General features: G+C 55.5%; 56 protein-coding genes and 2 pseudogenes (2 of these 58 cut by a window edge). 32 read left to right on the forward strand and 26 right to left on the reverse strand.

The window, feature by feature from the left end; translation table 11 throughout:
* From kdpB to G5193_RS18440, 4 genes are all read left to right on the forward strand, one after another.
* Positions 1-474 carry the 3' portion of a potassium-transporting ATPase subunit KdpB gene (gene kdpB, locus G5193_RS18425; RefSeq protein ID WP_421206776.1) on the forward strand. Its footprint begins 1584 nt before the window's first position, so 474 of the gene's 2058 nt are visible here — the last part of the coding sequence; its start codon lies beyond the left edge, outside the window; the stop codon is at positions 472-474.
* Positions 475-536: 62 nt separating this feature from the next.
* Positions 537-1064 carry a potassium-transporting ATPase subunit C gene (locus G5193_RS18430; protein WP_150995758.1) on the forward strand — a complete coding sequence of 176 codons (528 nt, stop codon included), beginning with the start codon at positions 537-539 and terminating at the stop codon, positions 1062-1064.
* A gap of 126 nt (positions 1065-1190) precedes the next feature.
* Positions 1191-3779: an ATP-binding protein gene (locus tag G5193_RS18435; RefSeq protein WP_421206779.1), complete on the forward strand. Its 2589-nt coding sequence runs from the start codon at positions 1191-1193 to the stop codon at positions 3777-3779.
* Positions 3780-3837: 58 nt separating this feature from the next.
* Entirely contained in the window at positions 3838-4521 is a 684-nt protein-coding gene (locus G5193_RS18440) for a response regulator (protein WP_005357169.1), read from the forward strand.
* 4 nt (positions 4522-4525) lie between these two features.
* On the opposite strand, the gene G5193_RS18445 is transcribed toward G5193_RS18440, so the two are convergent.
* Positions 4526-5653 carry a multidrug effflux MFS transporter gene (locus G5193_RS18445; RefSeq protein ID WP_421206781.1) on the reverse strand — a complete coding sequence of 376 codons (1128 nt, stop codon included), beginning with the start codon at positions 5651-5653 and terminating at the stop codon, positions 4526-4528.
* 92 nt (positions 5654-5745) lie between these two features.
* On the opposite strand from G5193_RS18445, the gene G5193_RS18450 reads away from it, so the two are divergent.
* The gene (locus G5193_RS18450; protein ID WP_421206783.1) at positions 5746-6534 is read left to right on the forward strand and encodes an AraC family transcriptional regulator; all 789 of its coding nucleotides are present in this window, start codon (positions 5746-5748) and stop codon (positions 6532-6534) included.
* On the opposite strand, the gene G5193_RS18455 is transcribed toward G5193_RS18450, so the two are convergent.
* Positions 6500-6733, reverse strand: a complete 234-nt coding sequence (locus G5193_RS18455) for a hypothetical protein (protein ID WP_100652158.1) — start codon at positions 6731-6733, stop codon at positions 6500-6502. The two genes, G5193_RS18450 and G5193_RS18455, sit on opposite strands and share 35 nt — an antisense overlap.
* A gap of 292 nt (positions 6734-7025) precedes the next feature.
* Here G5193_RS18455 and G5193_RS18460 point away from each other — a divergent pair, with 292 nt between their 5' ends.
* Positions 7026-8276 carry a valine--pyruvate transaminase gene (locus G5193_RS18460; RefSeq protein WP_421206785.1) on the forward strand — a complete coding sequence of 417 codons (1251 nt, stop codon included), beginning with the start codon at positions 7026-7028 and terminating at the stop codon, positions 8274-8276.
* A 72-nt stretch (positions 8277-8348) separates the two neighbouring features.
* Here the strand turns inward: G5193_RS18460 and G5193_RS18465 are convergent, their stop codons facing one another.
* Complete coding sequence (locus tag G5193_RS18465; RefSeq protein ID WP_005339297.1) at positions 8349-8789, reverse strand: Hsp20 family protein; 441 nt, start codon at positions 8787-8789, stop codon at positions 8349-8351.
* Between the two features lie 92 nt (positions 8790-8881).
* On the reverse strand, positions 8882-9295 hold the full coding sequence (locus G5193_RS18470; protein WP_005339298.1) for an Hsp20 family protein: 414 nt from the start codon (positions 9293-9295) through the stop codon (positions 8882-8884).
* Between the two features lie 280 nt (positions 9296-9575).
* Here G5193_RS18470 and G5193_RS18475 point away from each other — a divergent pair, with 280 nt between their 5' ends.
* From G5193_RS18475 to G5193_RS18485, 3 genes are all read left to right on the forward strand, one after another.
* Positions 9576-10346 (forward strand): MBL fold metallo-hydrolase, encoded by a 771-nt coding sequence (locus G5193_RS18475; protein ID WP_421206787.1) that lies wholly within the window; start codon positions 9576-9578, stop codon positions 10344-10346.
* Positions 10347-10437: 91 nt separating this feature from the next.
* The gene (locus G5193_RS18480) at positions 10438-11397 is read left to right on the forward strand and encodes a helix-turn-helix domain-containing protein (RefSeq protein ID WP_421206789.1); all 960 of its coding nucleotides are present in this window, start codon (positions 10438-10440) and stop codon (positions 11395-11397) included.
* A gap of 560 nt (positions 11398-11957) precedes the next feature.
* Positions 11958-12872, forward strand: a complete 915-nt coding sequence (locus G5193_RS18485; protein WP_421206791.1) for a DUF6216 family protein — start codon at positions 11958-11960, stop codon at positions 12870-12872.
* Here the strand turns inward: G5193_RS18485 and G5193_RS18490 are convergent.
* The 7 genes and pseudogenes from G5193_RS18490 to G5193_RS18520 all read right to left on the reverse strand — a co-directional run bounded on the left by G5193_RS18490 (position 12810) and on the right by G5193_RS18520 (position 19862).
* Entirely contained in the window at positions 12810-14072 is a 1263-nt protein-coding gene (locus tag G5193_RS18490) for a hypothetical protein (RefSeq protein WP_421206850.1), read from the reverse strand. The genes G5193_RS18485 and G5193_RS18490 overlap by 63 nt on opposite strands.
* Positions 14073-14288: 216 nt before the next feature.
* Positions 14289-14678: pseudogene (locus G5193_RS18495) on the reverse strand (hypothetical protein); the annotation flags it as partial.
* A complete protein-coding gene (locus G5193_RS18500) occupies positions 14665-15597 on the reverse strand; it encodes a TniQ family protein (RefSeq protein ID WP_421206793.1) in 933 nt (310 codons plus the stop codon). The pseudogene G5193_RS18495 and the gene G5193_RS18500, both read right to left, overlap by 14 nt.
* Positions 15588-16568 (reverse strand): TniB family NTP-binding protein, encoded by a 981-nt coding sequence (locus G5193_RS18505; RefSeq protein WP_421206795.1) that lies wholly within the window; start codon positions 16566-16568, stop codon positions 15588-15590. Before G5193_RS18505 ends, G5193_RS18500 begins: the two co-directional genes overlap by 10 nt.
* Complete coding sequence (locus G5193_RS18510) at positions 16561-18510, reverse strand: Mu transposase C-terminal domain-containing protein (RefSeq protein WP_421206797.1); 1950 nt, start codon at positions 18508-18510, stop codon at positions 16561-16563. Before G5193_RS18510 ends, G5193_RS18505 begins: the two co-directional genes overlap by 8 nt.
* A complete protein-coding gene (locus tag G5193_RS18515; RefSeq protein WP_421206799.1) occupies positions 18443-19213 on the reverse strand; it encodes a TnsA endonuclease N-terminal domain-containing protein in 771 nt (256 codons plus the stop codon). The genes G5193_RS18510 and G5193_RS18515 overlap by 68 nt, the downstream gene beginning before the upstream one ends.
* A 166-nt stretch (positions 19214-19379) precedes the next feature.
* Positions 19380-19862, reverse strand: a complete 483-nt coding sequence (locus tag G5193_RS18520) for a helix-turn-helix domain-containing protein (protein WP_223953951.1) — start codon at positions 19860-19862, stop codon at positions 19380-19382.
* Between the two features lie 200 nt (positions 19863-20062).
* On the opposite strand from G5193_RS18520, the gene G5193_RS18525 reads away from it, so the two are divergent.
* Genes G5193_RS18525 through G5193_RS18540 form a run of 4 tightly spaced genes read left to right on the forward strand, consistent with a single transcriptional unit; the run spans position 20063 to position 22871 of the window.
* Positions 20063-20380, forward strand: coding sequence for a hypothetical protein (locus G5193_RS18525; RefSeq protein ID WP_077096353.1), 318 nt, complete (start codon positions 20063-20065; stop codon positions 20378-20380).
* 19 nt (positions 20381-20399) lie between these two features.
* Positions 20400-21611: a PfkB family carbohydrate kinase gene (locus G5193_RS18530; RefSeq protein WP_223953952.1), complete on the forward strand. Its 1212-nt coding sequence runs from the start codon at positions 20400-20402 to the stop codon at positions 21609-21611.
* On the forward strand, positions 21608-22213 hold the full coding sequence (locus G5193_RS18535) for a 7-cyano-7-deazaguanine synthase (RefSeq protein WP_077096340.1): 606 nt from the start codon (positions 21608-21610) through the stop codon (positions 22211-22213). Before G5193_RS18530 ends, G5193_RS18535 begins: the two co-directional genes overlap by 4 nt.
* Positions 22191-22871 (forward strand): nitroreductase family protein, encoded by a 681-nt coding sequence (locus G5193_RS18540; protein WP_077096339.1) that lies wholly within the window; start codon positions 22191-22193, stop codon positions 22869-22871. Before G5193_RS18535 ends, G5193_RS18540 begins: the two co-directional genes overlap by 23 nt.
* On the opposite strand, the gene G5193_RS18545 is transcribed toward G5193_RS18540, so the two are convergent.
* The 6 genes from G5193_RS18545 to dnaA form a co-directional block, all read right to left on the reverse strand.
* On the reverse strand, positions 22806-23639 hold the full coding sequence (locus tag G5193_RS18545) for a hypothetical protein (protein WP_421206805.1): 834 nt from the start codon (positions 23637-23639) through the stop codon (positions 22806-22808). The genes G5193_RS18540 and G5193_RS18545 overlap by 66 nt on opposite strands.
* On the reverse strand, positions 23639-24316 hold the full coding sequence (locus G5193_RS18550; RefSeq protein WP_077096337.1) for a DNA adenine methylase: 678 nt from the start codon (positions 24314-24316) through the stop codon (positions 23639-23641). The genes G5193_RS18545 and G5193_RS18550 overlap by 1 nt, the downstream gene beginning before the upstream one ends.
* Positions 24317-24500: 184 nt before the next feature.
* On the reverse strand, positions 24501-26912 hold the full coding sequence (gene gyrB / locus G5193_RS18555) for a DNA topoisomerase (ATP-hydrolyzing) subunit B (RefSeq protein ID WP_158114267.1): 2412 nt from the start codon (positions 26910-26912) through the stop codon (positions 24501-24503).
* Complete coding sequence (gene recF / locus G5193_RS18560; RefSeq protein WP_005339305.1) at positions 26909-28012, reverse strand: DNA replication/repair protein RecF; 1104 nt, start codon at positions 28010-28012, stop codon at positions 26909-26911. Before recF ends, gyrB begins: the two co-directional genes overlap by 4 nt.
* Before the next feature lie 2 nt (positions 28013-28014).
* A complete protein-coding gene (dnaN, locus tag G5193_RS18565; RefSeq protein ID WP_005339306.1) occupies positions 28015-29118 on the reverse strand; it encodes a DNA polymerase III subunit beta in 1104 nt (367 codons plus the stop codon).
* Between the two features lie 83 nt (positions 29119-29201).
* Positions 29202-30572, reverse strand: coding sequence for a chromosomal replication initiator protein DnaA (dnaA, locus tag G5193_RS18570; protein WP_005339307.1), 1371 nt, complete (start codon positions 30570-30572; stop codon positions 29202-29204).
* Between the two features lie 311 nt (positions 30573-30883).
* On the opposite strand from dnaA, the gene G5193_RS18575 reads away from it, so the two are divergent.
* The 9 genes from G5193_RS18575 (at position 30884) to G5193_RS18615 (ending at position 37504) form a co-directional block, all read left to right on the forward strand.
* Complete coding sequence (locus G5193_RS18575; protein WP_005339308.1) at positions 30884-31642, forward strand: amino acid ABC transporter substrate-binding protein; 759 nt, start codon at positions 30884-30886, stop codon at positions 31640-31642.
* Complete coding sequence (locus tag G5193_RS18580) at positions 31643-32311, forward strand: amino acid ABC transporter permease (RefSeq protein ID WP_019445518.1); 669 nt, start codon at positions 31643-31645, stop codon at positions 32309-32311.
* A 12-nt stretch (positions 32312-32323) separates the two neighbouring features.
* Positions 32324-33058 (forward strand): amino acid ABC transporter ATP-binding protein, encoded by a 735-nt coding sequence (locus G5193_RS18585; protein ID WP_421206807.1) that lies wholly within the window; start codon positions 32324-32326, stop codon positions 33056-33058.
* 270 nt (positions 33059-33328) lie between these two features.
* On the forward strand, positions 33329-33463 hold the full coding sequence (rpmH, locus tag G5193_RS18590) for a 50S ribosomal protein L34 (protein WP_005307156.1): 135 nt from the start codon (positions 33329-33331) through the stop codon (positions 33461-33463).
* Positions 33463-33822, forward strand: a complete 360-nt coding sequence (gene rnpA / locus G5193_RS18595; RefSeq protein WP_005342318.1) for a ribonuclease P protein component — start codon at positions 33463-33465, stop codon at positions 33820-33822. Before rpmH ends, rnpA begins: the two co-directional genes overlap by 1 nt.
* Positions 33789-34037, forward strand: a complete 249-nt coding sequence (gene yidD, locus G5193_RS18600) for a membrane protein insertion efficiency factor YidD (protein WP_075116235.1) — start codon at positions 33789-33791, stop codon at positions 34035-34037. Before rnpA ends, yidD begins: the two co-directional genes overlap by 34 nt.
* A gap of 5 nt (positions 34038-34042) precedes the next feature.
* Complete coding sequence (yidC, locus tag G5193_RS18605) at positions 34043-35689, forward strand: membrane protein insertase YidC (RefSeq protein WP_088868083.1); 1647 nt, start codon at positions 34043-34045, stop codon at positions 35687-35689.
* Between the two features lie 99 nt (positions 35690-35788).
* Positions 35789-37150 (forward strand): tRNA uridine-5-carboxymethylaminomethyl(34) synthesis GTPase MnmE, encoded by a 1362-nt coding sequence (gene mnmE, locus G5193_RS18610; protein ID WP_139459600.1) that lies wholly within the window; start codon positions 35789-35791, stop codon positions 37148-37150.
* Between the two features lie 162 nt (positions 37151-37312).
* Positions 37313-37504 (forward strand): hypothetical protein, encoded by a 192-nt coding sequence (locus tag G5193_RS18615; protein WP_421206808.1) that lies wholly within the window; start codon positions 37313-37315, stop codon positions 37502-37504.
* Here G5193_RS18615 and G5193_RS18620 read toward each other — a convergent pair.
* The 9 genes and pseudogenes from G5193_RS18620 to G5193_RS18660 form a co-directional block, all read right to left on the reverse strand.
* Positions 37457-38437 carry a hypothetical protein gene (locus G5193_RS18620; protein WP_421206810.1) on the reverse strand — a complete coding sequence of 327 codons (981 nt, stop codon included), beginning with the start codon at positions 38435-38437 and terminating at the stop codon, positions 37457-37459. The two genes, G5193_RS18615 and G5193_RS18620, sit on opposite strands and share 48 nt — an antisense overlap.
* A gap of 16 nt (positions 38438-38453) precedes the next feature.
* On the reverse strand, positions 38454-39728 hold the full coding sequence (locus G5193_RS18625; RefSeq protein ID WP_421206812.1) for a hypothetical protein: 1275 nt from the start codon (positions 39726-39728) through the stop codon (positions 38454-38456).
* 39 nt (positions 39729-39767) lie between these two features.
* Positions 39768-41642 (reverse strand): HAD-IB family phosphatase, encoded by a 1875-nt coding sequence (locus tag G5193_RS18630; protein ID WP_227341692.1) that lies wholly within the window; start codon positions 41640-41642, stop codon positions 39768-39770.
* Between the two features lie 189 nt (positions 41643-41831).
* Positions 41832-42065: pseudogene (locus G5193_RS18635) on the reverse strand (IS3 family transposase); the annotation flags it as partial.
* A 24-nt stretch (positions 42066-42089) separates the two neighbouring features.
* Positions 42090-44072, reverse strand: coding sequence for a Fe(3+)-hydroxamate ABC transporter permease FhuB (gene fhuB / locus G5193_RS18640; RefSeq protein ID WP_421206813.1), 1983 nt, complete (start codon positions 44070-44072; stop codon positions 42090-42092).
* Positions 44069-44953 (reverse strand): ABC transporter substrate-binding protein, encoded by an 885-nt coding sequence (locus tag G5193_RS18645; RefSeq protein WP_421206848.1) that lies wholly within the window; start codon positions 44951-44953, stop codon positions 44069-44071. Before G5193_RS18645 ends, fhuB begins: the two co-directional genes overlap by 4 nt.
* Before the next feature lie 30 nt (positions 44954-44983).
* Positions 44984-45748, reverse strand: coding sequence for an ATP-binding cassette domain-containing protein (locus tag G5193_RS18650; protein ID WP_421206815.1), 765 nt, complete (start codon positions 45746-45748; stop codon positions 44984-44986).
* Between the two features lie 46 nt (positions 45749-45794).
* Positions 45795-47441, reverse strand: coding sequence for a multidrug ABC transporter permease/ATP-binding protein (locus G5193_RS18655; RefSeq protein WP_421206817.1), 1647 nt, complete (start codon positions 47439-47441; stop codon positions 45795-45797).
* Positions 47442-47520: 79 nt separating this feature from the next.
* Positions 47521-49617 (reverse strand): TonB-dependent siderophore receptor, encoded by a 2097-nt coding sequence (locus tag G5193_RS18660; RefSeq protein ID WP_421206819.1) that lies wholly within the window; start codon positions 49615-49617, stop codon positions 47521-47523.
* Between the two features lie 396 nt (positions 49618-50013).
* Between G5193_RS18660 and mioC the strand changes: the two genes are divergently transcribed.
* From mioC to atpH, 10 genes are all read left to right on the forward strand, one after another.
* Entirely contained in the window at positions 50014-50463 is a 450-nt protein-coding gene (gene mioC / locus G5193_RS18665; RefSeq protein ID WP_033138545.1) for an FMN-binding protein MioC, read from the forward strand.
* 509 nt (positions 50464-50972) lie between these two features.
* Positions 50973-52862 carry a tRNA uridine-5-carboxymethylaminomethyl(34) synthesis enzyme MnmG gene (gene mnmG / locus G5193_RS18670; RefSeq protein ID WP_005357220.1) on the forward strand — a complete coding sequence of 630 codons (1890 nt, stop codon included), beginning with the start codon at positions 50973-50975 and terminating at the stop codon, positions 52860-52862.
* Positions 52863-52870: 8 nt separating this feature from the next.
* Positions 52871-53497, forward strand: coding sequence for a 16S rRNA (guanine(527)-N(7))-methyltransferase RsmG (gene rsmG, locus G5193_RS18675; protein WP_236354505.1), 627 nt, complete (start codon positions 52871-52873; stop codon positions 53495-53497).
* Between the two features lie 26 nt (positions 53498-53523).
* Positions 53524-54327: a ParA family protein gene (locus G5193_RS18680; protein ID WP_421206821.1), complete on the forward strand. Its 804-nt coding sequence runs from the start codon at positions 53524-53526 to the stop codon at positions 54325-54327.
* Complete coding sequence (locus G5193_RS18685; protein ID WP_005342343.1) at positions 54324-55232, forward strand: ParB/RepB/Spo0J family partition protein; 909 nt, start codon at positions 54324-54326, stop codon at positions 55230-55232. Before G5193_RS18680 ends, G5193_RS18685 begins: the two co-directional genes overlap by 4 nt.
* Positions 55233-55422: 190 nt before the next feature.
* Positions 55423-55833: an ATP synthase subunit I gene (locus G5193_RS18690; protein WP_216952492.1), complete on the forward strand. Its 411-nt coding sequence runs from the start codon at positions 55423-55425 to the stop codon at positions 55831-55833.
* 8 nt (positions 55834-55841) lie between these two features.
* Positions 55842-56624, forward strand: a complete 783-nt coding sequence (gene atpB / locus G5193_RS18695; protein WP_216952488.1) for a F0F1 ATP synthase subunit A — start codon at positions 55842-55844, stop codon at positions 56622-56624.
* A 58-nt stretch (positions 56625-56682) separates the two neighbouring features.
* On the forward strand, positions 56683-56925 hold the full coding sequence (gene atpE / locus G5193_RS18700; protein WP_005307205.1) for a F0F1 ATP synthase subunit C: 243 nt from the start codon (positions 56683-56685) through the stop codon (positions 56923-56925).
* Positions 56926-56980: 55 nt separating this feature from the next.
* Positions 56981-57451, forward strand: a complete 471-nt coding sequence (gene atpF, locus G5193_RS18705) for a F0F1 ATP synthase subunit B (protein WP_204480536.1) — start codon at positions 56981-56983, stop codon at positions 57449-57451.
* Positions 57452-57464: 13 nt separating this feature from the next.
* Positions 57465-57671: the beginning of a F0F1 ATP synthase subunit delta gene (atpH, locus tag G5193_RS18710; protein ID WP_204480539.1), read on the forward strand. Its footprint extends 327 nt past the window's final position; 207 of the gene's 534 nt are visible here — the first part of the coding sequence; the start codon lies at positions 57465-57467; its stop codon lies off the right edge, out of view.

Raw genomic sequence — 57671 nt, forward strand, 5'->3', positions numbered from 1 at the left:
GCACTGGCACAGGCTGATGTGGGTCTGGCCATGAACGAGGGTACCCAGGCAGCCAAGGAGGCGGGCAATCTGGTGGATCTCGACTCCAACCCCACCAAGCTGCTGGACGTGGTGCTGGTCGGCAAACAGCTGCTGGTGACCCGTGGCGCCCTGACCACCTTCTCCATCGCCAACGACGTGGCCAAGTACTTCGCCATCCTGCCAGCCCTGTTCATCGCCGCCTACCCGCAACTGGGGGCGTTGAACCTGATGCAGCTGGGCAGCCCGCAGAGCGCCATCCTGTCGGCCACCATCTTCAACGCCCTGATCATTGTGGCGCTGGTGCCGCTGGCACTGCGTGGTGTCGACCTGAAAGGCTCGGCCGCCAGCCTGCTGCGCCGCAACCTGCTGATCTACGGTGTCGGTGGCCTGCTGGTGCCTTTTATCGGCATCAAGCTGATCGATCTGGTCATTACCGGCCTGGGTCTGGTGTAACGACATAACCGGGATGCGGGGCAGACCCGCATCCCCAGCCATCTTTTTGGAGCAAGCGAATCATGATAGCAATCAGAACCCTGTTGACCCTCACCCTGCTGCTGGGGGTCGCCTACCCGCTGGCGGTCACCGGACTGGCACAGCTGCTGTTCCCCTGGCAGGCCAACGGCAGCCAGCTCACCGACAGCAAGCAGCAACTGATCGGTAGCGCCCTGCTGGGGCAGAAATTCGAGCGGGCTGACTATTTCCATCCCCGTCCCTCCGCCAGCGATTTCAACACCATTGGCGGCAGCGCCAGCAATCTGGGGATGAGCTCACCGCTGCGGGCTGAGTTTGCCGAACAGGCCGCCAAGGCACAGCCGGGAACCAGCTCCCCCGCCATGCTGACCCGCTCCGCCTCCGGCCTCGATCCCCACCTGCCACTGGATGCGGTGCTGGCTCAGGTCGACCGCGTCGCCAAAGAACGTGGACTGGATCCCGCCCAACTGACGGAGCAGGTCAAGTCGGCCACACAAGCTGGTATCCTTGGCCCGCAGGTGGTCAACATTCTCCAGCTGAATCTGCAACTGGATCATAAAAAGGGCGCCTGATGGCGCCCATTCCGGTTTGGTGATGACCTCGATTTTCGAAACGGGCGGTTGGCTCGATAGGGATAACAATGGCTGATGTAGCAAGCGCCGACGCCCTGCTGGCGAATCTGATGCAGGAGCATGGGGATGCGTGATGAGGTAAGGGCCGACGCCCTGCTGGCGAGCCTGGAACAGGAGCACAAGGGCAAGCTGAAGGTGTTTCTCGGGGCCGCTCCCGGCGTGGGCAAGACCTACGCCATGCTGCAGGCGGTGCGGGAACAGGCCAAAGAGGGGGTCGACATCCTGATCGGCGTGGTGGAGACCCATGGCCGGCAGGAGACCCTGGCCCTGCTCGACAAGCTCGCCATCATGCCGCGCAAGATCCACATGCACCGCCAGCAGCGACTGGAAGAGATGGATCTCGACGGCCTGCTCGCCCGCAAACCGGCCATCGCCGTGGTGGACGAGCTGGCCCACAGCAACGCCCCCGGCAGCCGCCACGAGAAGCGCTGGCAGGATGTGGAGGAGCTGCTGAACGCCGGGATTGACGTCTACACCACCCTCAACGTGCAGCATCTGGAGAGCCTCAACGATCTGGTGTGGCAGCTGACCGGGGTCAGGGTGAAAGAGACCCTGCCCGATCAGGTGCTGCTGGAAGCCGACAGTCTGGTGCTGATCGACCTGCCCCCCAAGGAGCTGCTCGGCCGCCTCAAGGAGGGCAAGGTCTATGTGCCCCATCAGGCCAAGGCTGCCCTGCAATCCTTCTTCTCCCTCAACAACCTCACCGCATTGCGGGAGCTGGCGATGCAGACCGCCGCCAGCCATGTGGAGGGCGATCTGCAACTGCAGTGGCAGGCTGCAGGCAAGAGCACCTTGCCGCTACGGGGCAAGCTGATGGTTTGCCTCGGTGACCTGCACGGCTCGGCGCTGGTGCGCTACGGCCACCGCTTTGCCCAGCGCCGCCAACTCCCCTGGCTGGTAGTGCATGTCGACAGCAATGGCCGCCGCTCGGCCGATGTGGAGCAGGCGCTGGCGCTCGCCTCCCACCTCGGTGCCAAGGTGCTGACCCTCTCCAGTCCGGCGGTCGCCAACACCCTGCTGGAGACCGCCGAACAGCAGCAGGTCTCCCAGCTGCTGCTCGGCAAACCCCACAAGGCGCCGTGGCGTCGCTCGCTGGTGCAACACCTGCTCAAGCAGGCTCAGGGGCTCGAAATCACGCTGGTCGATACCGAGAAGCAGAAGCCCGAAGTAGGGATGCGCGTCCCGACGCCGAAGGATATTCACCACAGCCTGCTGGCGGTGACCATCATGGGGATCACCTCGGCCGCCGCCTGGGGGCTCTCCTACTGGCTGCCCCCCGCAGCGTTACCGCTCATCTTCGTGCTGGGGGTGCTGGCGACGGCCCTCACCACCAGTCTGGTACCCGCCACGCTGGCGGCTGTGCTGGGCTTTATCGCCCACAATCTGCTCTTCACCGCCCCCTACTTCTCCCTGAGCGTCGCCAACCACAGCGATCTGCTCACCCTGTTTGTGCTGCTTATCGTCGGCATGACGGCGGGACGGCTCGCCTCCCGTCAGCGCCAGCAGTTGATCGGTCTACGAGAGACCCAGCAGCTGGGCAATGCCCTGCTCTCCCTCAGTCAGGGGCTGGCCACTGCCAGCAGCCCGGAGGAGGTTTTGAGACAAGGTGCCCAGGCCATTTCACTGGCGCTCGGCCAGCCGACCGTGGTGATCGACAAGGAGTTCAACGACAGGCTCGGCAACGAGAAGCACAGGCCAGGCCAGACCGACAAGGCGGCCATCGACTGGTGTCTGGCCCAGAAGCAAAGCGCCGGAGCCCACACCGCAACTCTCAATGCCGCCGAAGCCCAGTATCACCACCTCAGCGATGATCTGGTGATCGGCATAACGCTGGCCAATCCGCTCTCCTCCTCTGCCGAACACCAGCTACAAGCGCTGCTCACCGACATTCGCGCCGCGCTGGCGCGGATCGACCTCAACGAGCGGCTGGCCGACAGTCAGTTGCAAGCGGAGACCGACCGGATGCGCGCCGCCCTGCTCTCCTCGGTCTCCCACGATTTGAAGACACCGCTGGCCACCATCATGGGGGCTGGCAGCACCCTGCTGGAATATGGTGACCGGATCCCCGCCGAAGACCGTGACGAACTGCTCCACTCGGTGCAGGAGGAGGCGCGCCGCCTGCACAGCTATGTGCAGAATCTGCTGGATATGACCCGCATCGGCTCCCCCGACTTCCAGCTGAAACGGGACTGGGTCGATCTGGCGGATCTGGTGGAGAGCGCCCGTAAGCGGCTCGACTCCTCCTGGCGCCAGCACAAGCTGCTGGTCCATTTCGATCAGCATGTGCCCCAGCTCTATGTGCACGGCGCCCTGATCGAGCAGGTGCTGGTCAACATCCTCGACAACGCCTCTCGCTACTCGCCGGCAGGCACCCCCATCGAGTTCAAGGTAATGGTGGCCGAACCCGACCTCATCATCGACATCATCGATATCGGGGTCGGTATCGCCGAATCGGATCGGGAGAAGATCTTCAACCTCTTCTACACCCAGCCGGTGGGCGATTGCGGTAGCCGTGGCACCGGACTTGGCCTCGCCATTTCCCGCGCTATGATAGAGGCCCACGGCGGCAAGATTTGGGCCTTCTCCGGCCCCAATGGCAACGGAACCTGCATCCGCATCTCCCTGCCGCTCGCCCTCAATTCACCGGAGGTATGATGGCTGACCGCCAGCTTGGGTCACTCAGCCCCTCCCACCATTCGCCTCTGGAGGTTCGATGGCGCACATTCTGGTCATAGATGATGAAGCGGCGATCCGTCGCTTTCTGCGGATCAGCCTGATTGCCGAGGGGCATCAGGTGAGTGAGGCGGTGGGGGTCAATGAAGGGCTGGAGCAGTATCGCCACCTCAACCCCGATCTGGTGATCCTCGATCTCGGTCTGCCGGATGGCGATGGCATTCAGGTGTTGCAGGCCATTCGCGAACACCACCCCAATCCGGTGCTGGTGTTGTCGGCCCGCGATTCGGAGCAGGAGAAGGTGCGGCTGCTGGATGCCGGTGCCAACGACTACATGAGCAAGCCGTTTGGCATCGGCGAGATGATGGCCCGCATCCGTGTGCTGTTGCGCCAGCGGGCTGGCGTCAGCAGTGGCGAGCGGCGCCACTTCCCCCAATGCGGCCTGACGCTGGATGTCAGCAGCCACAAGGTGACCATGAAAGACGAGGAGATTCCCCTATCCCGCAAGGAGTTCGCCCTGCTGCAGGCGCTGGTGTGCCACCCCGGCAAGCTGGTGATGCAGACCCAGCTGCTCAACGACATCTGGGGGCCGAGCCACAAGGAGGACACCCACTACCTGCGCATCGTCATCGCCAGTCTGCGCAAAAAGCTGGGGGATAACCCCCAGCAACCGACGCTTATCGAGACCGAATCCGGTATCGGCTACCGCTTTATCGGCAACTGACGTTTCACGTGGAACAACGCCCGCTGCAAAGCAGCACCAACAGACCGCAGCCACTCAGCAACAGGCCGAGATCCTGCAATCCGGCCGCCACCGCCAACCCCAGACTGAGCAGCAGGTAGTAGCCGAGCCCGAACAGGGCGCCAGCACTACCCGCCACCTCGCGATAGGCCAACAGCGCCTGACTCAGCACATTGGGGATCGCCACCCCATAGGCCACCACGATTCCCATCATGGGCAACAGGAACCAGAGGCTGCCCTGAGTCGCCCATACCAGCAGCCCGGTAACCAGCGCCAGAGCGCAAGCCAGTCTGACCAGAGATGACGGCAGCCACCCCCTCCCCAGGAGATGCTTGTTGAGCAGGCTGCCGAGCAGAGTCGCCAGCGCCAGCAAGATCCCCGAATAGCCAAACTCGCCGGTGCTCAATCCCAATCCGGCAAACAGGAATGGGGCCAGACTGTAGTAGCCAAACAGCATAGTGTTGAACAGGGCGACCAGCATGGCACTGCACCAGAGTCCGCCATCCTTCATCATCCGGCACGCCAGCGGCCAGAGTGCGACTTTCCGGGTGGTGGCCGGGCGGGTTTCCGGCAGCTGCCAGCAGGCAACCAGCAGCAAGCCTACCGCCAGGACCAGCAGACCGCTGAACACCCCGAGATAGCCAAACCCGCTCGCCAGCTGGCCGCCACAGAGCAACCCCAGCACCGGGCTCAGGGAGAGCGCTATGCCCATCACCGAGAAGACCCGCGCCAGATCGCTCCCCTGATAGCTATCGCGCAGCATGGTCTGGGTCACCACGGAGCCCACCGCGGCGCCAAAGGCCGAGATGACCCGGGCCAGCAGCAGGGTTTCAAACTGATTGACCAGCAGCGCCAGCAGGGTGCCTACACCATAGGTGAGCAGACCCGCCAGCATGGCGGGACGCCGCCCAATCAGATCGCAGAGCCGTCCCCAGCAGACCACGCCCACCGCAAACGCCAGAAAATAGACCGACAGGGTCTGGGATGCCTGCCCTTCGCTCACCTGAAACTCGGTAGCGATGTGGGTCAGGACCGGGCTGTAGATGGTCTCCACAATTTGGGGAAACATCATCAATCCCACCACCAGCCAGAGCGGTGGCAACTTGTTGTTCATGACAAACCTCCTTCACAAGAGGTCGCCATTCTAGAGAGACGCCGATTGTCTGATTACAATAAACAGGACTATAAACATCAAAAATCAGACATATGGCCTTTATTCTTCCCGATCACCCTTTTGACCCTGACCAGCTGACCGGCAGCGTTATCGGCATTGCCTCCGCCCTCGGCTGGCACGACTCGGGTCTGCATCAACATCAGCGCCATCAACTGCTGTTCGCCCAATCCGGCTGCATGACCATGGAGCTGGAAGGTCGGGTCTGCCTGCTACCGCCCACCCGCGCTGCCTGGCTGCCAGCGGGCACCGCCCACAGGATCTTGATGCGTGGTGTGGTGGCCTACCGCTCTCTCTACTTCCAGCCACACCCCGAGTTGCCCGGCACGGTAGAGGTGTTGGCGGTCAATCCGCTGCTGCACGAACTGATCGAACGGATGGCGCTCTGGCCGTGGGACAAACCGCAAGAGCAGCAACAACGGACGGTGGCACTGTTTATGGAGGAGTTGGGGCAGACACCGCGGGAGTCGTGGCAGTTGCCGCTGCCGACGGATCCCAGACTGGGCGACTGGCTACAGCAGTTGAAACGGGGGGATGCCCTGCCCGACCGGCTCAACCGGCTGGCCGAGCGGGTGGGTGCCAGTGACAAGACCATTGGCCGCATCTTTATGCGGGAGACCGGCATGAGCTATCAGGCGTGGCGTCAGCAGTGGCGGCTGTTGCGTGCCATGGAGCTGCTGGCAGAAAGCGAGCCCATCAGCCGGATTGCCGCTGCGCTGGAGTTCTCCAGCGACAGCGCCTTTATCAGCTTCTTCAAACAACATACGGGACAGACCCCCCTGCGCTACCTCAACTCTCGGGGTGAGTCGCCACAGCCTGACTAGCTTCCACAACCAGGGTATCCAGCGCCAGCGGCTTGAGGTTATGCAACGCATCCTTCACCACGGCATGGGATGCCTGTTGCAACTCGCTCTGCACATCCTGCTCCAGCTGGGCACTCTCCAGCTCGGGCCGCGGATTTTCGTTGGCCATCACGTTCAGGCTCAGGGCACTCACAATCAGGGTGGCGATCAGGCTTTTCATCTGGTTTGCTCCGGTATGGTTGAGATGACCAGATAGCTATTCCAATAGTTGTGCCAATCCTCACACAATTCATAACATGATGATTTTGTTTAAATTAACTATCTTGCGATACCAAATTGAGTCGCAAAATGCATCCCGCTCGGTCAATTTTAAACCAACAGTTGGTGCTTTTAACCACGCTTGATTTTTGCACCATGTTCCACGTGGAACGTCCCATCTTTTTGATCGACACCCGCTTTTAAACTGAGCTATGGTGCTACATCTTCGTAACTGACTCTGGATCTGTCACCGAATGGAATTTTCCTTGTTCGGCGAGAAGTTCACTCGCCACGCCGGTATTACCCAACTCATGGATGACCTCAATCAGGGGCTGACCAATCCGGACGCCATCATGCTGGGTGGCGGCAATCCGGCCCCCATCCCCGCCATGCTGGAACGCTTTCAGGCCGAGGCCAAGAGCCTGCTCGACAACGGCGAGCTGATCAAAGCGATGGCCAACTACGACGGCCCACAGGGCAAAGACAGGTTCACCAAAGCGCTGGCAGCCCTGCTCAGCAAGGAGCTGGGATGGGATATCTCGGCCCGCAATATCGCCCTGACCAACGGCAGCCAGAATGCCTTCTTCTACCTGTTCAACCTGCTGGCCGGCGAATTTGCCGATGGCCGCAAGAAGAAGGTGCTGTTCCCGCTCGCCCCCGAATACATAGGCTATGCCGACTCGGCGCTGGCCGACGACTACTTCGTGGCCTACAAACCCACCCTCGAGAAACTGCCCGATGGCCAGTTCAAATACCACGTGGATTTCGAGAGCCTGCGGGTAGGTGACGACATCGGGGTGATCTGCGTCTCTCGCCCAACCAACCCCACCGGCAACGTGCTGACCGACGAAGAGATCGAACACCTCGATCAGATCGCCCGCGACAAGGGGATTCCGCTGCTGATCGACAACGCCTACGGCGTCCCCTTCCCGGGCATCATCTTCAGCGAAGCCAAGCCATTCTGGAACACCAACACCATCCTCTGCATGAGCCTCTCCAAGCTCGGCTTGCCGGGCACCCGCTGCGGCATCGTCATCGCCGACGAGAAGATCATTCAGGCCATCACCAACCTGAGCGGCATCATCAATCTGGCGCCGGGCAGTCTGGGCCCCGCCATCACCATCCCGATGATCGAGAGCGGCGAGATCATCTCCCTCAGCGAACAGGTGGTGAAGCCCTTCTATCAGCAGAAGGCGGAGCTGGCGGTGCAACTGCTGCGCGAGGCGATCCCCGACCCACGCTTCCATATCCACAAGCCGGAAGGCGCCCTCTTCCTCTGGCTCTGGTTTGAAGGCTTGCCGATCCACAGTCAGGAACTCTATGAGCGACTGAAGGCGAAGAACCTGCTGATCGTGCCGGGTCACTACTTCTTCCCCGGCATCGACGACCCCGAGTGGCGCCACAGCCAGGAGTGCATCCGCCTCAACTACTCCCAGAGCGAGGAGTTGGTGCGCCGCGGCATCGCCATTCTGGCCGACGAAATCAACGCCCTCTACGCTGGCTAAGTCAGTCCGGCCAGCCAAAAACAGAGAGGCCTGCAGATGCAGGCCTCTCTTGTTTATCGCGATCCGGTTTGCTTAGCCGGGTAGCGCCAGTTGCTCGGGTTTGCCGATGGGGATGGCTCTGGGCTTGAGCGCCTCCGGCAGTTCGCGCGCCAAATCGATGGTCAGCAGACCATGCTCCAGCTTGGCACCCTGCACTTCCACATGCTGGCTCAGCTTGAAGGCGAGCTCGAAGTCGCGCTCGGCGATCCCCTGATGGAGGAACTGACGCTCACCGGCCGCAGCCCCTTTGCGCCCCTTCACCTTGAGGGTGCCGTTTTCGGTCTCCAGCTCCAGCTCTTCGCGCTCGAAGCCAGCCACGGCGACCGTAATGCGATAGCCATCCTGATCGCGCTTTTCAATGTTGTAAGGGGGGTAAGCCGCGGTCTTCTGCTCGAACAGACCTTCCAGCTCACGGGCCATCCGCTCGAATCCGACGGCGTTGGAATAGAGATGAGAAAAATCGAGGTTACGCATATTCCTATCCTTCTAATAAGCAACAGGTTCAACTCTCCACAGGCCCGTCATCGGCACCCGGGAAATTTTAAAATTTCAGTGAATTCAGACTATCAGCCGTTAATCTCAATCTTGCGCGGCTTCATCGCCTCGGGTACTTCACGCACCAGCTCGATGTGCAGCAAGCCGTTTTTCAGGTCGGCCCCTTTCACCCGCACATAGTCGGCCAGCTGGAAGCGGCGCTCGAAACCACGTTCGGCAATCCCCTGATAGAGATAGTTGCGCCCGGTATCGGCCTGCTTGTTGCCCTTCACCGTCAGCAGATTTTCCTGGAAGCTCAACTCCAGCTCTTCCTGGGTAAAGCCCGCCACCGCCATGCTGATGCGGTAGTCGTTGTCACCCAGTTGCTCGATGTTGTACGGGGGATAACCGGCATTGCCATTGCTGGCCGCAGATTCGATGAGATTGGCCAGACGATCGAAACCGATGGCAGAACGATAGAGCGGAGAAAAGTCGATAGAACGCATAGTATTACCCTCTTGTGAGCGATAACGGATTGTTTGCCCTCCTTATGGACGGGCGCCTGGTCGAAACCTCTGTCGAGCGTTCCGGCCTTGTTACCTATATAGGGGCTCACTTTTTCCTTTCAAGGGGATTTTTTCAAATTTTTTAAATGGCCGCACCGACCTGTAGAACATCAACCTGTTGGCCCGATAGTGATGATAATCGACCCGTGGGCCACTGATGGCAATGCGCTCCGCACTCCATAATTGGTTGCATATCCACCAGCCAACATGGAGCCATCTCATGAAGATTACCCAGGTTCGTAACGCCACCTTGCTGCTCGACTATGCCGGCACCCGCTTTCTGATCGACCCCATGCTCTCGGCCAAAGGGGTCTTCCCCGGCTTTGAGGGCACCGCCAACAGCCATCTGCGCAATCCGCTGGTCGAGCTGCCGCTACCGATCGATGAGCTGGTCGATGTGGATGCCGTGATCGTCACTCACGACCATCCCGACCACTGGGATGATGCCGCCAGAGCGCTAATCCCCAAACATCTGCCGCTCTTGGTACAACATCAGAAAGATGCCGATGCCATTCGTGCCAGTGGCTTTGAGGATGTGAGGCTGCTGAGCGACCAGCCCGAGTTTGCCGGCATTCATCTGCAGCAGACCGGTGGCCAGCACGGCAGCGATCAACTGATGGCGGTACTGAGCGAGCGAATGGGAGAAGTGTGCGGCGTGGTCTTCTCCCACCCCGATGAACAGAGCCTCTATCTGGCCGGTGATACCATCTGGCATCCCCGGGTCGAGCAAGCCCTGCAACAGCATCAGCCCGAGGTCATCATCCTCAACTGTGGCGATGCACAGGTGCCCGGACTCGGTTCCATCATCATGGGCAAGGAGGATGTCGCCGCCGTTTATCAGGCCGCACCGCAAGCCACGCTGATCGCCAGCCATATGGAGGCGGTCAACCACGCCGTGCTGTCGCGCCAGGAACTGCGCGACTATCTGGCGGAACGGGGCATGATGGATCGGGTACGGGTGCCGCAAGATGGCGAGGAGATATCGCTGTGACCCGCAGGAGGGCCCATGCCAGACATGGCCCTTCGGCTTTCACAGCCTGACGTTTATGATGAGTGTCTGCGCGCAGAGAGGAGCCAACATAATGCCCACCCCGATCGTTGCCGTGGTGACCTTCGATCACTTCAGCCCTTTTCACTGCGCCGTCCCCTGCCTCATCTTCGGAGACATCCTGCCGGGCCAGCAGCTGTTCGAGCTCAAGATCTGCTGCGGTGATGGCAACCCTCATTCACACTCGGCGCAAGGCTTCACCATTCAGGCTCCTCATGGGCTGGAGGTGCTGGCCGAGGCTGAGATCATCGTCATCCCCTTCTGGCACGACCCGGCAGCACAGCCACCCGCAGCACTGCTCGATGCCCTGATTGTCGCCAGAGCCAGAGGCGCACGGCTGGTCGGACTCTGCCTCGGCACCTATGTTCTCGCCTACGCCGGGCTGCTCAATGATCACAAGGCATCGACCCACTGGGAGTACGAACAAGATTTCTGCCGCCGCTTTCCCTGCGTGCAACTCGATACCAATGCTCTCTATGTGGATGACGAGGGGCTGGTCACCTCGGCAGGCACTGCCGCCGGGCTGGATTGCTGCCTCTATCTGGTACGCCAGTACCACGGCTCGGCCATCGCCAACAAGGTGGCGCGGCGGCTGGTGATCCCGCCTCACCGGGAAGGGGGCCAAGCCCAGTTTATCGAGCAGCCGGTGCCCGCCTCCACCCGCGATGTCCGGATGAACCAGTTGCTCGACCACCTGCGTGCCCATCTGGCCGAACCCCACACCCTGGATTCTCTGGCAGACCTCACCCTAATGAGTAGACGCACCTTTACCCGCCGTTTTCATCAGGCAACCGGCCTCTCGGTGGGTGAATGGCTGCTGGCGGAACGGCTCAGGCGCAGTCAGGAGCTGCTGGAGGTAAGCGGCCATTCCATCGATCGCATCGCCGAGCTGGTTGGCTTCAAGAGTGCCACCTCCCTGCGCAATCACTTCCGTGCCCGCTTTGCCATCTCCCCCAGCGAGTGGCGACGATCTTTTCGTGGCCAAAACCACTGATACACAGACTCGATGTTTCACGTGGAACGTGCAACTCCTTCCGCCCAAAAACAAAAAGCCGCTCACAGGGAGCGGCTTTTTTATATCGGGCTGACAGCGTCGATGTCGGATCTCACTCCTACTGAGAATCACCATTCAATGAAAACAGCCACTTATCGGCCTTCGTGCGCACGAAAAATCTCATCAATGTTGCAATGAATCTTACGAAATCTCATAACTCATGAAACACCTTAAATTTCAGTTAGTTATGAACACATCTGATGACTTGAGCAATTCCAAGGAGATTATGGCTTTTCCCGCAGTGGTTTCGGGTCAGCTGGAGAACTCGGTTCCTGAAGATCTGAATCTTTACTCTGCTTCCGGCGCTTGAGCTCCTCTTTCACCCATTGGCCTGCCCGCTTCATCTCATTCCTGAGATCTTCTATTTCTTGCTCTGTTAGACGCCGATAACTCATCTCGTAACCTCCTTGGCCCCCCCGGCTCAGAAGTGATTCCGCTGAGGCGTGCTACACGGTAGTCTATGCGATTCGAAACCATCTGATACACAAGGAGTTATCATCATGGAAGAATCTGTTTTCGGAATGGCCATTGATATCTCGGGCTTACCCGGCCCGTTGTTGAATATGGCCATACTTGTAGTCTCTTTTATCGGATTGCGACTCTTTTTCCACTATAGAGCAGGAACCTCATATGGTTTTGTAAGCAGGCTGTATGCATTACTTGTAGGTCGCTCAGAGTACCAAGACGACACCCTTGCCGAATTCTGGCGACGCAATAAGGAACTTGAGCGTTTTAATGCGATTTTCAACTTCAAAGCCAAATCGTTAGATGACGCTCATAAGCTCATTAAATGGTTCGACGAATATGACCTGGACCATAAAAAATTCGCCCGCCTTAAGGGCTGGTTTGACATTGAAAAGCTGGAAATAAAGAAAGCGACTAGAACCCAAGCTGTTGGCTTCATGCTTTTGGGGATTGCGCTTGCTTTGGTGTCGGTCCCGCCGCTCGACCTGGGATTAAGAAATGCTGCGTTGATCAAGTTCAAAGGCGAATCCCAATGGATCTGGCTGGATCATGACCAAGCGTACAACTCCCCCTACAATCTCACCAAAGACTGGCGGTTCACCGCACGAACCTGCTCACAGGAAACATTCAGTGCTGAGTCAGCAGCTAAAGAGACTCAACTAAAGACCGAAACCATCGCCAGTATTTGCGATTCGTTCACCAATGCAGCCGACGCGGCACGTATCGACGAGATTATAAAAGGTCAAAAAATATTCTTGGTGTTTGCTCTCCAGTTCATAATCTTTGCAATTTCGTCATTCACTGAGATCTTCCGAAGGCTGACGGCTGTTGAAACAGCTGCGTATCTAGCCAATAGGAAACGGATCAAGGCCGAGGCCAACGAACAATCATCCAGCTCCAACGCTCGAAATACAGAGTCCACGCAAGAAACCTCTGAGGTTGCTAGCTAGGTACACCTTCTGCCGCATCTGCTGATCCCAAACAGCATCAATCGGCTGAATCCCCCGAGAAGCCAAGTCGTTCATCACACTGGCCGAACTCCGACCGGCTTCTCGGGCCAGGTCACGCAGCAAAACATACTCCGAGCAGAACTTGTCTATCGAGTGCTGGCTGACCAGTTGCCCCGACGAATGGTTGCTGGAATATGTTTCAAGAAGACCTGTATTGGCGAGCTGGTAAGCAAACTCCTGATGAATCCCCATACGCTTCGCGGCTTCGGTTATCGAAAAGAGCTGAGAATCGGAAGATCGCTCCCGATACCAATCTTCGAACTGGTGACTATCGAAAACCAGCTCCCGGATTGTTGGCTTTGGGCTCGACGCATATGCACCCAACAAGCCCTGCTTGATCGCCTCGATGATGATCACCAACGGCTCTTTCACCCCTGCTCGAAACCGCCTCAGCGCCTGATTCATGGTCATAGCCTCGAGAGGTGCTGAACTGCTGTGAGCAAGCGACTTCAGAAACCCGGACAACTGCGCCATTGAAAAGGCCCAAACGCCCCTAGAGGCTGATCCTGGAGCCTTCTGGTATGTGATATATCCATTCTGGCGTAGCTGTCCGAACTGCTTCTTGGTAACGCCGAGATAGTCAGCCGCATCCTTAGCTGTTAGGGAGTCGGCCAGCCATACCTTAAGCCTCACCACGTCCGGCTTCCACACCAGTACCGATACTCGCTTTGGCCCCTGTACTGACATACTGCGTACATCATCATCCGCAATAGCACGCCTCATGTGGGATTTGGGAACTGCGAACTCTCGGCAAGCAGCTTGCAGCGCGAGCCATGGGTGGGACTGGATGGTTCGATCCTTGAAGAGTGAGTTCCGGCGGCTCAAAGCCTTTGGCCAGTGCTCATTGAGATACTGTTCCAGCAGTTGCTTGTAGGGGTCGAAGCAGCCATCCTCAAAAGACCCGTAGAACGCTTTATAGAATCGACTTAGCCGCCGTTCTCCCTGCTCAGAGGCGCTCACCGAAAAAGACGTGTCGAGGAACTTGGTAAAGCCCTCGGTCCCACCAAACAGCGCATCTGCTACTTGGGTCATCACGTCGGCTGCCATATCCATATGAAGCACACGCGTATCGATGCCGGTTTTACCCATACCGTCACGACCGACAAAACGAGCAAACAACAGAATGAGCTCTGATCGCATTTGGAGATCCAGGTTGTGCCCTGCGGCTATCAAAGCCCTTGATACAGAGCCTCGCTCCAACCATCCTTGCTGTCGTCTTACAGCTTCGGGGGCCAGGCACAGGGCTGATTCAGATAGATCTGCACCACACTTACAAAGCTTGGTACTGCGAGCCTTGAACAACATTGGGCTGTTACAGGTCGGACAGGTATCTCTAAGCCAGCCTCCATGTTCAGCACACACCACTGACGCTTTCAGATGCCACGCAGCCTTCCATCGTTGCGTTTCCCTGATACAGACGGGGCAATAACGTAAGCGACCCAGGCGGTGGCTCTGATCGACCAAACAAACCGCCGCCGAGATCGATGACGTTTCTGTCCCCCAACCAGTCCAACCCACTCCTGCGAGCAGGTCATGGTACAAATGCAGCTCCGATAGTCTCGGTAGTTGCCCCACTGCGCACATCCAGCGGGTAGAGCCATAGCAATTCAGTTCCGCCAAGCGAACCAAATAACCTATCGGTGACTCGTCCGGGCTGCTGGCAGGATAGATCGGAGGGTATATCAATGCACAGCCGTGACTTATGACTGGTGCCCGCATACCCTCCAGGCCCTTACTTCGGGTCATGCGGCAGCACCTGCCACTCGGCGTACTCCCATAGGTCGGCGATATCGGATGACCGGCCCAGTTCCTGGTCTAAGGCCTTTCTCAGATACACCCAGTAGCTGAGAGCCTGGTGCTTCAGAGTGTCGAAGCACGGTTGTGGAAAGTCGATATTCAGCCGCAGAACAAACTTCAATATGAGAGATGTGTAATACTCGGGACTATCTAGCTGAGACAAGCGGAACAGAAAGGTATCCAACCCCTCAGGCTGAAACAGCAGCTCAGCGGCATTCACAAGGTGAATCCGCGCCGTGCCGCACTGCTTCAGCTCGAGATTGAAGTTATGCACCGTGAGCTTCGGATAGTCTAACCAGTTACACAACAAGCTGATCAGCGCGGTCCGGGCCGGGTAATCCAGACCGTGTTCCATGGGGAGTATCGAATACGCTCCGTCCGGCACAGATCCTTCATCCAGGAACAGCTGCATTTGCTCGATGGGACTATCGATTATCTCCGCAGGCGCGTCAGCTAACCGCGCACCACAGGCACAGTACGATAGGTTCGTTGATGCCAATGGGAGCCGGGAATGACAGCTTGGGCACCGATCAACCAGCCAGATTTGGTGCTTGGTGCAAGCGCTGGATACCCAGCTTTGCCAAGCGCTACGCCAATAGCCTCTCTCCGCGATGCAAAGCGGACAATATCTGAGGTGTTGGGTATTCGCACCAACGGCACTAGCTGTTGGCTGACTACCTGCCCAATCAGCGGCTGATAGCTCAGCAACGGAGAGCGCGGGGGTTTGAAGTACGCATCGTGACGACAGGTTCCTGAATAACCAGGTTGGGCTTTCGTACTGATTCAGTTCCGCCAGACGCTTCAAATATCCATAAGGCAGTTCGTCCGGGAAGCGATCTGGATGCAGCGGTGGTTTGATCAACTCCATGACTCTCCTCCTGTCTTGGAAGCCCGTACAGCAGAAGCAGGCTCGAACAGATTAAATGGCATTCCGGGGCTATCGAGCCGCTTCCAACGGAACCCATCATTGAAGGGGTTCAGCGCGCCCTTACCTTCGTGCCACACCCAATCGACAAATGCCCTTCCGAGTACGGAGCGATCGATGGCCGGCACGGAGTGCTGAGTAGCCCAGGCGTAGCTCCCCGTCATCAACCGAACGACGTAATCGATAATGCCATTTGTGGCGAAGTGGAAACGTCTTAACAGGTCGCCATCCAGCTGCAAGGGCCTCTTTAAACCAAGCTTTTGATCGAAGTGGGTAATTACACCAGCAAAGATCGACTGTTCATGCGGCGATTCGATGGAGAACGGATTCAACTCTAGGCGCCGCCCATAGCGACGTCTCAGTTGCTCGTTTACCTGGAGGATCTGTTCACAGCGCGGAAGGCCCATCAGCACCGTCGAGACCTGGGACTGATCAATCAGTGTCTTCAACCAATCCGAAACCTCCAAAGGCGCTCTGCGGCGGCCTCGGTCGATGAAGTGCTGGAGTTCATCCACAATGATCAGCCGCACCTGCTTCTCTTTGATTAGGTTGAGAATCCGGTTTGTTTTGTCGATAGCAGACCCGCGCATAAAACAGGGTTCCCCCAACTGAACCAGCATCGCTTCTGCCATATTGCGTATGGTTGGCTGCGATGGTGTATCCACACAGAGTACAGGCAGTAACTCGCGGTCTGGCAGTAGTTCGGGTGGGTACTCATCGAATATCAGGGACTTCAGCGTCGACTTGCCGGTACCGGACTGGCCGACGCACAGCAGATGCTGAGGAAACCCTACCTGGGCACTCATCAAGTAGGCATCCCGAATAGCATCGAAAGCCGTCTGGCATTGAGGGTGGAAGATCACAATTTTTCGGAGTTCAGCGATTTTCTGATGGATGTTTAGGCTGTCAGTCATCGCCTTGCCCCCTCGTCACCACCTTGAAGTTCAGGGGCTCGAAGAGTGACTCAGCAGTCGTATCAGACTCCTTGGGGCGCTCCAGTGCCGGGTTTGAGCTCCAGGAAGGAGGAACAGGCATGGCGTCCCTGGCGGCTTTCTTACGTTCGCGAATCAGCTTGTTGCGGCTCAGATCCTCAATCTTCTGCTGGAACCTGGCCTTGCTCTCCAGTAGCGCCTCCTCGTCCTGTTCATCCAGTCCGCGCTGCTTAGTGTCCTTCAGGATCTGATCGTGTTGACGTAGCGTCAGGCCTTCCGCGTAGTCAGGGTTGGTACAGGGCACATGGATGTAATCCCCCTGCAGCTCGTCATAAACCCATACCGCGCCCATATCTTCCGGGTCGTAGCGCACCGACACGTCATACCGGGCGTTCGAGCGTATGCGCAAAAGCCCAAGTTCCGCCGAGTTATAGAACAGGTGATACACCTGGACGCCCTGATGGGAAAGTCGGCGGGTCGTTTCCTTGGTGAGGATCAAGTTCAGCTGCATCAGGCTCTCAGGCAACATTGGCTCCACCATACCGAGTCCATCCTTCCACATCGCTGTTGGCATTCGATGCGTGGCTCTGTGCACCTCTTGGTGGTAGATATCGATAACCCACTCATGGATAAGCGATTTCAGATCAGCCAGAGTGATCCGTGCCATGTCGGCGGAGTTGTAGTCACCACGATGCACAATGTTAGAGAAAGTGGTGCCAGGGATACGGTGGCAGACCGCTCGGTTTAACGTGCCTAAAAAACGCTCCACGGCCCCTTTGTAGTGGGGTTGCTGCTTGGGGCAGAACTGAAGCTCAATATTGAGCTCGGCGCAGACGCGCCTCAGTTGATGGGAGTGAAACTCCAAACCGTTATCGCAGATCAGAGTGTGAGGAATCCCGTACGCTGGCCATTCATAGCAAATATCCGGGTAATGCTCTTTAACGTAGGCTTTGGACAGAATCGCGTGACGTAAGGCCCTCATCACCGACAGCTCTGAGGGCGGCTCAAACCCGATGGAAAAACCCAACACCATACGTGAGTGACGGCACAACAGGAGGGTCAGGGTAGGTCGGCCATCCGCCAGACCTGTCCGCTCGTTAATAACAATCACATCCAGAGGGGTATGATCGACCTCGACCCTTTCAAGAATGTGCTGTGTAACCGCCCCGGCGCCGGTTGCCCGAAAATGCTTATCGGCGGCTCGCTTCCCTTCTCTGGCAGCCATGGCATCGTATTTATCGATCTGATCTACGATCCGGTAGAACTGGGCGCGGCTCGGAATCTTTAACGGCTTGAGCCGCTCCGCATTAAGCTCGTTGATACGGTGGCGAAAAGCATCGTAGACAGCCTGTATGGGTAGCTTTTCCCTAGAAAACCATAAGCGCTCAACGAGTGCATGAAGTTCATCCATCATGTCTTTGGAGAATTTTCTTTGAGTAGAAGGCTTTTGGTATTGGGGGGCCAAACACATCAGGTCTTGGCCGGATTCTAGCCACCGCCTCCACCAACGATAAACCGTTGTCGCGCTAGGGGGCCTGATTTCCCCAATATTAGCGGAAACAGTTTCGATAACGGGCCCCAGACCTGCCGCTTTAGGCTCCTTCCCAAGCCGACTGATGGCCTCCTTGATGTATTCGTACTTACGCAGAACCTCTTCGCGCTGTGACTTGGATAACGCCTTTAAATCGCGTGAAGCTCGGGAGCTCAATCCAGCATCGGAATTCGACTCCCGGTTGTTGGGAGACTCAATGCTCAGCTCTCCTGCTGCCAGTAAAGCGGCCAATTCTGGCTTAGTCTTAACAAGAACTCCGCCATCGGACAGCCGCTCCAGGTAGCACTCTCCTGATACCAGAATCCTATCGATGCGGTATCGCGTGCGATTCAAAGTCAGGCGCAGTCCGGTATGAAAAGAGGCAAGTTTCATGGCCGATACCCTCCGGCGAATGCAATGTGGTAGTAGGAGAAAAAGGAGTGAGAAGGTCGACGTGCAGGACTTGCTGGGCAATCAGCGCATAGACCTGTGTTGGTGAGTTCAGTAGCTCGGCTAATTGCTCGAAAGTGACGGAACCTATAGCACGGAGCCAATGCCCAATTCGCAACCACACCTCATCAGGTACATGGATACGTTGATGAGCCCTGAGTAACTTCAGGTTACGTTGTAAGGTCGGGTGGTGAAGTTCTATATCCGTGATAACGCCAAATTGTTGGCCGTGCATCTCCCAAAATCTTGCAACCTGCTGAAACCGTCTTTTGACAGAATGACCTTGGAGCTTGGCAAAAGGCTTAACCTCCAAGTACATCGATCTGCCGTCATGAAACCTCAGCTCAAAATCAGGGGTATAACGCCGCATTTGACCATCGCTTTCGAAGTAGATAGTGATCGGCTGTTCTCGATAACTCACCACATCAGCTGAAAACTCAAATAGAGCGCAAGCTTTCTGCTCCAGTTGTGATTCCCAGGCAACGAGTCGGTTGTTCTTCGTTGACGGGTAGAACCCGACAACTCGCCCAGTTGTCGGCCGAACCGGCTCACGAACGCGAACATCTTTACGTTGTCGCACAGATTTTTGGCATAGCTTCGCCTTCTGCCTTGTGCCAAACGGCACGACAGTGTTCTTTGAAGACATAAGTTCCCCTTACTCTGACGAGTAACGAAGTTAACTAACTGGATTAATGTCTAGGCAGGCAGATTGACGCCAATGGAGCAAGTGGAGATACTTAGATTTCTCAAGTCGTGAGTATCATTACTTGCGCCAAATAGCGGGACAATCCACCCGGTGCGTCCCGTTATATCTACATTGCAATCCCCTCCTGAGAGTTGACCCCCAAGCCAATAACCTTCCGTATGATCAGTACCTGGTCTTCATTCAGCGTACCTAAGTGATTTCGTAAATCGTGGACCATTTCAAACTCATCTTGAGACATACCTTCGGGCAAACGGAACGTCATCTCTGATAGTTCAACAGAGCGCCACAGCCCTTCCTGCTCATTTCGAGATAAGTTCAAGTTCTTGATTAGCCGATTGAGCACTTCTGCCGATGGTGGCCCCTTACGCCCTCGCTCAAGAGTGCTTACATAGCATGGATTGATGCCCATCAGGTCCGCGAGCTGCTTTTGCTGAATGCGACGACTACGCCGGAGATTTTCAAGATAGATACCAAAAGGAGTCATAAACACACGGTCCAAATTTGTGTATTTATTGTCCAGAATATAGGAAAAGTCACTCGAAAACCAAACTAAAAAAACAAAAAAATACATAAAATCAATGATGTACACATTGATTATCAAGATCACATATTTTGAATCTCCACACCAAGTAATCCTTGCCATGGACAAATGAGGACATAAGTCACCAATGGCTACAGAACCTCATGATTAGATACGCTTTTTATCATTATGGCGGTGTGATCATAGTCTTACATCATTGTTCTGTGGTATAGAAAAAGACTCCAATTGAGTAGCAAAAGGGAATGCAAATGTCTGGATCTGGTGGTAGTTATTTCGGCCCCTCAACTCCTGCAACATCATGTCAGGCGCTTCAATTTGACGCACAACTTGCCTCACCAAAAGCACAGGTAGTTACACAATTAACTATCGGTCACCTGCTCGATGTAGCTTTTCAGAATGGGAATCAACAAGTCGTTGTTGCCCTTTGGAACGGGCAGGAAGCAGGAGGCATTGTCGGCCCAAATCTTGCCCAGCTGCGTAACTGTATGAGCCAAGGAGAACAATTCCAGGCAAAAGTACTTTCTGTAAGTGGTGGCCAAGTCCGTCTTAGGGTTTACCACGTCTAATCAGGAGCAAGGAGATATCATGATTACTGTAGTTGGGGGAGTCTACCGGGAGAGATGCATGCGTCCAGCATGGGATGATATCTACGGCTCTGCAGGGAGGGCTGCAACTGCAATCTCCCGTTTTGGTGGGCAAGTTGAATTGCGCGCTTGTTTAGACAAAGACACTCAAGATGTTCTTGATGCTCGCGCAATGTTTGAAGGATTTAAGTTAAACTCATCACTCACAGATTCTAACTTTACATTTGAGTATATTCATGGGCTGTCCACCCCGGATGTTTTGGGTGAAAAAAATTCTAATTTGAAAATAGAAATTTGTTCCGAAAAAGTTCTCCGGTTTGGCATGATTGATGGAACCGCTGTAGTTAATGCCAAGTATGCCGTCTTCGACCCACAGAATGCAGATTGTCCAGAATCATTTAAAAGTAATGGTTCTACAGCTGAACATTTAGCTCTCGTCTTGAACCGCTACGAAGCTAATTTATTAATGCCGGATTCTAGTATCATGTCAGTAGAAGAACTGGCAATTAAACTTGCTAAGCAAGAGGGAGCTGAAGTTGTCATTATCAAAATGGGGCCGCAAGGTGCTCTAGTTTACGAAAAAGGAAATATTACTACCGTACCGGCCTATAGAACTAGGAAGATATGGAAAATTGGCTCGGGTGATACATTTGCAGCCCACTTTGCTCTTGGGTGGATGGATAATGGTCTATCAGCTCACGCTGCTGCTGAAAAAGCCTCTATTGCAACAGCTTTCTATTGCGAACACCAAGGGTTTCCTGACCAAGAACTATTAAAGACTTACTCCCCTGATCCTTTAGTCCCTTCTGCCCGTTATTGCGATGGCTATACTCCAAATGTTTACCTAGCAGGCCCATTTTTTACTCTTGCAGAACTGTGGATGGTTGGACAGGCTCGTAGAGATCTTCTAGCAATGGGATTGGATGTGTTTTCTCCTTACCACGATGTTGGAATTGGCTCCGCCGAAGATGTTGTAGAAAAAGACCTGGAAGGCATACGGAAATGTGATGTTCTATTAGCAATAGGAGATGGTCTTGATTCCGGTACTATCTATGAAATTGGCTATGCAAGAGCTCTAAATAAACCGGTTATTTTCTATGCCGAGAATGAATCAGTTCAAGATAAAAAAATGATAGAAGGTTCCAACTGTTACATCACTGATGATTATGTGAGTGCAATCTACCACACTGTTTGGGAAGCAATAGTACTATGAAGACTGGACTTTTACTTTCTGGTGGTATGGATTCCGTTGCTTTAGCATGGTGGAAAAGACCAGATATGGCTTTCACATTAAACTATGGCCAACTAGCAGCCCAAGCAGAAATAGATGCTGCAAAAATAATTTGTCAGGAACTAAAAATCCCTCATCAAGTAATTGAAATTGATTGCCGGCAGCTCGGCTCTGGAGATATGGCTGGTTGTAAACCAGATCACCTAGCACCAGCTTCAGATTGGTGGCCATATAGAAACCAGATGTTAGTTACATTAGCAGCCATGAAAGCTATCGCTTTTGGTATCACTCATCTTTGGTTAGGTACAGTTAAATCTGATGGCCTCCACAAAGACGGAACGCCAGAGTTTATGTCAGCAATCAGCCATTTATTGTCTATGCAGGAAGGAGGTATTGTTGTGGAGGCTCCTGCGATCGAACTTACTACTTCAGAGCTGGTTCGTAAATCTGGGATACCTGCAAATCTACTGGCATGGGCGCATAGTTGTCATAAATCACATATAGCATGTGGCCACTGCCGTGGTTGTAATAAGTATATGGAGGTATTTCAAGAGGTAGGATATGACTTGGATCGACTTGGGTGACCCACATCCGAAACAAAGTGTTAATAGATATGACCCAATCGTGTGGGATGTGGGCGAGAGCCTTCAACTTCCTGAGTGTTCAGAAGAGCTTATATGGCCATTTAATGAGGTCCTGAATCAGAGGTTCTCAAAGCGAGATTTTGATTATTTGGATGAAAAGCGCCTTGGTTCATTTCTGTGGAATGCCTGTAGAACTCGAGGGATTGCTGTGTCGGAGCTTGGCTTCGATTTAGAGCATCGATCTTCTCCTTCAGCCGGAGCTATTCATCCAATACACATTATTATTAAGCGCCCTGAAGATTCTCGTTGGTGGTTATATCAACCACAAACACATTCAATTTTAGAAATAAAACAAGCAGACTGGAAACTTGCCCCCCTTTATAAGCATAGTTTAACTGTATTGGGAGGCGATAACGCAACACGTATTCTTTTTTTAGCTGAACCAGGTAAAACATTGGGGAAATATCAAAACGGATGTAGCCTAATTTGGCGTGATGCAGGAGTCCTACTGGGTGTTATGGCCCTCACAGCAACAGCACAAGGGCTCAATTTTTGTCCCTTAGGCATTACTGGAGAACCATGGGCAAGCAATCTAGCAGAGCAGGGAAAGTTGGCCGGAGTAGGTCTCGCTCTTCTTGGTTCTCCTCCTTTGACTTGATGCTATTGTCTGACGCCCCATCCCCATTATGCTATGAACTGTAGCAGGAGAAGACATCATCTCCATCCACATGAGAGCATCCAGCTCGGATGCTCTTACCCCTAAAGCTATGCTGAATCGGATAAATTGCTCCTCGAGCTTTAAATAATGTCGTTCTACTGTCAGGTGACTATCAAAGAAATTGCCCAATAATCCAGCTCGAAGAATATGAATATCCAAAATTGCCACATCGTCAGCATCTAGCCAATTACGTGCGACCCATGAAGCAGTCTTGTAACCGATACCAGGAATATCTAGCAGCCAGTTACGCAACGATTTTCCAGTATCGAGTGGTGGTTGTTCTTCAGATAGTCTTCTCAGTGCAGCACAAAGATAGCGAGCCTTCTGTTTGGCAAAACGATATCTTACTTGGCGACCATCAACTTCCAATGGTTCTTTCAACCATTCCAGTAACTTTTCTTCTGAAGGAGGTTTCACTTCAAAAGCACCGCTATTTCTAAGATGGTTAAATGCAGCAATACCTACATTGGCAGGTATCCCATACCCCCCTAACAAGCAAGCACCAACCTCCTCTTTCAAGGTTGACCCAAGCTTGTAGTTGATACGATCACCTGTTAGACGGCGTGCATATACTTGGTAAGCCCAATAAGCGGGAGTAAGGAACTTCTCTATTGAGCCCCAAGGTACACCAGGAATAACCTCATCTTCAGGTTTGGGTAACTCAACATTAAAGACTGCTTGCCCCATGAAAATTGCACCTAACTGCATTAAGCAACCTCCTCGGCATTACCATAGTGTTCTTGCATCCACTCCAGTAGATCGTGACGCTCAACTGGATCTAGGCTCTGAATACGAGAACGGAGTCTAGCTTGACGACGTTGAATGGTTTGGCGATCTCGAAAAGTCTCCCCCATATAACGACTATCATGCAAACGCACAGGTGGTTCAAAGTTCATCCAGACAGTTTCATCACGCATCTCAACATGTGTCTTAGCAGGAAAGCTAACCTTGTGCCATCCAGAAAGCTCACGATTGTAGAGTTCACAGTCATAGCCAGAGAGCATCACTTTGCAAGGTAAAGTGAGTAAGCATTTCAATAATCGAATATGTTGACTTTCTGTATAGTCACAGCGATATATCTTGGCTCGTCTGCGAGTTTCTGGGACATAAGGTGGGTCCACATATACAAGCTCTTGGCCGTCATAGGTATAGCTTTCAAGGAAAGCTACGGCATCAACCTGGTACAACTCACAAAGACTTGGAAACTGAGTTTTCCAAAGTTCTATGACTGTCGCATCAAGGTCTAAGCCTATGTTCCGCTGCGCAGCTTTTTTGTTGCGCATGACAGCCCCACCACCAAGATGGGATTCGATGTATGTCTGATGCGGAGGCATCAGATTGATCAAGCGCTGATAGCACTTGCCTTTACCGCCTGGATATCTCATATACAAATCATCGTCATTTTTGACGATGATGTCAACTTCGTTCTATTGATAGGCAAACAGTAAGCAAAAAAAGAGAGGGACATAAGTCCCTCTCTTTGGTGCTCATAACCTATTGCATTTTCAATGAGACGCCATTGCACGTATATGAGACGTCATTTCATTTGCAATGAGATCCCACAGTCGATTAGACGTCGAGGTTGGCTACGCGCAGAGCGTTGGTCTCGATAAAGTCACGACGGGGCTCAACGGCATCACCCATCAGGGTGGAGAAGAGCTGGTCGGCACCGACGGCATCGTCGATGGTGACGCGCAGCATGCGGCGGGCTTCCGGATCCATGGTGGTTTCCCACAGCTGGTCCGGGTTCATCTCGCCCAGCCCTTTATAGCGCTGGATGTAGATGCCGCGCTTGCCTTCGCCCATCAGCCACTCGACCGCTTCGACGAAGCTGGAGACCGGCTTGACCTTCTCGCCACGCTTGATGTAACCGCCTTCCTCGATCAGGTTGGCGATCTCCTTGCCCAGCGAGACCAGCTGACGGTACTCGGAGGATTGCAGGAAGTCGTAGCTGAGCGGATATTCGCGATCGACACCGTGCTGACGTACCACGGCGTGCGGCACGTACAGGCTGCGCTCTTCGTCACGACGAACCTGGATCTGGTACTGGATACCGTGGTTGCTCTCGTTGAGCACGGCTTCCATACCCTGACACCAGGCCAGCAGATCGCTCTCGCTGTTCAGCAGCGCTTCATTCAACTCCGGCTGATAGATCAGTTGGGTCAGCACGGCTTCCGGCGCACGACGAGACATGCGGGTGATCAGGTGAGTCACCGAGCGGTGCTGGTTGACCAGACGCTCCAGTGCCTCGCCACCGATGGCCGGGGCAGACTCGTTGACGTGCAGGGTGGCACCGTCCAGCGCCATGGCGGTCTGGTACTGCAGCAGCGCGTCTTCGTCTTTCAGATACTGCTCCTGCTTGCCCTTCTTCACTTTGTAGAGCGGCGGCTGGGCGATGTAGACGTAGCCACGTTCGATAATTTCCGGCATCTGACGATAGAAGAAGGTCAACAGCAGAGTTCGGATGTGCGCACCATCGACGTCCGCATCGGTCATGATGATGATGTTGTGATAACGCAGCTTGTCCGGATTGTACTCGTCGCGACCGATACCGCAGCCCAGTGCGGTGATCAGGGTGCCCACCTCTTGCGAGGAGATCATCTTGTCGAAACGGGCCTTCTCTACGTTCAGGATCTTGCCCTTGAGCGGCAGGATGGCCTGGTTCTTCCGGTTGCGACCCTGCTTGGCGGAACCGCCAGCAGAGTCCCCTTCCACTATGTAGAGTTCGGAGAGAGCCGGGTCTTTTTCCTGACAGTCAGCCAGCTTGCCGGGCAGACCGGCGATATCCAGCGCGCCTTTGCGGCGGGTCAGTTCGCGAGCCTTGCGGGCCGCTTCACGGGCACGGGCCGCATCGATGATCTTGTTGACCACGATCTTGGCATCGCCCGGGTTTTCCAGCAGGAAGTCAGCCAGCTTCTCACCCATCGCCTGTTCAACGGCGGTCTTCACTTCGGAAGAGACCAGCTTGTCCTTGGTCTGGGAGGAGAACTTGGGATCCGGCACCTTGACGGAGATAACGGCAATCAGACCTTCACGCACGTCGTCGCCACTGGCGGCAGACTTGGCCTTCTTGCTGTAGTCCTCTTTGTCCATATAGGAGTTCAGAGTACGGGTCAGTGCGGTACGGAAGCCAACAAGGTGAGTACCACCATCCCGCTGCGGGATGTTGTTGGTGAAGCAGTAGACCCCTTCCTGATAGGCGTCGTTCCACTGCATCGCCACTTCAACGCCGATACCATCCTGCTCGGTGGTGAAATGGAACACCTTCGGGTGGATCGGGGTCTTGTTCTGGTTCAGGTACTCAACGAACGCTTTGATGCCGCCTTCGTAACAGAAGTGCGCCTCACGGCCGTCACGCTCATCCATCAGACGGATGGAAACACCGGAGTTGAGGAAGGAGAGCTCGCGCAGGCGCTTGGCCAGGATCTCGTAGTGGAACAGGGTGTCGCTGAAGATGGTCGGGCTCGGCCAGAAGCGAACTTCAGTACCGGTGCCGGTGCTGTCGCCAATCTGCTTGAGCGGCGCTTGCGGCTCACCCAGATGATAGGTCTGTTCGTAGACGTGGCCGTTACGACGAATGGTCAGCAGCAGCTTGTCAGAGAGCGCGTTAACAACGGAGACGCCGACGCCGTGCAGACCACCGGAAACCTTGTAGGAGTTGTCATCGAACTTACCGCCAGCGTGCAGCACGGTCATGATGACTTCGGCAGCGGATCGGCCCTCTTCCGGGTGAATATCGACCGGAATACCACGGCCGTTATCGCGCACGGAGACGGAACCATCGGAATGGATCTTGACCTGAATATCGGAGCAGTAGCCAGCGAGCGCCTCGTCAATGGAGTTATCGACGACCTCGAACACCATGTGGTGCAGTCCCGAGCCATCATCCGTATCGCCGATATACATCCCCGGGCGCTTGCGGACCGCATCCAGGCCCTTCAGCACCTTGATATTCGAGGAGTCGTAAGTATTTTCACTCATAGCTTACTCTCTGCCTTCTCTAACGTTTCGGAGATTTTACCCTGTTCCACGTGGAACAACTTGCAGTCATTCGCATCCATCATGTCTGCGAGCTGACCGGTGTCGATGGCGGTGATAAACACCTGGGACGCACACTGCTTCAGCCTTGCGGCCAGCAAGCGGCGCTTGTCGACATCCAGTTCAGAGGCAAAATCGTCAATTAAAAAAATACAGCCACGGCTGCTATGTTGATTCAAATAGAGCCCTTGGGCCAGTCGCATGGCGCAGACCAGCAACTTCAGCTGACCCCGGGACAAAATATCCTGAGCGGGCACCCCGTTCGCCTTGAGACGCACATCGGCTTTCTGTGGACCGACACCGGTATAGCCCAGCGCCCGATCCCGCTCAAACCCCGCCTCCAGCAGATCGCCGAGGGGAGTATCTTTCTCCCAGCCCCGGTAAAAGCCGAGACTGATATCGAATTCCGGCAGAAAATCCGCCGTCATCTCCTTGATCAGGGGCGTAATGGCCTGACAATAACTGGCGCGAAACTCGGCCAGCTCACCACCCAGCCGCACCAACTCCTGATCCCAGAACGCCAGCTGGCGGTATTGGGTGCTCTGGCGCAACAGCGCATTGCGCTGTTTCAGCAGCCGCCGCACTCGTCCCCACAGGGCAAAGAAGGTCGGCTCCTGATGGAAGACACCCCAATCGAGCCAGGCGCGGCGAGCCTGAGGCCCGCCCGTCAGCAAGTTGAAACCATCGGGATGGATCAACTGCACCGGCAACAGCTCCGCCAAATCGGCAAGCCGCTGGGCCTGTGCCCCGGCAATCTTGAGCTGGGTCTCGCCACTCTTGTCTTTGGCAAGACCGATCGGTACCTGACGCCCCTCCAGCTCGCACTGGGCAAACAGGGTAAAGGCCCTCTCCCCCTGGCGGATGACCCGCCCGGTCAAATGAGTGCGAAAGGAGCGCCCCAGACCAAGGTAGTGAATGGCTTCCAGCACACTGGTCTTGCCGCTGCCATTGCACCCGACCAGAATGTTGAGGCCGGGCGACAGCTTGAGACTGGCTTGCTGGATATTGCGAAAGTCGCTGAGCTGGAGTTTGACCAGGGACACGACTAGATCCGCATCGGCATCACCACGTACTGAGCATCCTGATGTTCAAAATCCTCAATAATGGCACTGCTGATGGAATCGCTCAGGCTAATCCGAATTTGGTCACATTTTAACGTATTCAGCACGTCGAGCACATAAGAGACGTTAAAGCCGATCTCCATCTCGCCAGCGGCATATTGTACGTCAAGCAGCTCTTCGGCTTCTTCCTGTTCCGGGTTGTTCGCGGTGATGCGCAGCAGGTTTTCCTGCAGATTGAGACGCACCCCACGGAATTTCTCGTTGGAGAGGATGGCGGCGCGGGCAAACGCCTGACGCAGATCCTCACGGCCGGCGATCAGGGCCTTGTCGCTGTTGCGCGGAATGACGCGGCGCCAGTCCGGGAAGCGGCCATCCACCAGCTTGGAGGTGAAGATGAAGCCGTCCAGCGCAGCGCGCAGGTTGCTGCGACCGATCTGCAGACGTACCGGCTTGTCTTCCGCCTCCAGCAGACGCACCAGCTCCAGTACCCCTTTGCGCGGCAGGATAACCTGATGATCGGGCAGCGATTCCCCGACTACCTCGCGGCGGCAGGTGGCCAGACGGTGACCGTCGGTCGCTACGGTGCGCAGACCGTGACCTTCGCTCTCGAACAGCATGCCATTCAGGTAGTAACGCACATCCTGGCTGGCCATGGAGAACTGGGTCGCATCGATCAGCTTCTTCAGCTCCAGCTGGCTGATATCGAACTCGAGCACGGATTCCCAATCCTCGATGTTCGGATACTCGGTCGCCGGCAGGGTCGAGAGGTTGAAGCGGGAACGACCGGACCGGATGATCAGGCGCTCGCCTTCGGTATTGAGACGGATCTCGGCGCCTTCCGGCAGACCACGGCAGATATCCAGCAGCTTGCGCGCCGGTACTGTGGTGCGGCCATCTTCGCTGGCCCCGTTCAGATAGACCTGACCGATCATCTCTACTTCGAGATCGGTACCGGTCAGTGACAGCAGACCGTTGCTGACATCAAGCAGCACGTTGCCGAGTATCGGCAGGGTCGGTCGGCCGCCGAGGGCGCCGGACACCAGTTGCAGAGGACGTAACAGGGCCTCACGGCTAATTTCGAGCTGCATCTGTGCTCTCCGTTGTGATTAGGAGGAAAAGATTCGGATCAGGTTGGAATATTCGCGCTGCATCTGTCCACTCGATTCCGTTATCAGGAAGAAAGGGTACGGATCAGGTTGGAATAGTCCTCCTTGATGTCGTGACTCTCCTCCTTCAGCTGCTCGATCTTGCGGCAGGCATGAAGAACGGTAGTGTGGTCACGGCCACCAAAGGCATCACCTATCTCCGGCAAACTGTGGTTGGTCAGCTCCTTGGCCAGTGCCATCGCCAGTTGGCGCGGACGGGCAACAGAGCGGGAACGACGCTTGGAGAGCAGATCCGCCAGCTTGATCTTGTAGTACTCCGCCACCGTCTTCTGGATATTGTCGATGGTGACCAGCTTCTCCTGCAGTGCCAACAGGTCGCGCAGCGCTTCGCGCACGAAATCGATGTTGATGGCACGGCCGGTAAAGTTGGCGTTGGCTATCACCCGGTTGAGGGCGCCTTCCAGTTCACGGACGTTGGATCGCAGACGTTTGGCGATGAAGAAGGCCACTTCGTCCGGCAGATGGATCTGGTTCTCGTCTGCCTTGCGCATCAGGATCGCGACGCGGGTCTCCAGCTCCGGCGGTTCGATCGCCACGGTCAGGCCCCAGCCGAAGCGGGACTTGAGGCGATCCTCGACACCGTTGATCTCCTTCGGATAGCGATCCGAGGTCAGGATGATCTGCTGGTTACCTTCCAGCAAGGCATTGAAGGTATGGAAGAACTCCTCCTGGGAGCGCTCCTTGTTGGCGAAAAACTGGATGTCATCGATGAGCAGGGCATCGACGCTACGGTAGTAACGCTTGAACTCTTCAATAGCGTTGTTTTGCAGCGCTTTCACCATGTCCTGAACAAACCGCTCGGAGTGCATATAGATGACTTTGGCATCTTTTTTACTCTCCTTGATGGCATTGCCAACGGCGTGCAGCAGGTGGGTTTTACCCAGGCCGGTGCCGCCATAGAGGAACAGCGGGTTGTAAGCACCACCCGGATTGTCCGCTACCTGACGGGCAGCCGCACGCGCCAACTGGTTGGACTTACCCTCGACGAAATTCTCGAAGGTATAGTTCACGTTGGTGTTGCTCTTGTGGTTCGGCTCGGGCTTGGCTTCAGCCTTGCTTTCCCAGCTCTTCTGCAAGTTATTCACAGGCGCGGCACCCTGTACCGGCGCTCTGGCGACAGCAACAGGATGGGGACGATTACCTATATCAAAACGCAGGGCGGGGCCGTCGACCCCGCAGAGTTCGTTGATGATGCCGTTAACCCGGATGAGATACTTGTCTCGTACCCAGTCCAGAACAAAGCGATTCGGTGCATACAGGGTCAGAGTATTGTCACTCAACTCCGCTTGAAGCGGCCGGATCCACATGCTGAATTCTGCCGAGGGCAACTCATCTTGCAGCCGGTTAAGGCACTGCTGCCATAGCGAAGCAGTCACTCTAAACTCCTGTCGATTGATTAACTAAAGACCGGCTATTCTACGTTTTTAGCTGCCGGATCTCCAGCCATCGCCCGGTGGATCCAGCAAATAAGATCCTTGACTTTCAAGGATCCAGCGCCTTTGGATCGGATTTCATCCCCAAAGTTACCCACAGCTTGATCCACCGTCCGGATTGGTCGATCCCGAGCTTCTCTCCTGTTATTTCATATAACCAAATGTCATTTATTTTTTAAATTTTATTCCAATAACATCAGGGCCAAACCAGTTATTACAACTACAAATACAAGACATTGAGAGAGAGAAACACCATGAAAACATCCATCAAACTGATTTCCGGCGCAGCCATCCTGCTCGCCACCCTGTCCGGTCAGGCCATCGCCCAGGAGACCATCAAGGTCGGCATGTCTGGAAAATATTTCCCGTTCACCTTCGTCAAGCAGGACAAGCTGCAGGGCTTTGAAGTAGATATGTGGAACCAGATCGGCGAGCGCACCGGCTACAAGGTCGAATTCGTGACCGCCAGCTTCTCCGGCCTGTTCGGCATGCTGGAAACCGGCCGCATCGACACCATCTCCAACCAGATCACCATCACCGACGAGCGCAAAGCGAAGTACGACTTCTCCCAGCCTTACGTCTATGACGGCGCCCAGATCGTGGTACGCAAGGGCAACAGCACCATCCACGGTATCAAGGATCTGGAAGGCAAGAAGGTGGCCGTGAACCTGGGTTCCAACTTCGAAGAGCTGCTGCGCAAGAACGACCCGAACAAGAAGATCGATATCCGCACCTATGACTCCGCCTTCGAGCAGGATGTCGCGCTGGGTCGCATCGATGCCTTCGTGATGGACCGCGTCTCCACCGCCCAGCTGATCAAGGAGTCCAAGCTGCCGCTGCAACAGGCTGGCGCACCGTTCGAGACTATCGAGAACGCCCTGCCCTTCCTGAAGACCCCGGAGAAACAGGCGCTGCTGAAGAAGGTCGACGAGGCCCTGACCGCCATGCGCAAGGATGGCTCCCTGCGTCAGATCTCCGAGAAATGGTTCGCTTCCGACATCACCGACAAATAAATGATGGAATTTGACCTCGAATACACGCTGGGGCTGTTTCCCATCCTGCTCAAATACCTGGGCACCACGATGGAGATGGCCCTGTGGGGATTCGTGCTGGCACTCGTACTCTCGCTGGCCCTGGCGATAGTACGGGTGTTTCGCGTCCCTGCGATTCACTGGCTGGCGATGCTCTATATCTCGTTCTTTCGGGGTACACCGCTACTCGTTCAGCTGTTCCTGCTCTACTACGGACTGCCGCAACTGTTCCCGATCTTCGTGGGGATGGATGCCTTTACCGCCGCCATCGTCGGTCTGACCCTGCACTTCGCCGCCTACATGGCCGAATCGATCCGCGCAGCCATCCTCGGCATTCACAAAAGCCAGATGGAAGCGGCGCTCAGTATCGGCATGAGCCGTTATCAGGCGATGCAGCGGATCATCCTGCCGCAGGCGGCCCGCATCGCCACCCCGTCGCTGATGAACTACTTCATCGACATGATCAAGAGCACCTCGCTGGCCTTCACCCTAGGGGTGGCCGAGATAATGGGCAAGGCGCAGATGGAAGCCTCCTCCTCCTTCAAGTTCTTCGAGAGCTTTATGGCGGTGGCGCTGATCTACTGGGTGGTGGTGATCTTCTTTACCCGCTTGCAGCATCTGCTGGAAGTCCGTCTCAACCGTGCCTATTAAAGGAGGGCGTTCATGATCAAGCTAACCGGCCTCTCCAAGACATATCACGGCAATCAGGTGCTCAACGGCATCGATCTGGAGGTCAAAAAGGGGGAAATTGTCGTCATCATCGGTCCCTCCGGCACCGGCAAGTCGACCCTGTTGCGCTGCCTGAACCTGCTGGAGACCCCGGATGCGGGCACCCTTGCCATCGACGATCTCGAGCTGAATCTGGCCAAGGCCAGCGAACAGCAGGCGATCGAGCTGCGCAAACGGGCCTCCTTCGTGTTCCAGAACTACGCCCTTTTTGCCAACAAGACGGCGCTCGACAACATCGCCGAAGGGCTGATCACCGTCTGGAAGCAGCCAAAAGCGGAGGCCCGCGCCACAGCGCTCGGCATCCTCAAGGACATTGGTCTTGCCGACAAGCAGGATGCCTATCCGGCCTCCCTCTCCGGCGGCCAGCAGCAACGGGTCGGCATTGGCCGCGCCATGGCGGCCCACTCCAAGGTGATCCTGTTTGACGAGCCCACCTCGGCCCTCGATCCCGAGTGGGTCGACGAGGTTTTGGGACTGATGAAAGAGTTGGCCCGCCAGCACCAGACCATGGTCGTGGTGACTCATGAGATTGAATTTGCTCGTGATGTTGCCGATCGAGTGATCTTCATGGAAGGGGGGCGGATCGTCGAGCAGGGCCCGCCGGATCAGATATTGGTCGATCCCAAGGATCCCCGTACCCGGGAGTTCTTGCGGAAAGTCCTTAAATAGCTCTCTCTTTGGCGGCCTGGCCGCCTTTTTTATTGAGGGATCCCTTGTTTAACCCCGGGTTGCCAGTATAATCCGGAGCCCTTGATCCTCTGGATCCTCACGCTCGGCAGCGGCCTTTTCAAGACCACGGCAGGATGAGAGGGAACGGCGGATTGACTAAAAGCCGAACTCTGTTTAGAATTCGGCCTCTTTTGCTAGTCGTCACACGCTATAGCTGGCGCGTCGGCTAAGTGTGACAATCAAAACTGTACAGAAATACGGAATCGAATCATGAAACGTACTTTTCAACCGTCCAACCTGAAGCGCAAGCGCTCTCACGGTTTCCGCGCCCGCATGGCAACTGCCAACGGTCGTAAAGTTCTGGCCGCTCGTCGTGCCAAGGGTCGTGCCCGCCTGGTAGTCTAATGCCTACCCAGCACACCTTCTCTCGGGAGTTACGTCTGTTAACTCCCGAACACTTCAAACGCGTTTTCGCCGAGCCTGTCCGGGCCGCCTCTCCGCAGATTACCCTTCTCGCTTCTCCCAATTCGCTCGAACACCCTCGTCTTGGTCTCGCTGTGCCCAAAAAAGCACTCAAGCGTGCCGTTTGGCGTAATCGTGTCAAACGGGTGGTTCGGGAAAGTTTCCGCCTCAAACAACATCAGCTGCCCGCTATCGACATCGTGGTGATCGCCAAGGCCGGTGTGAAAGAGATGGATAACGAGGAACTGTTCAAGTTACTGGAAAAGCTATGGCGCACCCTGTCACGCCGTTGCAATGGGTAGCTATCAAACTGATACGCCTGTATCAGCTAATCATTAGCCCTCTGCTCGGGCCGCGCTGCCGTTTTACTCCAACTTGTTCCCAATTTGCGATAGAAGCCATCCGACTTCACGGTTTCATAAAAGGCGTTTGGTTAGCCAGCAAACGTCTATTAAAATGCCATCCCTTATCCGAGGGTGGTTATGACCCGGTTCCGCAACCAAAGCGAAGAAACTGAAAACTATGGAATCACAACGCAATCTACTCCTGATCGGTTTGCTGTTCGTGAGCTTTCTGCTCTGGCAACAGTGGGAGTCCGACAAGGCTCCGAAGCCGGCCCCGACTACCGTGGCCCAAACCGAACATTTCGTACCTGAAGCCGGTCAGACCGGTGATATTCCTCAGGTTTCCGAGCAAGCCAACGCGACTGCCGCACGCAAGCTGATCACAGTCTCCTCTGACGTGCTCAAGCTGACCCTGGATACCCAGGGTGGCGACATCGTGTCTGCCGAACTGCTGTCTCACAAACTGGAAGAGGGCAAGGACCAACCGTTCGTGCTGCTGACCAGCAAGCCTGAGCACCTCTATATCGCCCAGAGCGGTCTGGTGGGTCGCAACGGTCCGGACAGTCAGGCCGAAGGTCGTCCTACCTATGAAGCCGCCCAGACCAGCTATCAGCTGGCCGATGGTCAGGATCAAGTCGTCGTTCCGATGACCTGGACCGACAGCAAAGGCGTGGTCTTCACCAAGGAGTTCATCCTCAAGCGTGGCGACTATGCCGTTGGCGTTGATTACAAGATCGACAACAAATCTGCCGAGCCGGTTCAGGTGCAGTTCTATGGTCAGCTGAAGCAGACCGTAGCAACGCCGAAGGATCAGGAAGGTCATGCCATGGTAGCCAGCGCTTACCGTGGTGGTGCCTTCTCCACTGAAGATACACGCTACAAGAAGTACACCTTCGACGAGATGAAGGATGCCGACCTGAACAAGACCACCAAGGGTGGTTGGGTCGCCATGCTGCAACACTACTTCGTCTCTGCCTGGGCTCCGAATGCCGACGATACCAACAGCTTCTACAGCCGCGTGATCCCGGGTAAAGGCCAGGCCATCATCGGTTACAAGGCGCCAATGGTTGACGTGGCTGCCGGTCAACAGGCCGAAGTGACCAGCAAACTGTGGGTCGGCCCCAAGCTGCAAGACCAGATGGCCAAGGTAGCTAACCACCTCGACCTGACTGTCGACTACGGCTGGCTGTGGTTCATCGCCCAACCGCTGCACTGGCTGCTGACCGTGTTCCACGGTTTCGTCCAGAACTGGGGTCTGGCCATCATCATGCTGACCCTGCTGGTGCGCGGCATCATGTTCCCGCTGACCAAGGCCCAGTACACCTCCATGGCCAAGATGCGCATGCTACAACCCAAGATTGCGGCCCTGCGCGAGCGCTTCGGCGATGACCGCCAGAAGATGTCTCAGGGCATGATGGAGCTGTACAAGAAGGAGAAGGTCAACCCGCTGGGTGGCTGCCTGCCGATCCTGGTTCAGATGCCCATCTTCATTGCCCTCTACTGGGCACTGATGGAGTCTGTTGAGCTGCGCCACGCGCCGTTTGCCCTGTGGATCACTGACCTGTCAGTGAAGGACCCCTTCTTCGTGCTGCCAATCCTCATGGGTGCCTCCATGTGGTATCTGCAGAAGATGAGCCCGACCACCGTAACCGACCCGATGCAGCAGAAAGTGATGCAGTTCATGCCGATCATCTTCACTTTCATGTTCCTCTGGTTCCCGGCTGGCCTGACTCTCTACTGGCTGGTGAGCAACGTCATCTCCATCATCCAGCAGACCATCATCTATCGTCAGCTGGAGAAGAAAGGACTGCATTCACGCAGCTAATCTTCCCGTGATGACAAAAGAGGCGGCCTTCGGGCCGCCTTTTTTATTACAATGTCCCCCACTACGTTTTCCTATCAGCGAACAAACGAGCCAAGCAAGATGACAACAGATACGATCGTGGCCCAGGCCACCGCGCCAGGCCGTGGTGGCGTCGGCATAGTCCGGGTCTCCGGCCCCGCCGCCGAACAGGTCGCCGGGATAGTGCTCGGCAAGCTCCCTCGGGTGCGCTACGCCGAATATCTGCCGTTCAAGGATGAGCAAGGCCAGGTACTGGATCAGGGCATCGCCCTGCTGTTCAAAGCCCCCAACAGCTTCACCGGCGAGGATGTGCTGGAGCTGCAGGGCCACGGCGGCCCCGTCATCATGGACATGCTGATCCGCCGCATTCTGAAAATCGATGGCATCCGCCCTGCCCGCCCCGGCGAGTTCAGCGAGCGCGCCTTCATCAACGACAAGCTGGATCTGGCCCAGGCCGAAGCCATCGCTGACCTTATCGAAGCCTCCAGCGAACAGGCCGCTCGCAGCGCCATGCACTCCCTGCAGGGGCAGTTCTCCAGCAAAATCCAGCAACTGGTGGAGAGCCTGATCCGGCTGCGCATCTATGTGGAAGCGGCCATCGACTTCCCGGACGAGGAGATCGATTTCCTCTCTGACGGCAAGGTGGCGGGCGACCTCTACAGCATCATGTCCGAGCTGGACGACGTGCGCAGTGAAGCCAAACAGGGCGCTCTGCTGCGGGAAGGGATGAAGGTGGTGATCGCAGGTCGTCCCAACGCCGGCAAATCGAGCCTGCTCAACGCTTTGGCAGGGCGCGAGTCAGCCATCGTCACCGAGATTGCCGGTACCACCCGCGACGTGCTGCGCGAACACATCCATCTCGATGGCATGCCGCTGCACATCATCGACACCGCCGGTCTGCGCGACACTCAGGACAAGGTGGAGCAGATCGGTATCGAACGCGCCTGGGCCGAGATTGAACAGGCCGATCGGGTGCTATTTATGGTGGATGGCACCACCACAGACGCGGTTGACCCGCGGGAGATCTGGCCGGAATTTGTTGATCGGTTGCCAAAAAACATCGGCCTCACCGTCATTCGCAACAAGGCAGACCTGACCGGCGAGGATCTGGCTCCGAGTCAGGAGCTGGGCCACGCCGTCTACCGCATCTCCGCCAAAACCGAGCTGGGGCTGCCTGCCCTGCGCGAGCACCTCAAGGCCTGCATGGGCTTCCAGGGCAACACCGAAGGGGGCTTTATGGCCCGCCGCCGCCATCTGGATGCGCTGGAGCGTGCTGCCGAGCGCCTGCTGGTGGCCAAGGAGCAGCTGGAAGTATTCGTGGCCGGCGAGCTGGTGGCCGAAGAGTTGCGCCTGGCGCAGGAGTCCCTCTCCGAGATCACCGGCGAATTCAGCTCCGACGATCTGCTGGGCCGTATCTTCTCCAGCTTCTGCATCGGGAAGTAATGTGGTGAAAAATCAGCAATAAAAAGCAGCCAGTGAGAACATAAGACATTGTAAATATTGAACTTTGTTTTTTACTGGCTATTCTTGCCTGATCTTGTTTCGTGAGAATTTACCCCGAGAGTACCCCGAAGTAACCTCTCGGGGTACTTTCGGGGGACAATTATGAAGATCAGCATCGAATTCCGCGAACCTGACGCCGAAGGCAAGCGCGCTCTGCGCTTAACCTATTACGCCGGCTCCTACCTTGAACCAACCACGGGCATCCGCAAGCACAAACGCAACTGCGCCATCACAATGACCACAGCATCACTTGCTGATGATGTTTTCCACTACACCATAATCAAAGTGGGCTGACGGGAAGTTGCTGTGATATTTCATCGCCTGCTCGACAAACTCATCTGCCAATGGTGCTCGTTGCCGATAGTCATGAAACAGAATGGCCTGGAGATGTCCCAGCTTGCTGCGCTGCTCATCGGAGGGCAAGCCCTCATCATCCAACAGGCAGACTGTGGGCCGCCCCATTAGAATGGACTCGGCGTGTATGGAGGAAGCACCGTTGCACAACACAACATCAGCCTCCTGAATCGCTCGGATCGAGCACTCCTCAGCGGGAATGATGCAATCGGGAAAACGATTATTGAATAATTTCTCTACCTGCGCCACGTCCCGCCAAGCAGGTAACTTGACTCTGACATTTTCCGTTATAAGCGGAGCAAAGTAATCGACTATTCCTGAATCACCAAATCTCAGACGCAAGTGTTCAAACATACTGATGAACAGTACAATCCTCGGTTTATTTTTTTGGGCTGGCTGGCTAGGACGAGCACTTTTTGTATGCTTTATCCATCCACTTTCTATGACTTTCGTATGACGACCCAAGGTCGCCTGGAGTGCAGAGGATGAAAAAGGCGTAAGTATGTAGTCAAAAAGATCCAAAAACCTTAGTTCATTGAGATTTTTATCTCCAAAAGGAGTAAGAAGATCATGTGGAATATATATGGATTTCTTAGGTTTTAATTTTTGAATTATTTCTAATGGCGATAAATAATTTGGGTAGTGTTCATTAAATTTTGGCGCCAAAAACTTTGCAACATCTCTAGTTAAATTAGTATGTGCTGATGTAATGTAGACAACATCCTCACCAATAAAGGGGGCAAGTAAATCTTCACCCTGCGCTGTGAGTTGGCCAAAATCCAACTCTGTGACATCATAACCAACCGCCCTAAGGTATTTGCATAAATCAGCCAACACATACTCAGAATCTACGCCTGAGGTAACAATTTTCATGAGGTCTGGCCTTTTATTATGTGGTAATTTGAGAAACAGCAAACTGATTATCGCTTGCTCTTATCCCCACTCGCGGTGTACGCGTCAACTTGGTGTCAATGACATCAATAATGAGAGTGCTGCCAACCTCAACCATTACCTTGGTAGACATGACAGAGAGTGCAATAATAGTAGAGTACTGCCCAGCGGTAACATTCACCTCTTCACATGGTATAAATTTAGGCTCACTTATTATCCTCCAACTACCATCATTAACCCATAATGTGATAACAGGCATATCTGCCGTGGATGCCTGAAGCATACAGGCATACATATGACTATCTTGCGGGCCTGAATAGCAAGCGACCAGAGAAGCATGTCCACTCCCAGCCCCCAACCACGAAAATTTAGCCTTTATACTAATCACATCATCTACAGCAGTTTTTGCCTGAGCAATGGCCAGAGAAAAACCATCAGCTGGCGCCATAAAACCAATCTTGGTCGAATCAAATGGTGTTATCATCAAATTCTCCCAATAGAAATTTTCGGTATTGCAAATTGGGAGTCTAGCCGCCCTAAGTGTTACACAGCTGGGCGACTCAGTATAAATCGCCGGTGCAGAACCAAATACAGAATAAGAACCATCAGGCAAACATCCAATAGAGACAAAATCACATTTTTGATTTTCCGAAAGCTGTGCTATCTCATAGAAACCAACCTTATGAAGACATTTTCTAGTGTTCTTGCTATGTACCACAAAATGGCAATTATCGATATATAAAATATGACTTTGACAAGCCCTCAGAAGTAGATTTAGGATATGTCGCTCACCAATAAAATCCTGCATCAGCCAAGGTGATGCGATACCAATACTTGTTACATGACGATCTTTCAAATGCAATACAAAATCGTCAACATTGCGAACATAAATAACTTCCTGATCTTGCAACAGTAACGAGACACCATCATGTAGCACTGGACATGCAAAAACTATATTGCACTGCTGCCAACTCTTGATATTTTTAGAAATACCAACAAAAACATCTTCAAGCTCAGCCGCTGTAACTATCACATCGTGGACATTGGCTGATGACATCACCGGTAATGAACTGACTTTCTCGCGCAGAAGTTCTGTTATAGCCTGAAGTCTGGAGATATCATCACGCAGAGTTAGCTGCCCCTCTGACAGTTGCTGGTTACCTTGCTCAATCCCCTGACTCAGATTAACCAGCTGTTCTGAAAAAATGAGATCAGCATCGCACTTTCCTGAACGCCTCAGGAATGATTGGAGAAAACGCGTAAATCGACTCATGGTATCGTCATCCAATAATTATTATTCATACAGTTTTGCCTAACTGCTCTCTTCAGGTATACAGACAAGGGCATAGAAATGGGTGTTATCCCATCGGTTGTACTCTTTTGGATAAATATCAACAACTTCCTTAATGCTGAAACCGGCTTGACGTATAAGATCTATCTCATGCTGTAGCCATCTATATTCAGAGTAGTAATCTGTTCCTAGCTCTTTGGAGTAACCATCAACAATGACATCTTCAGTACACCCCATCTGATGCTTGACTATCAAAGTACCAGCAGGTCGTATCCATGAGCGAGCCTTCTGATAAATCCGTTCCGCCTCTGTTCTATTGAAGAAATTCATCACACCAAAAATGGTAACAAGATCAAATTTCTCTGCCACATCAAATATATTGAGGTCTTCATTAATAACTTTCAGGTTGTCCGTTCTTTTTATAAAATCGCTAAAGTTAGAATATTTTTCTACAGCGACTATTTTAGAGAAATCTTCTGTAAGGTGATTAACAAGCAACCCAGTACCAGCACCAAGATCAAGCAGGGTTTTACTTTTATCTGAGAAACGTTTGACTAACTCAATATCAAAAATAGAAAAATCGGGGGCTTTATTTCTAGTCTCTATTGGTGATTTTATTTTGCTGGCTAGTTTTTCATAATAACTATTTATTTTATGATTACCACTACTCCACGAGTCCACAAAATCAACAGCTTTCTTATAGTCTTCATAAGTGTCAATATCTTGCGCTCGTATTATCTTCGCAGACATTGGCAATAATGGTTCTAAAAGATTGTAAAGATGGCCCGAGGTAAATCTTATATTTTCCCTGCGGATGGCAGCAGGTCCAGACCACTCGTAATCACCATCATCTCTGGAAAATGAAACAACTTGTTCTTGTTCATTGAGCTTCACAAAAACTGCGTCTTCGCTCACTTTTTGACTCACCCCAATAAATTCTTGCTCTGCTTCAATACACTGAGCAATATCATCTGGGTGAACTAATAGATCCCCATCCCAAGCAATAATCATTTCATTAGCATGTTTACCACCAAGATAGAGACTAGCGCCAGTTTTAGAGTGAAAATAATCGTGATTGAAAACAAAAATAATATCTTTTCTGATCGAGCATACTTCATCAATAAGACTGCTAGCCTGAAAACCAACAACTATTCTAAGATCACTTACATGCCGGAATTGTTCTAGCTGTAGATGAATAAGTGGCACCCCTTGTAGCTTAATAAGCGACTTTGTTTGTCCCAGCCCAAGGCGCGAACCAACCCCCGCAGCACTAATTACCACTGACCTTCCATTTTGAGGTGATTTTATCTGTTGCAGTAACCTGAGCATAGCAACAGAATCATATACTGCATAATCTGCAACTTGCATGACCGTATTTGCCGGTTGGTGAATCAAGCCGCAAGCAATAGAAACATCAGCGATCCTCATGGCCTCAGCATCATTATTTCCATCACCGATGAAAACGACTTGCTCACCTTGCGCTTGATACTCTTTAACAATATCTTCTTTCTTTAGTATTTTGGTTAATCGAACCTTGCCATTGGCATCAACTTCCCCTTCTGATGAACGAATTACGCACTCTATTTTTTTGGCTAATTCTGCGATCCAGCCATTATAATTTCCAGTGGCAATAATACAGTCATCACGGTTACTATTGATAAAATCGAGCAGAGACTGGTTAAGGGGAATATCCGCTACGATGCGAGCAACTTGAGCCACATCTAGGTGACCAAGTATGTCAACCCGCTTGATGAAACTTTCCATGAATGGGATCTGACCATTAATAGTCTGGGCAGTTAACTCTTCTATTTGCGTAGTGACATTGAAACTTTTAGCTATGATAGGCAATGTTTCACAGCAGCTAAGAGTTCCGTCGAGATCGAAAATAAATTTCATCCTTTGCCTCGCTAGGTTGGCAATATCTAAACGTTTGTATTTATAAGACAATAAGCAAGTGAAGTCGAGACAATCTGGCGCAGGATCATACCCAGATCAGATGGACTTAGCCCACGATGGTAGACATATTCTGTTCTCACGACGAGACTTATTCGAAGACCTTTGGTGTGGCGCGCATCCAAGGTGGCTCTAGCGTCGCACTCTGTAGTAGAACGCTTCAATGCAATCGAAGATTTCGGCGCGGGCCAGATCGTGGGTTTTGTTGATCCTTTTTATGATGCGATCTTTTTTTCAGCGAACTGAAGAACGATTCAGAGACAGCATGATCCCAACAGTTGCCACGTCGGCTCATATTGGGGGCCAAGTTATTGGCCCCAAAAAACACTGCCTATCGTTACTGCCATATTGGCAACCCTGATCCGACTACACGATAGCCAATCCACAAACCTAAAGGCGGCGCAGGCACCACATGAAGTAAGCGCCCCCCAACAGGGTGGAGACCAGTCCGACCGGCACCTCCTGCGGGAAGATGATCTGCTGGCCGACCCAGTCCGCCGAGCCCATCAACAGGGCGCCGGAAGCGGCGGCCCCAAGCAGGTGCCAGCGTGCCCGCACCAACCCCATCAGCTTGGCCATATGTGGTGCCAGCAGACCAACGAAGGAAAGCGGCCCTACCACCAGGGTGGCGCTGGCAGTGAGCACGGCCACCAGCAGCAGGATGGCGAGCTGGGCACGGTTGAGGCGAATGCCCAGCGCGGTCACCACCGCACTCCCCATCGGCAGCAGATCGAGCCAGCGGCTCACCAGCAGGCAGGCGGCCAGCATCAACAGCGCCAGCCCCACCAGCCCATAGGCCACCGGCAGGGTGACGTAGTAGGTGGAGCCGGACATCCAGGAAAGCAGTTGCTGCACCCGCATGTCGCCGTTGGCTAGCGCGATGGCCTGCAGCGGCTCAAACAACGCCGTGATGGCGATGCCGGAGAGCAGGATCCGCTCCGGCTGGAAGCCGTGCTTGCGATTGACCACCACCAGCAGCAACAGGCAGCCGAAGGCACCGAGAAGGCCACCCAGCAGCATTATGGGCAACGGCAAAGCTGGCAGCAGTAAGGCTGTCGTTATCACCCCCATAAAGGTGCCGCCGCTCACCCCCAGCAGCTCCGGACTCGCCATAGGATTGTTGCTGACCCGCTGCAACAGGGTGCCCGCCAGCGCCAGCAGCACGCCAGCCGCCCCCGCAGCCAGAGTGCGCGGCAGCCGCCACTCCAGCTGGGCCTGCCAGCGGAGCCAGCTTGGCCAGCTCCAGCCCGCCATTCCCTGCCCAACCAGCAGGGAGGCGACCACGGCCAGCAGCAGCCCGACCAGCAACAGGCCGATAAGGCGAGCCGGAGCCGGATGGCGAGCCACCTGCAGAGCGGCGTTTGCCTTAGGCGTACCCGACTTGATGCCAAGGCGCGGGATCAGCCAGAGCAGCAGCGGAGCCCCCAGCAATGCGGTCATGGCGCCGGTGGGGATCAATACCGGCCAGAAGCGGCTCAGACTCTGCAGCAGCAGATCGGTCGCCGCCAGCAGCAGGGCGCCGAGGATCGGTGCCCACAACAGGCGCTGGCCAAGCTGGCGGATCCCGAGCAGCCGCACCATGGCGGGCGCTGCCAGCCCGATAAAGCCGATCAGCCCCACAACGCTCACCACGCAAGCGGTGACAAACACCGCCAGCCCAAGTCCGGCAAAACGCAGATGCTGAAGGGAGACCCCCAGACTGCGGGCGCTGGCATCATCCAGCTCCAGCACCGCCAGCGGGCGCACCAGTACTGCGGCCAGCAAAGCGGCTGCCAGCAGGCGGGGTAACAGGTAACTCACCCCGCTCCAGCTGTTCTGCACTAGCGAGCCACTGCCCCACACCAGCAAACCTTTCAGCTCCTCCTGAAAGAACAGCAAGAGCCCCATGCTGATGGCCGCCAGATAGAGGTTGATCACCAGCCCGGCAAAGACGATGACCACCGGATTGAGCTGGCGACGCCAGGCCAAGGCAAACACCAGTGCCATCGCAAGGCTGCCACCGGCCATGGCGATCCACTCCCGCCCCAGCAGCAACCAGGAGGGGGCAAACAGGGTCACCATCATCAACGCCAGTTGGGCACCGGAGGCCACCCCCAAGGTGGTCGGTGACGCGAGCGGGTTGCGCAGCACCTGCTGCATCAGGGTGCCTGTCAGCCCGAGCGCCGCCCCGGCCAGCAGGGTGACAACCAGGCGGGGCAGCCAGCTGAAATGCACCACCGCTTGGCTGACATCATCCAGATTGGGGGCGAAGAGGCTCTGCCACCAGAGCGCACCGGGCAGCTGGCGAGCCAGCTCCCAATACGCGAGCAAGAGGGTCAACCCCAGCAGGATCGAGACAGGCCGCAGCAGCGGCGATGTGAGCAGTCGCTTCATCGGCTCGCCTCCATACGCTCGGCATCTTGCAGCAATGCATCGCTGAGCAGACCGGCGAAACGGTGGGCGGCCAATACGCCGCCAAAACTCCAGACCGCAGGCAGATGCAGCACGGGGGCTTGGCGTACCAGCGGCAGATGCTGCCACAGCCCAGGCTCCTGCAGCCGTTCACTCACCCCGACCGGAATGGGATCGACCACCACCAGCCGCGCGGTTGGCAAGGTCATGAACTGCTCGATGCTGACCACCGAGAAACCCCAGTCATTGGTCTGCTCCTGCCAGCCATTACGCAGCCCGAGGCGCGTCATCACCGCATCGAACAGGCTGTGGCGACCAAACACCCGCACATGGCGCTCATCGATAAACTGCACCACCAGCAGGGGTGGCAAATCCGCAGGCAATCTGGCCTGCATACTGGCGAGATCCCGATCCAGCCCGGCCAGCAGCCGTTCGCCCTCGGCGGTTTTGCCCACTATACGGGCGAGGGTCAGGGTCACCTCGTGCAGCCGCTGCCATAGATCGGTTTGCCCATCATAGAGGGCGATGGTGCTCACCGGTGCAATGCGGGAAAGAGTTGGCGCCAGCGGGGCCGCCAGCGGCGAGATGAGGATGCGATCGGGTTTGAGCTCCGCCAGCAGCTCACGGTTGGGCTGGGTGCGCAGGCCGATATCTACCACTCCGGCGGGTAGCCGTGGCTCGCCGACCCATGCCTGATAGGGGCCTGCATCCCCCACCGCCAGCGGCGTCACCCCGAGTGCCAGCAGGGTCTCGGCTATGGTCCAGTCGACGGTGGCGATACGGGGTAGCGGCGCAGAGGCGATCGGGGATTTGTCGGCCTGCGCCGCTAGTGGCAGCAGCAGGCTGACGAGACAAGGGGCCATCTTCAATAAAAGGTTCAAGGATGCCCCCGGTCAGACGATGGCGATGGCGTGGTCATAGGCCGGGTGGCGAATGACCTCCATCGGAATGCCATAGATGGCGTGCAGAGTCTCGCTGGTCATGATCCCCTCAGGTTCGCCGTGGGTGAGCAGGCGGCCGGAGTGGAGTGCCACCAGCCGATCGCAGAAGCGGGAGGCCATATTGATGTCGTGAATGACGATGATGACCCCGAGGTTTAGCTGACGGCTCAACTGCTTGACGAGCGTCAGCACCTCCACCTGATGGGCCACGTCCAGCGCGGCCAGCGGCTCGTCCAGCAGGATGAAGCGGCTCTCCTGGGCCAGCAGCATCGCCAGCCAGACCCTGCCCCGCTCGCCGCCGGAGAGGGTATCCACCAGCCGATCGGCAAAACGTTCGGTATGAGTCAGAGCGATGGCACGCTCGACCTGACGGTGATCCTCCGCCCCCATCCGGCCCAGCAGGCCACGCCAAGGGTAGCGGCCCATCTCCACCAGCTCCCGCCCGAGCAGATTCTCGGCGCTCGGCAGATGCTGGGGCAGATAGGCCACCTGACGGGCAAACTCCCGGTTGCCCCAGTCGGGCAGCGGCTTGCCATCGAACAGGATCTCGCCGTCGCTGAGGGGTTGCTGGCGAGCCAGCAGCTTGAGCAGGGTCGATTTACCCGAACCATTGTGGCCGATGAGGCCATAGACCTGTCCCTGCTCGAAACGCAGGTCGGTGGGGTGCAGCAGCGTGCGGTCATTGACCGTGAAGCTGGCTGATTTCATCTCGAACATAAGCAATTCCTGTGCTGGCTTGCCGCCAGTCTCATCGGTGCCGGCATCAAGCCAGCACCTCGCAATCCAGATGGGCAATCGCATCACGGCTCACTTCGGCGCGGCGCGCCCCGGTCAGTTCGGTGAGCTGACCCTGACGCATCTCCAGCAGGCGATCGGCCAGCGGGAAATAGTGATCATCGTGACTGATAGCAATCACCGTCTTGCCCATCTCCTTGAGGCGCGGCAACAGCACCTGATAGAAGATGCGGCGGAACTGGGGATCCTGATCCGCAGCCCACTCGTCAAACAGCATCACCTCGCGCTGCTCGGCCAGCGCCAGCAGCAGGGCGACCCGCTTGCGCTGCCCTTGAGAGAGATCGATATCGGCGATAAAGCCATCCTTGATGGTGAGCTTGCTGCCCATCTGCAACCGCTCCAGCCACTCGGCCACCAGCTCATCCTTGGGTTCCGGCCCCAGCAGGTGCTGGAACAGGTGATAGTCGGTAAAGATGGCGGAGAAGAGCGCCAGATAGCCATTGCGATCGGTGATCGGCTCACCATCCAGCAGGATCCGGCCCGATACCGGTTGATAGAGGCCGGTCAGCAGCATGGCCAGGGTCGACTTGCCGGAGCCATTGCCGCCGATGATGAAGATCTGCTCCCCCTTTTCGATGACCAGATCGATGGGGCCAACGGCAAAGCCGCCCTCCCCCTGATAGTGAAAGCTCACCAGCTCCAACTCGATACGCTGCCAGGGGCGGATGGCGGGCGGCAGCGGGAAATCCGCATCCGCCTCGGTCAGATTGAGGGCGGCGATCTTGTCGAACGCCACCTGAGCGGCAAGCAGGGTTGGCAGGGCGCCAATCCCCTGCAACAGCGGGGTGCGCAGGAACAGCAGGGTCAGCGCAAAGGTGGCGGCCACATTGGTGTTGGCCCAGCCAAGGCCGTTGGCCAGAAAGAAGACCAGACCGATGGCCCCCAGCATCATGATATTCGACCAGTTCACCGCGCTCAGGTGATAGGTGTCGGCGCGGATGATCTGCTGGCGGTAGTCACGGGCATTTTGTTCATAGAGCTGGTGGTAAACGAAGTGAGCCCGCTCGCGGTTGAGCGCCAGCTCCTTGCTGCCGGCGATGATGGCCTGATAGTTCTGATAGAGCCGATCTTCGGCCTGACGCATGTGGGAGAGATGGCGATAAACACGGTTCACCAGCAACCAGCCCACCACCATGGTAATCGTGACCCAGAGCGCGGTCACCCCGAGTAATGCAGGAGAGAGCCAGCCAAGGTAAAGGGCAGAACCCAGCGTGAGTACCAGCCCCTGCACCAGCTCCGGCAGGCGCACGAAGGCAATGGTGATCTGGCCGATATCGCTGGAGAGGGAAGCCAGCAGCGGCCCCTGACCAATCTGGCGAATGCGGGCGACATCAGTATCCAGCAACTGCTTGAGCAGGCGTCCGCGCAACCGGTAGACAAAATGGTGACCGAGAGTGGTCAGGGCCAGCTGAGATCCGAGTGTGATCACCAGCAGCAGCACAATCAGGCCGACCAGCTGACCGAGGATCGGCAGCGGATCACCTATAGATTCGATAAGAGACTGATTGATAAAGGCAATGACGCCAATCCCGCTGACTGCACTGAGCAGACTGAGCAGGGTAATGGCGATAAAGGGCCAACGATATTGACGATAAACCAGAGACAAGAGTTCCATAACGGACCGGTATTCCAGAGAGATCAGAACAACTGCGGGTGAAAAGAAGGGCGGGAATCCGGTTCCCGCCCGACTTCGATTACCAGCGGTAGTTGATGCTGCCCACTACGCTGCGCGGCTCGCCGTAGTAGCAGTAGTAGTCACAACTGGCCACGTAGGTTTCACCCAGCAGGTTGTTGACGTTGAGCTGGGCACGCCAGTTCTTGGCAAAGTCATACCCGATCATCGCATCCCAGACGGTATGGGCCGGCACCTCGGCAGAGCCGTAGATGGGGGTGTAGTCCGCATTCACGGCGCCAATACCCACGCTGGAACCGATATAACGTACACCGGTACCCAGCTCCAGACCCGAAGCCACCCCTTGCTGCACCTTGTAGTTACCCCAGAAGGAGGCCTGGTGGCGCGGGATCAGGCTGGCACGGCGATCGCCACTGCCGGTGTCGTTGGTTTTGGCATCGGTGTAGGTATAAGCAGCGGTCAGACGCAGCGCATCGGTCACCTGCACGCTCCCTTCCAGCTCACCCCCCTGAGAGGTCACTTCACCCGCCTGGGTCTGCTGGCCGGAACCGGTAGAGACCAGCGAGTTGGTCTGGGCCAGATCGAACAGCGCCAGATTGATGTAACCGTCGAGGAAGGCAGGCGCATACTTCACGCCGGTCTCGTAGAGCTTGCCCTTGAGCGGCTTGTAGGAGTTTCGGGTGTTGGGATCGATCCCCGGCAACACCTCGAACGACTCGGCATAGGCAAAGTAGGGAGAGAGGCCGTTGTCGGCCAAATACATCAGGCTGCCCGAGAGGGAGAGCTCGTGATCGTACTGGCGCTCGTCCTTGCTAGTGTTGGTGTTGTGGGTCTCCACATAGTCGAAACGGCCACCGGCAGTCAGCAACCAGCGATCGTCCCAGCGGATCTGGTGCTGGGCATAGAGACCGCTCTGGCCCTTGCTGCTCTTCTGGTGAGTGGCGGTCGATTCGTCAAAACCGGGGAAGCCGCTGTAATCCGGATTCATGGTATTGATGGAGCCCATACCGTAGTTGTCGGCCTCGACCCCTTCATTGACGTGACGCTGCAGATCCACCCCCAGCAGCAAGGTCTGCTCGGTGCTGTCGGTGTTCCAGTAGCCCACCATCTGGTTATCCATGGTGGCACTCTTGGTATTGCCATCACGGTAAACCAGGCCACGACTGGCAGTTGTGCCTTCATAGGTCGGGAAGATATAGGTCTGGCGCAGCAGCAGATCGTTGTAGTTGAAGCGGACGTTCTGCTTGAACTCCCAGGTCTGGTTGAGCTGGTGGGCCAGCTCGTAACCGGTGGAGATCTGGGTATTGCGGTTGCGATCGTAATCCGGCTGGCTCAAGTTGGTGGAGGGATCAATCTGGCCACCTGACGTATTCAGGGTGCCATAGACCGGGAAAAAGCCGTTGGTCGGGACCCCTTCGTCGTGCAGGAAACTGGCCAGCAGGGTCAGGCTGGTACGATCCGAAAGATCGAAGGTGACGCTGGGCGCCAGATAAACCCGATCGTTATAGGTGCCAGTGAGCACGCCATCACGCTCTTTATAAAGAGCAACCATGCGGTAACGGCTGTTGTCGGAGAGCGTGTCAGAGACGTCCACCCCGACCTGACGATGATCCCGGCTGCCAAGCTGCAGATCCACCTGCCCTTGCGGCGTGGCGGTCGGCCGCTTGCTGATGGCATTGATCACCCCGCCCGGAGGCGCCTCACCGTAAAGGATCGAGGCAGGCCCTTTCAGCACTTCCACACTCTCCAGACCGAACGGTTCCGGCGTCCAGACGTAGTAGCCGGTGCCAAACAAGCGGTTGCCATCCAGATAAGAGGCAGCATCGAAGCCACGCACCTTGAACCAGTCGGTGTTGTTGTCTGAGCCATAGAGGCCGGTCAATACGCCGGAACGGTAGCGAATCGCTTCATCCAGCTGCAACACGGCGTGCTGATCCAGCTCCTCGCGATTAACCACGGAGACGGCGCGAGGGGTCTCGGCCATCGGCACTTCCACCTTCATGGCCGTACCGGTCACCACCATGGTTTCGCTGGCTTTGGGCAGCTCAGCGGTGGTTTGTTCGGCCATCAACGGCAGGGAGACGAGCAAACCGGAGAGCGAAAGCACGCCGAAGGCGCCCTTCTTGCCGGGTCCTGTAGTGTATTTTTGCGCAATCATATTAAAGTCTCGTTTATCAATGAGTTATGTTGTTTTAATTGTTATTTGTGGTCGTTTGTCACGACATCACCCTGTTCCATGGGCGAATAAAGCAGCGCAATCCTACTACAGGAGCCGTGATCGAATCGATTCAATAATTGCTAATCATTTGCATCTACATTGTTATCTAGCTGCATCATTGGCAGGATCTCGCAGGGGATGGGAGTCATCAGGAGAGCCATGAGCGGAGAAGAAAATGGAGAGGAATATAAAGAAGCAGAAAAAAGATCGGCAGGATGGATCCGGTGGCATTATCTGACTGGATCCATTATCCCCAAGCTTTATCCATATTTATCCACACCCTTTGGCGGTAGAATCCGGCTTTCCGTTTCTTTGTCTGAAATCAGGATCCATTCCATGGCCAAACTCAATCTCGTCGTCGGCTCCATGCTGGGCGCCGCCGAATATGTCGCAGACCACGTCGCCAACCTGCTGGAACAGGCTGGCCACCAGACCCGGATCCACAACCCGGCCAAGCTGGCAGAGGTGCTGGATGATGCGGGATCCATCCTGCTGGTGGTCACTTCCACCCATGGTGCCGGGGATGTGCCCGATAACCTGCAACCCTTCGCCAAGGATCTTGCCGAGCAGCATCCGGATCTTAATTCATTGAAATATGGCGTGATCGCCCTTGGCGACAGCAGTTACGACACCTTTTGCCAGGGTGGCAAGACGCTGGATCGGCTGCTGGCCGAGTGCGGTGCCAGCCGGATCGGCGAGCGGCTCGACATCGATGTGACCCAACACGAGATCCCCGAAGATGCCGCAGAAGTGTGGATCCGCGACTGGATGACGATGATCGCCTGATCAGCGTACGGGAGATCCTGAAAAAAAGCTTGATCTCCCCCACTTATCCCCAGATCGACTATCCACCATGTTATTAACAGATTGATCCGGGGGAGTTGTTCTACAAGGTTACCCACAACGCCCAGGGGTAATGTGCATAACTACGGTGTAAAGCTCTGCAAAACCTATAGTTATCCATGTATTAGATCCAGACCGACAGACCTCTGTGTATAAAAGTCCTGGTTATCCCCTCGTTCACCGGGCCAGGATCCAAGCTTTTCCACAAGCTAGGATCGTCCTTAAATTAATGATCTTTATGATCAAAAAGTGCTTATCAACAGAAAGGGCGGATCCTAATAAGAGATCCAGTAAAAGATCGATCTAAAGATCCTTAAGATCTAATTAGTGGATCCTCCCTTCATACTGAACGTTAAGTAGACGTTCCCCTCAGGACGCGAAACAGATAGAATGTTCCGCCCTTTAGCCCAGGCAAATAAAGATCTTCAGGCGTGCAGATCAAGGTGATCCCAATGCAATACCATGAACAATTTGATGTGATCGTCGTCGGTGGCGGTCATGCCGGAACCGAAGCAGCAACAGCGGCAGCCCGTATGGGCATGAACACCCTGTTGCTGACCCACAATATCGATACGCTGGGACACATGTCCTGTAATCCGGCGATCGGCGGGATCGGCAAGGGACACCTGGTCAGGGAAGTTGACGCACTCGGCGGGATCATGGCGCGTGCCATCGATCTTGGCGGGATCCAGTTCCGCACCCTCAACTCCTCCAAGGGACCGGCAGTGCGAGCCACTCGTGCCCAGGCGGATCGCCTGCTCTACAAGGCCGTCGTTCGCCAGATGCTGGAGAACTACCCGAACCTGAAGATCTTCCAGCAGGCCTGTGACGATCTGATCATGGACGGGGATCGTGTTGCCGGTGTGGTCACCCAGAGCGGGATCCGCATCAGCGGCAAGACTGTGGTGCTGACGGTCGGTACCTTCCTGAACGGGTTGATCCACATAGGGATGGAAAACTACAAGGGCGGCCGTGCCGGGGATCCTCCGTCGATCGCCCTCGCCCAGCGCCTGCGTGAACTGCCACTGCGCATCGATCGTCTCAAGACTGGCACCCCGCCGCGCATCGATGCCCGCAGCGTCGATTTCTCCGTAATGCAGGAACAGCACGGTGACGATCCGCGCCCCGTCTTCTCGTTTATCGGCAATGCCAGCCAGCATCCCCGTCAAGTGCCCTGCTACGTCACCCACACCAACGAGCGTACCCACGAGGTGATCCGCAATAACCTGGATCGCAGCCCCATGTACGCCGGGGTGATCGAGGGGATCGGCCCGCGCTACTGCCCGTCGATCGAAGACAAGATCACCCGTTTCGCCGACAAGACGGCGCACCAGATCTTCGTCGAACCGGAAGGCCTGACCACCCACGAACTCTATCCGAACGGGATATCCACCAGCCTGCCGTTTGACGTGCAGGTGCAGATCGTCCGTTCTGTGCGCGGCTTCGAGAACGCCCACATCACCCGCCCCGGCTATGCCATCGAATATGATTTCTTCGATCCGCGGGATCTCAAGGCCAACATGGAGAGCAAGTGCATTCCAAACCTGTTCTTCGCTGGCCAGATCAACGGTACGACCGGTTACGAAGAGGCGGCGGCACAAGGCCTGATGGCCGGTCTGAACGCCGCGCTGCGTGCCCAGGACAAGGATCCCTGGAACCCGCGTCGGGATCAGGCCTACATGGGCGTGATGATGGACGATCTCTCCACTCTGGGGACCCGCGAGCCTTACCGCATGTTCACCAGCCGCGCCGAATATCGCCTGCTGCTGCGTGAAGACAACGCCGATATCCGCCTGACCGCCATCGGTCGCGAACTGGGTCTGGTGGATGACGAGCGCTGGAGCAAATTCAACGCCAAGATGGAACAGGTCGAGCTGGAGCGTCAGCGCATGCGTTCAACCTGGATCCACCCGCAACATCCGTCACTGGAAGCGGTCAACGCCTTGGTCAACACCCCGCTGACCCGCGAACAGAGTCTGGAAGAGCTGCTGCGTCGCCCCGAGGTGACCTATGATGCGCTGATGGCAATCGAAGGTGTCGGCCCTTCCGTGACTGATCCTGCCGCGGCCGAACAGGTTGAGATCCAGATCAAGTACGCCGGTTACATCGAACGTCAGCACGATGAAGTGGAAAAACAGCTGCGCAACGAGAACACCCTGCTGCCGCTGGATCTGGACTATCGCGAGGTGAACGGCCTCTCCAACGAGGTGAAAGCCAAGCTGAACGATGCCAAACCGCAGACCATTGGTCAGGCTTCCCGCATCTCCGGCATCACCCCGGCGGCCATCTCCATCCTGCTGGTTCACCTGAAAAAACACGGCCTGCTGCGTAAAACCGCCTGAGGAATCCCATGCTGGAAAGATTGAACGGCCTGCTCAAGCAGGCCGAAATTGTTATCACCGATACCCAAAAGAGCCAACTGGTGCAGTTGGTCGAGTTGCTGCACAAGTGGAACAAGGCTTACAATCTCACCTCGGTGCGAGATCCGGACGCCATGCTGGTCAAGCATATCCTCGATAGCCTGGTGGTAAGCCCCCACTTGCACGGTGAGCGCTTCATCGATGTGGGGACTGGTCCCGGCCTGCCGGGATTGCCGCTGGCGATCATCAATCCGGACAAGCAGTTCGTCCTGCTCGATAGTCTGGGCAAGCGGATCAACTTCATCCGTCAGGTGATCCAGGTGCTGGGTCTGACCAATGTGACGCCGGTCAAATCCCGGGTTGAAGAGTATCAACCCGAGGTGGGATTTGATGGTGTACTGAGTCGGGCATTTGCCTCGCTGGAGGACATGCTGAGCTGGTGTCACCACCTGCCGTCAGAACAGGGCTGCTTCCTGGCACTCAAGGGACAATATCCCGAGCAGGAGCTGGCCCAGTTGCCTGCCAATATCCGTCTGGTAGCCTGTCATGAGCTGCGGGTGCCGGAGCTGGAAGGCGAACGTCATCTGCTGGAATTCAAACATATCCAGCCCGAATAGGGTCGCAGTTTCATTTAGGGGATAGTGTGGGAAAAGTCATTGCCATAGCCAACCAGAAGGGTGGAGTGGGTAAAACCACCACCTGTGTGAACCTGGCCGCCTCCATGGCCGCCACCCGGCGCAAGGTGCTGGTGATCGATCTGGATCCGCAGGGCAATGCCACCATGGGCAGCGGCGTCGACAAGTACGAAGTCGAGCGCACCGCCTATGAGCTGCTGATCGAAGATGCTCCCATCAGCGAGGTGATCATACCCGAAACTTCCGGTGGTTATCACCTGATCGCCGCCAACGCCGACGTGACCGCAGCCGAAATCCGCCTGATGGAGTTTTTCGCCCGCGAGATCCGTCTGCGCAATGCGCTGGCCTCGGTGCGGGACAAGTACGACTACGTCTTCATCGACTGCCCACCTTCCCTCAACATGCTGACCGTGAATGCCATGGCCGCCGCCGACTCCGTGCTGGTGCCCATGCAGTGCGAATACTATGCGCTGGAAGGGCTCACCGCCCTGGTCGACACCATCAGCAAGCTGGCCGCCGTGGTCAATCCGGATCTCAAGATCGAAGGGGTGCTGCGCACCATGTTCGATCACCGCAACCGGCTGGCCAATGATGTGTCCGATCAGCTAAAACAGCACTTTGGCGACAAGGTCTACCGCACCATCATTCCCCGCAATGTTAGACTGGCTGAGGCCCCGAGTTTCGGTGCCCCGGCCATGCACTATGACAAATCATCGGTGGGCGCCAAGGCCTACCTGGCACTGGCTGGCGAGATCCTGCGCCGCCAGGAGCAGGAACGTCAGGCGACCATCGCAGACCGAGAGAGCATATGACTCCGAAAAAACGTGGACTGGGCAAGGGGCTGGATGCCCTGCTCAGTACCAGCACGGCTGCCCGCCAGAAACAGGTGATGAGCGATCAACGTACTGAAGAGGCCATGGCCCCCACCAATCAGGGCGAGCTGCGCAAGCTGCCGGTGGAGTGGTTGCAGTCCGGCAAGTACCAGCCCCGCAAGGACATGTCCCAGGATGCACTGGAAGAGCTTGCCAACTCCATCCGCGCCCAGGGGGTGATCCAGCCCATCGTGGTACGCCCTCTCGGCGAACAATCCTTCGAAATCATCGCCGGTGAGCGGCGCTGGCGCGCGTCCCAGCTGGCGCGGCTCGAGGTGGTGCCCTGCATCGTCAAGGATGTACCCGACGAGGCTGCCGTTGCCATCGCGCTGATTGAGAACATCCAGCGGGAAGACCTCAATGCCATCGAAGAGGCGGTCGCTTTACAAAGACTACTGACCGAATTCGAACTCACCCACCAGCAGGTGGCCGAGGCGGTGGGCAAGTCCCGCACCACGGTGACCAACCTGCTGCGTCTCAACCAGCTCAACGACGACGTGAAGCGTTTCGTCGAGCATGGCGACCTCGACATGGGTCATGCCCGAGCCCTGCTGGCCCTGAGCGGTCAGGCTCAGTCCGAACTGGCCAAGCTGGTTGCCCAGAAAGGGCTGACTGTACGCGATACCGAGAAGCTGGTGCAAAAAGCGCTTGAACCGGCAAAAGCCAGGGTCGAACCGGCCCGTGATCCGCAGATCGGCTACCTGGAGCGCCAACTGGCAGAAAAAATTGGCAATCAGGTGCAACTTCAGCCTGGCAAGCGGGATAGCGGAAAGTTAGTAATAAGTTACGAGAATTTATCCGATTTGGACCGTATATTGGGCTATTTTGGCGTGTCAGAATCGTGATTCTTACGCTTTTTGTAGTAATAAAACATCCATTCCTTTTGATATGGCCATAACCTTGATTTGCCGCGGAAAGCCGCAAAAATTAAGGATTTTTGTCATATTGCAATAGCGGCCCTCAAGGGTATAATTTGACCGGCTTTAAGAGCTGTTAACATGGGGTCTTCGGATCCCGATTTTTTACAGTTCTGTAATGTTCAGGGGTAGGTTGGTGAAGCAGAAAATAGCCTTGGAAGGTTTTACGCTAGCCTGGGTTATGCTCGTTTGTCAGCTCATCCTGATCCTGGCGATGAGTGCTGTCTGGTTTTATCAGATTAGTGCCAGCGCCGGTTATTCCGCCCTTTACGGAGGGGGGATGTACTGGGTTCCTCAAGCCTTGTTTACTGTCTGGGTGCTGCGCCGCAAGGTGACAACCGAGAGTGTGGGCCTGGTTTTGCGGGACTTTTATGGTGGGGCTGGGATTAAGCTCGTTTCGACAGCAGGTCTGTTTGCTCTGTTGTTTGGTGCGAAAGTCGAGGTCGTTACCGTCTCGTTTTTCGCCACTTATATCCTCGCCCTCGTTGTACAGTGGATAGTCTCATTCACGCTTAACAACCACTATTAGGAAAACTCATGTCTGCAACCGGAGAAGTCCTGACTCCTCAGGGATATATCTCCCACCACCTGACCCACCTTCAAGTCGGGTCCGGGTTCTGGACGGTGAATATCGACTCAATGGTATTCTCCGTCGTGCTAGGCGCCCTGTTTATCCTGCTGTTCCGCAAAGTAGCCGTTAACGCTACCAGCGGGGTGCCGGGTAAGCTGCAGTGCTTTGTGGAGATGCTGGTCGAGTTTGTGAATGGTAACGTCAAAGACATCTTTCATGGTCGCAACAAGGTCATCGCACCTTTGGGGTTGACTGTGTTTGTCTGGATCTTCCTGATGAACCTGATGGATCTGATCCCCGTTGACTTTATCCCTCACGCTGCACAATTGATGGGTATTCCCTATCTGCGTGTGGTTCCCTCTGCTGACGTTAACATCACCATGTCCATGGCTTTGGGCGTGTTCTTCTTGATCCTGTATTACAGCATCAAGGTCAAGGGTATCGGCGGGTTTGTGAAGGAGCTGACGCTTCAGCCTTTCAACCACCCGGCGGCCATCCCGGTTAACCTCATCCTGGAAACTGTTACGCTGGTATCCAAACCGGTCTCTCTGGGTCTTCGACTGTTCGGCAACATGTATGCTGGCGAACTGATCTTTATCCTGATTGCGGGTTTGCTACCCTGGTGGTCACAGTGGATCCTGTCCGTGCCTTGGGCAATTTTCCACATCTTGATCATCACTTTGCAGGCATTCATCTTCATGGTTCTGACCATCGTCTATCTGTCGATGGCACAGGAAGACCATGGTTGATGCGACTCAAATAATCCTTTTTATACAATCAATTACATCTAAATAAATGGAGATCCTCATGGAAAACTTGAACATGGACCTGCTGTACATCGCTGCTGCAATGATGATGGGTCTGGCTGCTATCGGCGCTTCCATCGGTATCGGTATTCTGGGTGGCAAGTTCCTGGAAGGTGCTGCTCGTCAACCTGATCTGATCCCTGTTCTGCGTACCCAGTTCTTCATCGTAATGGGTCTGGTGGATGCGATCCCGATGATCGCCGTTGGTCTGGGTCTGTATGTGATGTTTGCGGTTGCTGGCTAAGTCGTTACGACATCTCCAGGCATAACCCATTAACTAACTAAAGAGGACATCGGCTGTGAATATCAACGCCACCCTCCTCGGCCAAGCAATTGCTTTTTTCTTCTTCGTTGTGTTTTGCATGAAGTATGTATGGCCGCCGCTGATGGCTGCCATCGAAGCCCGTCAGAAAGCTATTGCTGACGGTCTCTCTTCTGCCGAACGAGCCAAGAAAGATCTGGATTTGGCCAAGGCCAACGCCGTCGATCAGCTGAAAGAAGCCAAGCTGCAGGCTGCTGAAATCATTGAACAGGCCAACAAACGCAAGGCCCAGATCATTGATGAGGCAACTGTCGGTGCTCAGGCTGAGCGGGAAAAAATCCTGGCTCAAGGCCGTGCCGAGATTGAAGCTGAACGTCATCGTGCCAAAGAGGAACTGCGCAAGCAGGTTGCTGCTCTTGCCATTGCGGGTGCAGAGAAGATCCTGGCGCGCCAAATCGACCAGGCTGCCAACAGCGACATCGTCGACAAACTGGTAGCTGAACTGTAACGGGAACGGGGCTATGTCTGAACTGACTACAATCGCTCGCCCCTACGCCAAGGCTGCTTTCGAGTTTGCCGTTGAGCACAAGGCGGTTGATCAGTGGCTGGGGATGCTCAGCTTCGCTGCGGAAGTAGTGAAGAACGAGACCATCCACTCCCTGGTTAACGGCTCTGTGGCTGCCGACGAGCTGGCAAAACTGTTTGTCAGCATCTGCGGGGAGCAACTC

The organism is Aeromonas sp. 601027 (genome assembly GCF_049174455.1).
Taxonomy (GTDB): Bacteria; Pseudomonadota; Gammaproteobacteria; order Enterobacterales; family Aeromonadaceae; genus Aeromonas; species Aeromonas veronii_A.

Excerpts from the sequence above, each read along its gene's own strand:
- yidD (WP_075116235.1), top strand. The coding sequence starts at position 33,789 with ATGGCGCACCCTGTCACGCCGTTGCAATGGGTAGCTATCAAACTGATA.
- G5193_RS18630 (WP_227341692.1), bottom strand. The coding sequence starts at position 41,642 with ATGAAATTTATTTTCGATCTCGACGGAACTCTTAGCTGCTGTGAAACA.
- G5193_RS18655 (WP_421206817.1), bottom strand. The coding sequence starts at position 47,441 with ATGGAACTCTTGTCTCTGGTTTATCGTCAATATCGTTGGCCCTTTATC.
- G5193_RS18445 (WP_421206781.1), bottom strand. The coding sequence starts at position 5,653 with ATGAACAACAAGTTGCCACCGCTCTGGCTGGTGGTGGGATTGATGATG.
- G5193_RS18515 (WP_421206799.1), bottom strand. The coding sequence starts at position 19,213 with ATGTCTTCAAAGAACACTGTCGTGCCGTTTGGCACAAGGCAGAAGGCG.
- G5193_RS18430 (WP_150995758.1), top strand. The coding sequence starts at position 537 with ATGATAGCAATCAGAACCCTGTTGACCCTCACCCTGCTGCTGGGGGTC.
- mnmE (WP_139459600.1), top strand. The coding sequence starts at position 35,789 with ATGACAACAGATACGATCGTGGCCCAGGCCACCGCGCCAGGCCGTGGT.
- G5193_RS18440 (WP_005357169.1), top strand. The coding sequence starts at position 3,838 with ATGGCGCACATTCTGGTCATAGATGATGAAGCGGCGATCCGTCGCTTT.
- G5193_RS18510 (WP_421206797.1), bottom strand. The coding sequence starts at position 18,510 with ATGAAACTTGCCTCTTTTCATACCGGACTGCGCCTGACTTTGAATCGC.
- mioC (WP_033138545.1), top strand. The coding sequence starts at position 50,014 with ATGGCCAAACTCAATCTCGTCGTCGGCTCCATGCTGGGCGCCGCCGAA.
- G5193_RS18535 (WP_077096340.1), top strand. The coding sequence starts at position 21,608 with ATGAAGACTGGACTTTTACTTTCTGGTGGTATGGATTCCGTTGCTTTA.
- rpmH (WP_005307156.1), top strand. The coding sequence starts at position 33,329 with ATGAAACGTACTTTTCAACCGTCCAACCTGAAGCGCAAGCGCTCTCAC.
- G5193_RS18540 (WP_077096339.1), top strand. The coding sequence starts at position 22,191 with ATGACTTGGATCGACTTGGGTGACCCACATCCGAAACAAAGTGTTAAT.
- G5193_RS18480 (WP_421206789.1), top strand. The coding sequence starts at position 10,438 with ATGCCCACCCCGATCGTTGCCGTGGTGACCTTCGATCACTTCAGCCCT.
- G5193_RS18460 (WP_421206785.1), top strand. The coding sequence starts at position 7,026 with ATGGAATTTTCCTTGTTCGGCGAGAAGTTCACTCGCCACGCCGGTATT.
- G5193_RS18485 (WP_421206791.1), top strand. The coding sequence starts at position 11,958 with ATGGAAGAATCTGTTTTCGGAATGGCCATTGATATCTCGGGCTTACCC.
- G5193_RS18690 (WP_216952492.1), top strand. The coding sequence starts at position 55,423 with ATGTTCAGGGGTAGGTTGGTGAAGCAGAAAATAGCCTTGGAAGGTTTT.
- G5193_RS18465 (WP_005339297.1), bottom strand. The coding sequence starts at position 8,789 with ATGCGTAACCTCGATTTTTCTCATCTCTATTCCAACGCCGTCGGATTC.
- G5193_RS18490 (WP_421206850.1), bottom strand. The coding sequence starts at position 14,072 with ATGCGATCAGAGCTCATTCTGTTGTTTGCTCGTTTTGTCGGTCGTGAC.
- G5193_RS18575 (WP_005339308.1), top strand. The coding sequence starts at position 30,884 with ATGAAAACATCCATCAAACTGATTTCCGGCGCAGCCATCCTGCTCGCC.
- G5193_RS18625 (WP_421206812.1), bottom strand. The coding sequence starts at position 39,728 with ATGAGTCGATTTACGCGTTTTCTCCAATCATTCCTGAGGCGTTCAGGA.
- dnaN (WP_005339306.1), bottom strand. The coding sequence starts at position 29,118 with ATGCAGCTCGAAATTAGCCGTGAGGCCCTGTTACGTCCTCTGCAACTG.
- G5193_RS18660 (WP_421206819.1), bottom strand. The coding sequence starts at position 49,617 with ATGATTGCGCAAAAATACACTACAGGACCCGGCAAGAAGGGCGCCTTC.
- G5193_RS18545 (WP_421206805.1), bottom strand. The coding sequence starts at position 23,639 with ATGCAGTTAGGTGCAATTTTCATGGGGCAAGCAGTCTTTAATGTTGAG.
- G5193_RS18470 (WP_005339298.1), bottom strand. The coding sequence starts at position 9,295 with ATGCGTTCTATCGACTTTTCTCCGCTCTATCGTTCTGCCATCGGTTTC.
- G5193_RS18435 (WP_421206779.1), top strand. The coding sequence starts at position 1,191 with ATGCGTGATGAGGTAAGGGCCGACGCCCTGCTGGCGAGCCTGGAACAG.
- G5193_RS18450 (WP_421206783.1), top strand. The coding sequence starts at position 5,746 with ATGGCCTTTATTCTTCCCGATCACCCTTTTGACCCTGACCAGCTGACC.
- G5193_RS18620 (WP_421206810.1), bottom strand. The coding sequence starts at position 38,437 with ATGAAAATTGTTACCTCAGGCGTAGATTCTGAGTATGTGTTGGCTGAT.
- G5193_RS18580 (WP_019445518.1), top strand. The coding sequence starts at position 31,643 with ATGATGGAATTTGACCTCGAATACACGCTGGGGCTGTTTCCCATCCTG.
- G5193_RS18525 (WP_077096353.1), top strand. The coding sequence starts at position 20,063 with ATGTCTGGATCTGGTGGTAGTTATTTCGGCCCCTCAACTCCTGCAACA.
- G5193_RS18530 (WP_223953952.1), top strand. The coding sequence starts at position 20,400 with ATGATTACTGTAGTTGGGGGAGTCTACCGGGAGAGATGCATGCGTCCA.
- atpE (WP_005307205.1), top strand. The coding sequence starts at position 56,683 with ATGGAAAACTTGAACATGGACCTGCTGTACATCGCTGCTGCAATGATG.
- G5193_RS18615 (WP_421206808.1), top strand. The coding sequence starts at position 37,313 with ATGAAGATCAGCATCGAATTCCGCGAACCTGACGCCGAAGGCAAGCGC.
- rnpA (WP_005342318.1), top strand. The coding sequence starts at position 33,463 with ATGCCTACCCAGCACACCTTCTCTCGGGAGTTACGTCTGTTAACTCCC.
- mnmG (WP_005357220.1), top strand. The coding sequence starts at position 50,973 with ATGCAATACCATGAACAATTTGATGTGATCGTCGTCGGTGGCGGTCAT.
- fhuB (WP_421206813.1), bottom strand. The coding sequence starts at position 44,072 with ATGAAGCGACTGCTCACATCGCCGCTGCTGCGGCCTGTCTCGATCCTG.
- G5193_RS18645 (WP_421206848.1), bottom strand. The coding sequence starts at position 44,953 with ATGGCCCCTTGTCTCGTCAGCCTGCTGCTGCCACTAGCGGCGCAGGCC.
- rsmG (WP_236354505.1), top strand. The coding sequence starts at position 52,871 with ATGCTGGAAAGATTGAACGGCCTGCTCAAGCAGGCCGAAATTGTTATC.
- atpB (WP_216952488.1), top strand. The coding sequence starts at position 55,842 with ATGTCTGCAACCGGAGAAGTCCTGACTCCTCAGGGATATATCTCCCAC.
- G5193_RS18500 (WP_421206793.1), bottom strand. The coding sequence starts at position 15,597 with ATGGAGTTGATCAAACCACCGCTGCATCCAGATCGCTTCCCGGACGAA.
- gyrB (WP_158114267.1), bottom strand. The coding sequence starts at position 26,912 with ATGAGTGAAAATACTTACGACTCCTCGAATATCAAGGTGCTGAAGGGC.
- G5193_RS18550 (WP_077096337.1), bottom strand. The coding sequence starts at position 24,316 with ATGAGATATCCAGGCGGTAAAGGCAAGTGCTATCAGCGCTTGATCAAT.
- G5193_RS18585 (WP_421206807.1), top strand. The coding sequence starts at position 32,324 with ATGATCAAGCTAACCGGCCTCTCCAAGACATATCACGGCAATCAGGTG.
- G5193_RS18685 (WP_005342343.1), top strand. The coding sequence starts at position 54,324 with ATGACTCCGAAAAAACGTGGACTGGGCAAGGGGCTGGATGCCCTGCTC.
- yidC (WP_088868083.1), top strand. The coding sequence starts at position 34,043 with ATGGAATCACAACGCAATCTACTCCTGATCGGTTTGCTGTTCGTGAGC.
- G5193_RS18650 (WP_421206815.1), bottom strand. The coding sequence starts at position 45,748 with ATGTTCGAGATGAAATCAGCCAGCTTCACGGTCAATGACCGCACGCTG.
- G5193_RS18505 (WP_421206795.1), bottom strand. The coding sequence starts at position 16,568 with ATGACTGACAGCCTAAACATCCATCAGAAAATCGCTGAACTCCGAAAA.
- G5193_RS18455 (WP_100652158.1), bottom strand. The coding sequence starts at position 6,733 with ATGAAAAGCCTGATCGCCACCCTGATTGTGAGTGCCCTGAGCCTGAAC.
- G5193_RS18475 (WP_421206787.1), top strand. The coding sequence starts at position 9,576 with ATGAAGATTACCCAGGTTCGTAACGCCACCTTGCTGCTCGACTATGCC.